The organism is Amycolatopsis thailandensis (assembly GCF_042723255.1).
Taxonomy (GTDB): Bacteria; Actinomycetota; Actinomycetes; order Mycobacteriales; family Pseudonocardiaceae; genus Amycolatopsis; species Amycolatopsis thailandensis.
The window spans coordinates 42,328-88,522 of the sequence record NZ_JBHXJK010000025.1; the positions used below are offsets into that span (position 1 = coordinate 42,328).

The 46,195-nt window shown below is 68.2% G+C and carries 44 protein-coding genes; 25 read left to right on the forward strand and 19 right to left on the reverse strand.

What is annotated here, in order from left to right:
* Window positions 1-132: 132 nt before the first annotated feature.
* Window positions 133-1,350 carry a hypothetical protein gene (locus tag ACFWMR_RS12760; protein WP_378378460.1) on the reverse strand — a complete coding sequence of 406 codons (1,218 nt, stop codon included), beginning with the start codon at window positions 1,348-1,350 and terminating at the stop codon, window positions 133-135.
* A gap of 232 nt (window positions 1,351-1,582) precedes the next feature.
* On the opposite strand from ACFWMR_RS12760, the gene ACFWMR_RS12765 reads away from it, so the two are divergent.
* The gene (locus ACFWMR_RS12765) at window positions 1,583-1,990 is read left to right on the forward strand and encodes a DUF3151 domain-containing protein (protein WP_378277196.1); all 408 of its coding nucleotides are present in this window, start codon (window positions 1,583-1,585) and stop codon (window positions 1,988-1,990) included.
* A gap of 68 nt (window positions 1,991-2,058) precedes the next feature.
* Here the strand turns inward: ACFWMR_RS12765 and ACFWMR_RS12770 are convergent, their stop codons facing one another.
* The gene (locus tag ACFWMR_RS12770; RefSeq protein ID WP_378378461.1) at window positions 2,059-3,285 is read right to left on the reverse strand and encodes a lipase family protein; all 1,227 of its coding nucleotides are present in this window, start codon (window positions 3,283-3,285) and stop codon (window positions 2,059-2,061) included.
* A gap of 134 nt (window positions 3,286-3,419) precedes the next feature.
* On the opposite strand from ACFWMR_RS12770, the gene ACFWMR_RS12775 reads away from it, so the two are divergent.
* Window positions 3,420-4,001, forward strand: coding sequence for a TetR/AcrR family transcriptional regulator (locus ACFWMR_RS12775; protein WP_208635879.1), 582 nt, complete (start codon window positions 3,420-3,422; stop codon window positions 3,999-4,001).
* Here the strand turns inward: ACFWMR_RS12775 and ACFWMR_RS12780 are convergent.
* The 3 genes from ACFWMR_RS12780 to ACFWMR_RS12790 form a co-directional block, all read right to left on the reverse strand.
* Window positions 3,998-5,317 carry a sensor domain-containing diguanylate cyclase gene (locus tag ACFWMR_RS12780; RefSeq protein ID WP_378378462.1) on the reverse strand — a complete coding sequence of 440 codons (1,320 nt, stop codon included), beginning with the start codon at window positions 5,315-5,317 and terminating at the stop codon, window positions 3,998-4,000. The two genes, ACFWMR_RS12775 and ACFWMR_RS12780, sit on opposite strands and share 4 nt — an antisense overlap.
* Before the next feature lie 202 nt (window positions 5,318-5,519).
* Window positions 5,520-6,773: an MFS transporter gene (locus ACFWMR_RS12785; protein ID WP_378378463.1), complete on the reverse strand. Its 1,254-nt coding sequence runs from the start codon at window positions 6,771-6,773 to the stop codon at window positions 5,520-5,522.
* A 459-nt stretch (window positions 6,774-7,232) separates the two neighbouring features.
* The gene (locus tag ACFWMR_RS12790; RefSeq protein ID WP_093932456.1) at window positions 7,233-8,363 is read right to left on the reverse strand and encodes an LLM class flavin-dependent oxidoreductase; all 1,131 of its coding nucleotides are present in this window, start codon (window positions 8,361-8,363) and stop codon (window positions 7,233-7,235) included.
* A 247-nt stretch (window positions 8,364-8,610) separates the two neighbouring features.
* Here ACFWMR_RS12790 and ACFWMR_RS12795 point away from each other — a divergent pair, with 247 nt between their 5' ends.
* Window positions 8,611-10,506 (forward strand): FAD/NAD(P)-binding protein, encoded by a 1,896-nt coding sequence (locus tag ACFWMR_RS12795; RefSeq protein ID WP_378378464.1) that lies wholly within the window; start codon window positions 8,611-8,613, stop codon window positions 10,504-10,506.
* 77 nt (window positions 10,507-10,583) lie between these two features.
* Here ACFWMR_RS12795 and ACFWMR_RS12800 read toward each other — a convergent pair whose 3' ends face one another.
* The 7 genes from ACFWMR_RS12800 to ACFWMR_RS12830 all read right to left on the reverse strand — a co-directional run bounded on the left by ACFWMR_RS12800 (window position 10,584) and on the right by ACFWMR_RS12830 (window position 18,439).
* Window positions 10,584-11,624 carry an LLM class flavin-dependent oxidoreductase gene (locus ACFWMR_RS12800; RefSeq protein WP_378378465.1) on the reverse strand — a complete coding sequence of 347 codons (1,041 nt, stop codon included), beginning with the start codon at window positions 11,622-11,624 and terminating at the stop codon, window positions 10,584-10,586.
* Window positions 11,621-13,198 carry a dipeptide ABC transporter ATP-binding protein gene (locus tag ACFWMR_RS12805; protein ID WP_378378466.1) on the reverse strand — a complete coding sequence of 526 codons (1,578 nt, stop codon included), beginning with the start codon at window positions 13,196-13,198 and terminating at the stop codon, window positions 11,621-11,623. The genes ACFWMR_RS12800 and ACFWMR_RS12805 overlap by 4 nt, the downstream gene beginning before the upstream one ends.
* Complete coding sequence (locus ACFWMR_RS12810; protein WP_093932452.1) at window positions 13,195-14,010, reverse strand: ABC transporter permease; 816 nt, start codon at window positions 14,008-14,010, stop codon at window positions 13,195-13,197. The genes ACFWMR_RS12805 and ACFWMR_RS12810 overlap by 4 nt, the downstream gene beginning before the upstream one ends.
* On the reverse strand, window positions 14,003-14,953 hold the full coding sequence (locus ACFWMR_RS12815) for an ABC transporter permease (RefSeq protein WP_093932451.1): 951 nt from the start codon (window positions 14,951-14,953) through the stop codon (window positions 14,003-14,005). The genes ACFWMR_RS12810 and ACFWMR_RS12815 overlap by 8 nt, the downstream gene beginning before the upstream one ends.
* Window positions 14,950-16,557, reverse strand: coding sequence for an ABC transporter substrate-binding protein (locus tag ACFWMR_RS12820; protein ID WP_378378467.1), 1,608 nt, complete (start codon window positions 16,555-16,557; stop codon window positions 14,950-14,952). Before ACFWMR_RS12820 ends, ACFWMR_RS12815 begins: the two co-directional genes overlap by 4 nt.
* Window positions 16,558-16,764: 207 nt before the next feature.
* A complete protein-coding gene (locus ACFWMR_RS12825; protein ID WP_378278587.1) occupies window positions 16,765-17,403 on the reverse strand; it encodes an HNH endonuclease family protein in 639 nt (212 codons plus the stop codon).
* 355 nt (window positions 17,404-17,758) lie between these two features.
* On the reverse strand, window positions 17,759-18,439 hold the full coding sequence (locus tag ACFWMR_RS12830; RefSeq protein ID WP_378378468.1) for a hypothetical protein: 681 nt from the start codon (window positions 18,437-18,439) through the stop codon (window positions 17,759-17,761).
* 55 nt (window positions 18,440-18,494) lie between these two features.
* Here ACFWMR_RS12830 and ACFWMR_RS12835 point away from each other — a divergent pair, with 55 nt between their 5' ends.
* The 3 genes from ACFWMR_RS12835 to ACFWMR_RS12845 all read left to right on the forward strand — a co-directional run bounded on the left by ACFWMR_RS12835 (window position 18,495) and on the right by ACFWMR_RS12845 (window position 22,219).
* Window positions 18,495-19,781: an adenylosuccinate synthase gene (locus ACFWMR_RS12835; protein ID WP_093932448.1), complete on the forward strand. Its 1,287-nt coding sequence runs from the start codon at window positions 18,495-18,497 to the stop codon at window positions 19,779-19,781.
* 142 nt (window positions 19,782-19,923) lie between these two features.
* Complete coding sequence (locus ACFWMR_RS12840; RefSeq protein WP_378378469.1) at window positions 19,924-20,859, forward strand: LLM class F420-dependent oxidoreductase; 936 nt, start codon at window positions 19,924-19,926, stop codon at window positions 20,857-20,859.
* Between the two features lie 142 nt (window positions 20,860-21,001).
* Window positions 21,002-22,219, forward strand: coding sequence for an MFS transporter (locus ACFWMR_RS12845; RefSeq protein ID WP_093932446.1), 1,218 nt, complete (start codon window positions 21,002-21,004; stop codon window positions 22,217-22,219).
* On the opposite strand, the gene ACFWMR_RS12850 is transcribed toward ACFWMR_RS12845, so the two are convergent.
* Window positions 22,203-23,738, reverse strand: a complete 1,536-nt coding sequence (locus ACFWMR_RS12850) for an amino acid permease (RefSeq protein ID WP_378378470.1) — start codon at window positions 23,736-23,738, stop codon at window positions 22,203-22,205. The genes ACFWMR_RS12845 and ACFWMR_RS12850 overlap by 17 nt on opposite strands.
* Window positions 23,739-24,107: 369 nt before the next feature.
* On the reverse strand, window positions 24,108-25,226 hold the full coding sequence (locus ACFWMR_RS12855) for a glycerophosphodiester phosphodiesterase (protein WP_093932444.1): 1,119 nt from the start codon (window positions 25,224-25,226) through the stop codon (window positions 24,108-24,110).
* A gap of 176 nt (window positions 25,227-25,402) precedes the next feature.
* On the opposite strand from ACFWMR_RS12855, the gene purD reads away from it, so the two are divergent.
* The 7 genes from purD (at window position 25,403) to ACFWMR_RS12890 (ending at window position 31,880) form a co-directional block, all read left to right on the forward strand.
* On the forward strand, window positions 25,403-26,665 hold the full coding sequence (gene purD / locus ACFWMR_RS12860; RefSeq protein ID WP_093932443.1) for a phosphoribosylamine--glycine ligase: 1,263 nt from the start codon (window positions 25,403-25,405) through the stop codon (window positions 26,663-26,665).
* 125 nt (window positions 26,666-26,790) lie between these two features.
* On the forward strand, window positions 26,791-27,177 hold the full coding sequence (locus ACFWMR_RS12865; protein WP_020632344.1) for a type VII secretion target: 387 nt from the start codon (window positions 26,791-26,793) through the stop codon (window positions 27,175-27,177).
* Window positions 27,128-27,769: a DUF3558 domain-containing protein gene (locus tag ACFWMR_RS12870; protein WP_378378471.1), complete on the forward strand. Its 642-nt coding sequence runs from the start codon at window positions 27,128-27,130 to the stop codon at window positions 27,767-27,769. The genes ACFWMR_RS12865 and ACFWMR_RS12870 overlap by 50 nt, the downstream gene beginning before the upstream one ends.
* Window positions 27,770-27,779: 10 nt before the next feature.
* Window positions 27,780-29,450 carry a hypothetical protein gene (locus ACFWMR_RS12875; RefSeq protein ID WP_378378472.1) on the forward strand — a complete coding sequence of 557 codons (1,671 nt, stop codon included), beginning with the start codon at window positions 27,780-27,782 and terminating at the stop codon, window positions 29,448-29,450.
* 4 nt (window positions 29,451-29,454) lie between these two features.
* Window positions 29,455-30,225: an ESX secretion-associated protein EspG gene (locus tag ACFWMR_RS12880; protein WP_378378473.1), complete on the forward strand. Its 771-nt coding sequence runs from the start codon at window positions 29,455-29,457 to the stop codon at window positions 30,223-30,225.
* Window positions 30,226-30,402: 177 nt separating this feature from the next.
* On the forward strand, window positions 30,403-30,714 hold the full coding sequence (locus tag ACFWMR_RS12885; protein WP_026467133.1) for a hypothetical protein: 312 nt from the start codon (window positions 30,403-30,405) through the stop codon (window positions 30,712-30,714).
* 44 nt (window positions 30,715-30,758) lie between these two features.
* Window positions 30,759-31,880, forward strand: a complete 1,122-nt coding sequence (locus ACFWMR_RS12890) for a transglycosylase SLT domain-containing protein (protein ID WP_378378474.1) — start codon at window positions 30,759-30,761, stop codon at window positions 31,878-31,880.
* A gap of 166 nt (window positions 31,881-32,046) precedes the next feature.
* On the opposite strand, the gene ACFWMR_RS12895 is transcribed toward ACFWMR_RS12890, so the two are convergent.
* Window positions 32,047-33,231, reverse strand: coding sequence for an FAD-dependent monooxygenase (locus ACFWMR_RS12895; protein WP_378378475.1), 1,185 nt, complete (start codon window positions 33,229-33,231; stop codon window positions 32,047-32,049).
* A gap of 160 nt (window positions 33,232-33,391) precedes the next feature.
* Between ACFWMR_RS12895 and ACFWMR_RS12900 the strand changes: the two genes are divergently transcribed.
* The 3 genes from ACFWMR_RS12900 to ACFWMR_RS12910 all read left to right on the forward strand — a co-directional run bounded on the left by ACFWMR_RS12900 (window position 33,392) and on the right by ACFWMR_RS12910 (window position 35,763).
* Window positions 33,392-34,294, forward strand: coding sequence for a TetR/AcrR family transcriptional regulator C-terminal domain-containing protein (locus tag ACFWMR_RS12900; protein ID WP_378378476.1), 903 nt, complete (start codon window positions 33,392-33,394; stop codon window positions 34,292-34,294).
* A 9-nt stretch (window positions 34,295-34,303) separates the two neighbouring features.
* Window positions 34,304-35,485, forward strand: a complete 1,182-nt coding sequence (locus tag ACFWMR_RS12905) for a pyridoxal phosphate-dependent aminotransferase (RefSeq protein WP_378378477.1) — start codon at window positions 34,304-34,306, stop codon at window positions 35,483-35,485.
* Between the two features lie 92 nt (window positions 35,486-35,577).
* Window positions 35,578-35,763, forward strand: coding sequence for a hypothetical protein (locus ACFWMR_RS12910; protein WP_007032516.1), 186 nt, complete (start codon window positions 35,578-35,580; stop codon window positions 35,761-35,763).
* On the opposite strand, the gene ACFWMR_RS12915 is transcribed toward ACFWMR_RS12910, so the two are convergent.
* The 3 genes from ACFWMR_RS12915 to ACFWMR_RS12925 all read right to left on the reverse strand — a co-directional run bounded on the left by ACFWMR_RS12915 (window position 35,760) and on the right by ACFWMR_RS12925 (window position 38,292).
* On the reverse strand, window positions 35,760-36,581 hold the full coding sequence (locus ACFWMR_RS12915) for an SAM-dependent methyltransferase (protein WP_093932435.1): 822 nt from the start codon (window positions 36,579-36,581) through the stop codon (window positions 35,760-35,762). The genes ACFWMR_RS12910 and ACFWMR_RS12915 overlap by 4 nt on opposite strands.
* A gap of 88 nt (window positions 36,582-36,669) precedes the next feature.
* Entirely contained in the window at window positions 36,670-37,260 is a 591-nt protein-coding gene (locus ACFWMR_RS12920) for an HAD family hydrolase (RefSeq protein ID WP_378378478.1), read from the reverse strand.
* A gap of 3 nt (window positions 37,261-37,263) precedes the next feature.
* Window positions 37,264-38,292, reverse strand: coding sequence for a threonine aldolase family protein (locus ACFWMR_RS12925; protein ID WP_378378479.1), 1,029 nt, complete (start codon window positions 38,290-38,292; stop codon window positions 37,264-37,266).
* A 135-nt stretch (window positions 38,293-38,427) separates the two neighbouring features.
* Here ACFWMR_RS12925 and ACFWMR_RS12930 point away from each other — a divergent pair, with 135 nt between their 5' ends.
* From ACFWMR_RS12930 to ACFWMR_RS12970, 9 genes are all read left to right on the forward strand, one after another.
* Window positions 38,428-38,946 (forward strand): SigE family RNA polymerase sigma factor, encoded by a 519-nt coding sequence (locus tag ACFWMR_RS12930; RefSeq protein ID WP_093932432.1) that lies wholly within the window; start codon window positions 38,428-38,430, stop codon window positions 38,944-38,946.
* Complete coding sequence (locus ACFWMR_RS12935; protein WP_378378480.1) at window positions 38,933-39,634, forward strand: hypothetical protein; 702 nt, start codon at window positions 38,933-38,935, stop codon at window positions 39,632-39,634. The genes ACFWMR_RS12930 and ACFWMR_RS12935 overlap by 14 nt, the downstream gene beginning before the upstream one ends.
* Before the next feature lie 24 nt (window positions 39,635-39,658).
* Window positions 39,659-40,252, forward strand: a complete 594-nt coding sequence (locus ACFWMR_RS12940) for a TetR/AcrR family transcriptional regulator (protein WP_093932430.1) — start codon at window positions 39,659-39,661, stop codon at window positions 40,250-40,252.
* A 143-nt stretch (window positions 40,253-40,395) separates the two neighbouring features.
* Window positions 40,396-41,826, forward strand: coding sequence for an adenylosuccinate lyase (gene purB / locus ACFWMR_RS12945; RefSeq protein ID WP_378378481.1), 1,431 nt, complete (start codon window positions 40,396-40,398; stop codon window positions 41,824-41,826).
* 163 nt (window positions 41,827-41,989) lie between these two features.
* Window positions 41,990-42,817, forward strand: a complete 828-nt coding sequence (locus ACFWMR_RS12950) for a substrate-binding periplasmic protein (RefSeq protein ID WP_093932428.1) — start codon at window positions 41,990-41,992, stop codon at window positions 42,815-42,817.
* A 5-nt stretch (window positions 42,818-42,822) separates the two neighbouring features.
* Entirely contained in the window at window positions 42,823-43,596 is a 774-nt protein-coding gene (locus ACFWMR_RS12955; protein ID WP_378378482.1) for an ABC transporter substrate-binding protein, read from the forward strand.
* A gap of 8 nt (window positions 43,597-43,604) precedes the next feature.
* On the forward strand, window positions 43,605-44,387 hold the full coding sequence (locus tag ACFWMR_RS12960) for an ABC transporter substrate-binding protein (RefSeq protein ID WP_378378483.1): 783 nt from the start codon (window positions 43,605-43,607) through the stop codon (window positions 44,385-44,387).
* Complete coding sequence (locus ACFWMR_RS12965) at window positions 44,388-45,146, forward strand: amino acid ABC transporter permease (protein ID WP_093932425.1); 759 nt, start codon at window positions 44,388-44,390, stop codon at window positions 45,144-45,146.
* Entirely contained in the window at window positions 45,143-45,883 is a 741-nt protein-coding gene (locus ACFWMR_RS12970; protein ID WP_093932424.1) for an amino acid ABC transporter ATP-binding protein, read from the forward strand. Before ACFWMR_RS12965 ends, ACFWMR_RS12970 begins: the two co-directional genes overlap by 4 nt.
* A 16-nt stretch (window positions 45,884-45,899) precedes the next feature.
* Here the strand turns inward: ACFWMR_RS12970 and ACFWMR_RS12975 are convergent.
* Window positions 45,900-46,195 (reverse strand): hypothetical protein (locus ACFWMR_RS12975; RefSeq protein WP_378378484.1); only part of this gene is annotated, 296 nt, incomplete at its 5' end.

Genomic DNA, 46,195 nt, shown 5'->3' on the forward strand with positions numbered 1-46,195 from the left:
TTTGTGGGTGGGCTGGGTGGTCCAGATGCCCCCCGGCGTGTTGCGCGCGGTGTGTTTGTTGGGGGCCCCCATCTTTAATTAATTTGTCTTTGGGGCACCCCTCATGACATGCGCGAGGTCCGGCCTGAGACGTCAGGCGGCCGGCAGTTCCGTCCGCCCGCGACGCTTCGCCAGCAGCGACTCCACCGCCCGAGTCCCCGGCCCGGCGGCGGCCCACAGCGCGCCGACCCCGACCAGGCAGATCGCGGCCGTCCAGTACGCCACCGGCGGCGCCGACTCCGTATGCGCGTCGCCGAGGATCCACGGCCGGAACTGCGACTGCACCCACAGCTTCCCGTAGCCGAACGCCGTCACCAGCAGCGCGCCGGCACCCGCCGTCACCATCGGATGACCCCGTCCGATGCGGAACGCCAGGTCGACCGCGAGACCGACGGCCAGCAGGTAGAACGGCACGACCGAGATCGGGAACCCCATCCCGAGCAGCAGCGGCCACATCACCAGCCGGTACGCGAGGTAGGCGGCGGCGACCGTCGTCCCGGCCCAGCGGAAGCCGGTCGTGTGCCGCGCCAGCGCGAAGATCAGCGCCATCACGCCGATGCCCCACAGCGGGTAGACCCAGTCGTCGATCGGCATCGTGAAGTACTCGACGGCCACCTGGTCGACCGGATGCCCGATCTGGTTGGCGGCGAAGTTCAGCAGCTCGGGTTCGGCCTCGGGCGCGCCGCGCTCCCAGGCGCGCAGGCCGAGGATGCCGTACTCCTGCTGACCGTTCGGGAAGAACGTGTTCTCCAGGAAGAAAGCCCACAGTCCGATCAGGACACCGGTGCGCAGCCTGCCCGGCCTGGCGTACTTCAGCCAGCCCATGATCACGCCGGCCTGCATGATGCCCGTTCCGATGTAGAGCATCATGTGCGACGGGCTCCACGCGGTCAGGTCGAGACCGTTGACCCGGTGGTTGATGACGTCCAGCGGCGCCGCGATGAGGAACACCACGAGCCCGATCTGCATCAACCGCAGCGAACGCCTGTCCGCGCCCATGCCGGTGTAGCTGTGGATCGCCACCAGCACCATGATGATCACCGTGCCGACGGTGTTGATCAGGTGCGGCGGGGCGAGGTCGTCCCGCAGCCACATGAAATGCCACGACATGTCCCAGGAAGAGCCCACCAGTTTGAAGGCGAACGCGGCCAGCCACATCGAGTAGCAGAAGTTCAGCACCCAGTCCGGTGTCGCCTGTCCCGGCGCGCCGCGGTGCCAATGAAGTTTGAAGAACAGCCTCGTCTTGGCGATCGGGCTGCGGGGGATGACACCCGGCGAAAGGTCCCCGGTCACTTCTGTCGCCTTTGTCATGCGGGCCATCTTCCCTGCTCCAGGTCACGGGATGGGCATTTGGGGTCGAAAATCGGGGTTCACCCGTAGGGGTGGCGGATTTGCGGTCGGCGTGCGAAGCAGGGCAAGGTGTGCCGCCATGATGCCGAAACGACTTGTCGCGGCGGTCCTCGTCGCCGCTCTGGTGCTGGCCGGTGGGGGCATTCTCGGGAGCCTGTTCTTCTAGTCACACGCGGTCGGCACAATGGCCCGTATGACGAACCTCCTCGGCCCCCAGCCGACGCACCTCCCCGAGCACACCGCCGCGCAGGCGGCGCTGGACGCCGGGAGCGACCCGGCCGCCGTCGCCGCCGAGCACCCCGACTACAGCGAGGCGTGGGCCGCCCTCGCCGAGAAGGCGCTCGACGCCGGCGAAACCGTCGCCGCCTACGCGTACGCCCGCACCGGTTACCACCGCGGTCTGGACCAGCTTCGCCGCGCGGGCTGGAAGGGACACGGCCCGGTGCCGTGGGCGCACCGTCCGAACCAGGGTTTCCTGCGTTCGCTCGCCGTCCTCGGCAAGGCCGCCGGCAAGATCGGCGAGACGGAGGAGTACGACCGCTGCCGCACCTTCCTCAGCGACTCGGACCCCGCCGCCGCGGAAGCCACCGGCCTCAAGTGAGCCGCTATGAAGGACGCTTTCATTGCAAAATTTGCAATGAAAGCGTCCTTCATAGCGCTTGGTGACCCCTAGAACAGCCCGCAGTTCCCCACGGCAGGCAGTCCCGCGAAGCGACCCTCAAGCCAGGCGAAAGCCTCCGGGAAGGCCCGAATCGCCCCGCCCACGTGCGTAGGAACCAGCGAAGTCGAGAACTGCACCTTCGCGCCCTTCGCACACCACGAGCGAGCCATGGTCCGGCCTTGCTCGTAGGGCACGATGTCGTCGAGTGCACTGTGGACGACCAGCGTCGGCGCGCCCGGCTTCCGCGCTCCGATGAGCTGCTGGCCGACCCGCGTCTTGTACGGCTCTTCGCCGAGGTACGCGGTCAGCGGCCGGCCGTCTTTGGTGAGGTTCTTCGACTGCGTGAACGCGTGCCCGAAGATCGCGTCCACTGTGCACTCTTGCTTGACCTTCTCGAACGCTTCGGCACCCTTCGCGTTCAGCACCGCCGGGATGTTCAGCTCCGGGTACGCCGCGTCCATGCTCACCAGCGTGAACCCGAGGAACCCGAAGGCGTAGTGCCCGTCGATGTTCTTGCCGACCGCGGCCAGGTCCGCCGGGACGGCGCCCGCGTACGAGCCCTTCAGCCTGAGTTCGGGCGCGTACGACGGTTGCAGTTCGGCCGCCGACGCGGACGCGCCGCCACCCTGTGAGTAGCCGGCGGTCGCGACCGGACCGCTGTCCGGCAGGTTCGCTTCGGGCAGGCGTTGCGCCGCGCGGATCGAGTCGAGGACGGCGTTGCCTTCCGCGACGCGGTTGACGTACGTGTGGACGCCGGGAGTTCCGAGGCCTTCGTAGTCGGTGACGACGACGCCGTAGCCGCGAAGCAGCAGTCCGGCGATGAAGGGGCCTTCGTACTCCATGCCCGCCGACAGAGCCTTCGACGGCGCGCACTGGTCACCGACGCCCTGCGTCCCGGCCGCGTAGCCGATGACCGGCCGTTCGCCCGCGCCGGTCCAAGCCTTCTTCGGGGTGAGGACGGTGCCGGTCACGGCGTTCGCTTTGCCGTGGGTGTCGGTGCTGCGGTACATGATCCGCTGGACGTCCGCGTCGGCCTTGATGAGTTTCACCGGATCGACGTAGAACGTGGACGGTTCGTGCCGGATGATGTCGCCGGGAGCACCCGCGGGCAGTGGCGACGGGGGGTCGTAGAAAGACGGCTCGGCGATGGCCTGCTGTGCCCCGAAGGTCAGCAGGGCCGCGACGGCGGCCGCTGAGACGGCGGCGGAAACACCGCGCCGGGATCCTGGACGCATGTTTGCTCCTCGTTGAGCACAAACATTTTCGACAGATGTGTCGAAAAATAGAGTCAGTGAGGTGGCGCACGATGTCAAGTCCGGCGCCGAGAGGGAGACCCCGCAAACTCCCGATCGGCGAGCAGCGCGCGCGGGTGCTGAGTTCGGCGGAGGGCGTCTTCGCGGTCCACGGCGCGCAGGCCGCGACGATCGAGCAGATCGCCCGGCGCGCGGGAGTGTCCCGCCAGGCCGTCTACGAGCAGTTCGGCGACCGCACGTCGCTGTTCGCCCAGGTCGTGGTGGATATCGAGGAACGCGCTTTCGAAGCGATCGGCGCGCCCGCCCTCGATCTTTCGCAGCCCGAGCTCAGGTTCTGGGCGCGCGCCAACTACGCCAACATGTTCGCCTTCGTCGCGGCGAATCCCGACGCGTTCCCCGTACTGCGCGAAGCGGAACGCATGGGCGATCCGGCCCTCACCCGCCTCCGGGAACGGCTCGCGCGGGTCTACACCGAAGCGAGCAGGCAACGCTGGGCCCGCCACGGCGTCGATTCCGGTCGCGCGGACAAGGCACTGGTCACGCTGTTCTTCGCGATGACCGAGGCACTCGTCCAGGCGAGCTGGGACGGTGAGCCGCCCGACGCGGACGCGCTCATCGACCTGCTCACCGAATTCACCGTCGGTGGCGTGGCCCGCCTTCGGACCACGGCCGCCGACGTCATGGAGAGGCTGCGTTAGGCCGCGATGGCTTCCAGGGACTTTTCGGCTTCTTCGGCGACCGTCGCCAGGTCCGGTGAGGACACGACCCGGTTGCGGCCGTTGCGCTTGGCCGCGTAGACGGAGGCGTCGGCCGAGGCCATCACCTCGTCGATCGTCCGGCCGTCGAACGGGAAGGCCGCGACGCCGATCGACGCGGTCCGCTGCTCGATGACCACGGGATTGCCCTCGTTGTCCTGGGTCTTGATGACCATTTCGCTGATCCGCTGCCGGATGCGCTCGGCGACCGCGACGGACTCCTCCTTCGTCGACGAAGTCAGGAGCACGACGAACTCTTCACCGCCGAAGCGGCCGGCGAGGTCCTGCGCCCGCGTTTCGGTCTTGACCAGTGCCGCGACACCCTTGAGCACGTCATCGCCTGCCAGGTGGCCGTAGGTGTCGTTGATGCTCTTGAAGTGGTCGAGGTCGATCATCAGCGTGCCGAACTGGCCGTTCTCGCGCTCGGCGCGGGCGATCTCGCGAACGGCGCCCTGCTGCCAGGTCGTGGCGTTGAGCAGCTGGGTCTTCTGGTCGGTGGTCGCGAGCTCTTCCAGCTGCTTGATCAGCACCGAACGCTGCAGCAGGTAGAGCGGCAGGAAGACGAGCAGCACGAGCACCGGCTGATGCGGCAGCACGGCGAGCACGAGCGCGCCGATGCAGACGGTGGAGGCTTCGAGGATGTTGTCGTCCCAAGAGCCGAGGAGCGTCTGGGCGGTCGCCTGCTTGGGCGCCGCGAAGTACAGGCCGGTGCCGGTGAAGACGGCGTTCATCAGGAAGAAGGCGAGGCTCGCGGCGCAGATGGACGTCACCGACGCCGCGTCGGCTCCGACGGCCTGCACGGCCGCCCAAGCGGCGAACGCGGTCAGCGTCATCGATGTGGCGTTCGCCACAGTCCGATGGGGATTGACCGTGCGAAGACCGGCCCAGCTGCGGTATCCGAGGTGCAGGTAGATCACTGTCACGAGAAGCGCGGTCAGCTGCGGCGGAAGCAGAATCGCGCCCGGCAGCACCCAGACCGAGGTCATGTTGATGTGCGGGGTGACGCTCATGCTGCGGCGCTGCCGCTCGATCCGGCGGGTCGCCTCGGTGTGCGCGATGGCGAGCCCCGCGAGCAGAAAACAGAGCAGGACCTGCGAAGACGTGATGGCGATGGATGCTGCGAAGACCCCCGTCAGTGCCAGCATCGTCGCCACGGAAAGCCCGGTGTAGGCGATCCAGTTCTTAGGCCTCTTCCACAGCTCCCACGTCGCTACCGTGAGAGCCGAACGATGTCCAGCGCGTTCCTCCGATGTGATCATCTTTCCCCCTGACTCTTGCGTCATTCTCCGAAACCCCCTACTTACGGACAGCTTCTACCGACTTGCGGGCTGTCGACAAGCTCCCTAGGTGTGTACTTTTCTCTGAGAGGTCGAGGGAAAGGTGCCAGCGATGGCCGGTAGGGATCAGTGAGCAGGAGCGCGCGCCGGAAGGCCGCGCGAGCGGGCCGACGCGTGGAACACCTCAATGTTCTGCGCGTGCGGCGTCTTTTTCCTGCCACCGTTCCGGGTCGCCGCTGAGGGTCCGCCACCAGCTCAGCGCCAGCGGGACGGTCATCAGCAATCCCGCAAGCCCGAAGACGCCGACGGTCGACTGCGGGCCGATCTGATCCGCCAGGATTCCGCCGATCAGGGGACTCACGCCCATCGTGGTGGTCAGCCCGGTGTTCGACAGCCCCATGACCTGTGCCCGGCTCTCGTCCGGAACGGCCAGCGTCAGTGACGCCGTCGCCTGCATCAGCGCCACCGTGCCGAAGGCTCCGCAGACCACGAACAACACGATCGACGACCACGGACCCGGCTGCAGGAAGCACAGCAGCAGCGGGATCGCCGTCAGCGCGGAAAGCGGCCCGATCAACTTGGGTCTGACGTGCGCGGGCACCCAGCGCGAGTAGATGAACGCGCCGATCACGCTGCCGATCGGGTCGGCGGCCAGCAGCAGGCCGAGGATTTCGGATCCGCCGCCCGACGAGGCGACGTAGGGCGCCGCGATGCCCTCGTACACCGGCAGCAGGCCCATCAGCCAGGTGAACAGCAGCAATGAGCGCAGTCCGGCGCTGGCGAAGACGATCTTCCCGCCCGAGCCGATCGACGCGAAGAACGACTTGCGCTTCTCGCCGGACGCCGCGGCCGGGCGCGTGGCCAGCCCGAACCGGACGAACAGCGCCGAGATCACGAAGGTGACCGCGTCCAGCGCGAGGGCGATATGGGGTTCGAGCGCGGTCAGCAGGAGGCCGCCGCCGGCGAATCCGGCCAGCTGCGCCGATTGGACGGTCATGCTGCGGATCGCCATGCCGACGACGAACCGGTCGCCTTCGAGGATCTGCGGCAGCAGGGCCAGCTGGGCGGCCTTGAACGGCGGGTTCAGCAGCGAGACGACGCCGACGAGGACGCACAGGACCCAGAACGGCAGCACCGGGACCGCGACCAGCGCGATCAGCAGGGCCCGTAAGAGGTCGACGACCACCATCACGGTCCGGCGGGGGAAGCGGTCCGCGAAACCGGTGAGGAAGATGCCGCCGAGCAGCGACGGGGCGTAGGTCAGCGCGTAGGTGAGACCGGTCAGGGTCGCGGAGCGGGTTTCGGTGAAGACGAGGACCGAGAGGGCGACCCTGGCGAGTTGGTCGCCGAAGATCGAGAACAGCTCGGCGAACCAGAGCGAACGGAACTCGGCTACACCGAACACCTCTCGGTAAGTGACCCGTCCGGCCGAAGCCATGTTGCCCCCAATAGGGTCCTTATTACGCGACAAACTCGTGACCGAGAGTAACGCGGTCACGAGCTCGTCACGAAGCGTCATTCGTTCACGTAAGTGTCTCCTGACTGTTGGTGATTGGCTAGGTTCTTTCGCCGGGTTTCTGGAGTCGGAGATCTTTTTCGTGGATGGACGGCCATCCGCGAAAATGTCCCGTTCACCGGAAATGTGGACCAGACCTGCGGCTTTCGGTCGTTTCGGGCCGTGGAGCGGGAAAAATCGGACATGGACGCATCGTCGGCCCGGGTGAGAAGGCTCAGCTGAGACGAGATGCGGAAGCCCCCGCCACGCGTGTGCGGAGTGTGTCCGAAACCCGCTACGACTCCGCTGCGCGAGCATTGTCCGCGGCTGGACGCGCTACCGGGAGAAGCCGGATGATGGGCCGAATGGATGATGGGCCCGCCATCCGGTGGAGTGAACGGCTCAGCCGTCGACAGCGAGTACTTCCCTGGCCGACGCAGCCTTCGCGGCGTCGCGTTTGGCGACCTCTTCGCGCACGATCGGGATGACGTGACGGCCGAAGTCGATCGTGTCGCCGAGCATGTCGTACCCGCGCGCCGAGAGGATGTCGACGCCGAGGTCGTAGTAGTCGAGCAGGGCCTGCGCGACGGTTTCGGGCGTGCCGACCAGCGCGTTGGAGTTCCCGGCGCCGCCGGTCGCGGCCGCTGTCGGGGTCCACAGGGCCCGGTCGAACCGCTCGCCCTCGGCGGCGACCGCGAGAAGCCGCTGCGAACCGGTGTTCTCCGGGTTCGTGAGCGAATGCCGCCGGGTCAGCTGCTTGCCGCCGGTCGTGCGGGTCTTGATGGCGTCGACCGTGCGGTGCGCCTTCTCCCAGGCGAGTTCCTCGGTCGGCGCGATGATCGGGCGGAACGCGACCTGGATGCGCGGGACGTCGGTCCGGCCGGCGGCCTTCGCCGCGGCCTTGACGGACTCGATCTGCTCGGCCGTCTGGGCGAGGGGCTCACCCCAAAGGCAGAAGATGTCCGCTTCGGCCCCACCCGCCGCGTACGCCGCCGGAGACGAGCCGCCGAACGAGACGCCCGGGCGTGGCTGCTGCACCGGGCGGACGTCGAGGACGAAGTCGGCGAAACGGTAGTGCTCGCCTTCGTGGTCGAAGGGCTCCTCGGACGTCCACGCCTTCTTCACGATCTGGATGTACTCGCGCGTGCGTGAGTAGCGCTCGTCCTTCGTGAGGTAGTCGCCTTCGCGCTGCTGCTCGTGGTCGCTGCCCCCGGTGATGAAGTGGACCGTGAGCTTCCCGTCCGAGAGCTGGTCCAGCGTCGCGAACGTCTTCGCCGCGAACGTCGGGTACGAGACGTTCGGCCGGTGCGCGAGCAAGATCTGGAGCTTGTCGAGCTTCGCCGCGACGTACGCGGCCGCCTGCGCCGGATCCGGTCCGCTGGAGCCGTACGCGAACAGGACCCTGTCCCAGCCGAAGTCTTCGTGTGCCCGCGCGAGGCGGAGCGTGTAGTCCTTGTCGAAGACGCCGCCGGAGCGCGGATGTGTCTCCGATCCGTCGTTGGTGCCTCCGATACCCAGGAATTCGACCGGCATCGTCCGTCCCTCTCGTCAGTGTCCCCCTGCACGACGAGTACGCGCCGGTTCCTCGGCGTGGCAACGAGTTCCGGAAGGTGGAACGGCGGGAATAAACGCGAGAAGCCCGGACACGACACTCCGGAGCGCCGGTGAAGTCCATAATGGACAGAAGAGTACGCCGAGGGTGCTGTCCAGTCGTTTCCCGGCGAGTTCCGCTCCTTGAGAACCCGCACAAGCACCGGAATCCCGGCGTAGCTTCGGCTTCGTGAGTACCGCAGACCTCCCCTACGTGCTCGCGGTGGTCGGCGCCGGTCCACGTGGGGTGGGCGTGCTGGAGCGGCTCGGCGCGAACGCCGCGGAGCTGCTCGGCGGGCGGCGGCTGGTCGTGCATCTGGTCGATCCGTTCCCGGCGGGCCCCGGGCGGGTCTGGCGATACGAGCAGTCGCCGCTGCTGCGGATGAACTCCATGCCCGAGGACGTCACGGTCTTCACCGACGACACCGTCGAGATCGACGGCCCGATCCGGCCCGGGCCTTCGCTGATCGAGTGGGCGCGGCTGGTCCGCGAGGGCAGGCTCGACGCCGAGATCGACGAGAGTCTGCGCGCCGAACTCGGGGCGCTGCAAAGCGATCACTTCCCGACGCGACGGTTGCAGAGCGCGTATCTCACTTGGTTCCACCGCAAGGTGCTCGCCGAGCTCCCGCCCGGAATCGAGGTCGTCGAGCATCGGACCCGCGCGGTGCGGCTCGACGACGGCGAGCCGCAGTCGCTCTGGCTGGAGGGCCGCGCGGAACCCCTCGAAGTGGACGCGGTCCTGTTCACCGTCGGGCATCTCGACGCCGAACCGGACGAACGGGAGGCCGAACTCGCCGACTTCGCCGTCCGTCATGATCTCGCCTACTACCCGGCAGGCTACACCGCCGACGTCGACTATTCCGCGATCGAGCCAGGCGAAACCGTGCTGGTGCGCGGATTCGGTCTCGCGTTCGTCGATCTGATGTTGCTGCTGAGCGAAGGCCGCGGCGGTCGTTTCGAAGAGCGAGCTTGCGGCGGCCTGAAGTATCACCCCAGCGGCGCCGAGCCCGTGCTGCACGTCGGTTCGCGGCGAGGAGTGCCCTACCACGCGAAGATCGGCTACCGGTTACGCGGGAAACCGTCGCGGTTGCCCCGGTTCTTCGACACGTACGCCATCGAGAAGCTCTGCGCCATCCCCGGGCCCATCGACTTCCGCCGCGACGTCTGGCCGCTGATCTCGAAGGAGATCGCCTGGGCCTACTACAACGAACTGTTCACCGCCCACCCCGAACGAGTCCGGATGGACTTCGCCGTCTTCGCCGACGCTTTCGCGGACGCGGCACCCGGCGAACTCGACGCGCTGGTCGCGCGAGCGGTCCCGGCGCCGGACGACCGGCTCGACCTGAGCAGGCTCGACCGGCCGATGGCGGGCGTAGAATTCGGTACCGCGGAGGAATACGGCAAGGAACTGCGCGAGTACGTGGAAGCGGACTTGAGCCGCCGGGCGGACGCCGAGTACAGCGCGGATCTGGGCGCGTTCACGGCGCTGTTGTCCGTGATGGGCCGGCTTCCGGCGCTGGTGCAGACCGGACGGCTCGACGCGGCCTCTCAACTGTCAGATTTGGACGGCTGGTTCCTCGGCTTCTTCTCGTACTTCGCCAGCGGGCCGCCGCCGCGTCGGCTCGAAGAACTGCTCGCGCTCCAGGAAGCCGGACTCGTTTCCTTCCTGGGCGCCGAAACACGCGTCTCGGCCGACGAGGAACGCCGGACGTTCGTCGCTTCCGGTGCGAGCTTCCCCGGCGAGACCGAAGCGCGGACGCTCGTCGAAGCACGATTGCCCGAGCCGAGCATCACCCGGGCGTCCGACGTCCTTTTGCGACAGTTGCGCGACAGCGGCGCGCTCGGTGAGGAGGCCGTGCTCGACGCCGTCACCGGCGACAGGCTGCTCGCCGGTCGTATCCACACCCGGGTCTCCGACGGCCGGATGCTCGACGGCGAGGGTAGCCCGCATCCGCGCCGGTTCGCCCTCGGCCCGCACACTTCGGCGCGATCCGCCGGCGCGTTCACGCGGCCGCGGACCAACGCGATCTCCTTCCGGCAGAACGACGTCGTCGCCAGGGAGATCCTGAAGCTGACCGGTGCGTAGGGAAGCGTGGCGCGACCGCCGACCCCTGGGAAAACCGCTCAAATCGGGCGCGAAAAAGGATACGCACCTCTCCGAAGCTACGCGCTTTCCCACACCTTCGAGGGCAGCTCTTTCCGCACGACGGGGATGACGTCGGAGGCGAAAAGCTCCAGGACGTCCCGCGCTTCCCCGGATTTCAGGCCGTCGACGGAGACCGCCTGCACCTCGTGCCCGAACGACGCGTGATAGTCACCGATCTTGTCGATCACCTGTTCCGGGCTCCCGACCAGCGCGGAACCGCCCGCGATCTTGTCCTCCAGCGTGGTGAACTCCGACTTGTTGTGCTGGTAGGCGGGCGTTTTCAGCAACGCCTCGAAATACGGCCGGTATCCGTCCAGAGCCTCCTGCGAGGTCTTGGCGACGTACAGCCCACCCGCGCCCGAACCGACGAGCGCGTCCGCCGGATCGTGGCCGTACTCGGCCCACCGCCGCCGGTAGTGGTCGATCAGGTCGGCGTACTTCTTCTTGGGGTGGAAGCCGTTCGCGGTGAACAGCGGGTCGCCGAACTTCGCCGCCAGCTCGGTCGACTCGGTGCTCGACGCGCTCCCGTGCCAGATCCGCGGCCGCGCGTGGAACGGACGCGGCTGCGTCGTGACGTCGGTCAGCGGCGCGCGGAACTCGCCTTCCCACGTCACGCCTTCCTCCAGGAACAGTCTGCGAAGCAGCGCGAACTTCTCCGCCTGGTACTCCCACTGCCGTTCCTCTTCGAGGCCGAACAGCGGGAAATGCCGGGGATCGTTGCCCTTCCCGATCATGAGTTCCAGCCGCCCGCCGGAAAGCTGGTCCAGCGTCGCGTAGTCCTCGGCGACACGGACCGGGTCGAGCACGCTGATCACCGTCAGCGTGGTCAGCAGCCGGACGCGTTCCGTGCGTTCCGCGACCGCCGCCAGGATGACGGGCGGCGCGGAGGAGAGAAACGGTTCGCCGTGCCGTTCGCCGACGCCGTACGCGTCGAATCCCAGTTCTTCGGCGAAGATCGCTTCGTCGACGACCCGGCGCAGGCGCTCGTGCTGGGTCGGTGTCGCCCCGGTCACCGGGTCGGGGTGATTGGCGACGAGGGAGAAGAGCCCGAACTTCATCGTGCCTCCAACGGTTTCCGGCCAGGGATCGCGGCGAGCAGCTCCCGGGTGTAGTCCGCGCTCGGTCGGTCCAGCACGTCCCGCGCCGGACCGAGTTCGACGAGTTCGCCGCCGCGCAGCACGCCGACGGTGTCCGCGATCTGCCGGACGACGGCGAGGTCGTGCGAGATGAACAGATACGTCAGGCCGAGTTCGTCTTGGAGATCCGCGAGCAGCCGCAGGATCTGCGCCTGCACCGAGACGTCCAGCGCGGACACGGGTTCGTCGGCGACGATCAATTCCGGGCGCAGGGCGAGCGCCCGCGCGATGGCCGCCCGTTGCCGTTGCCCGCCGGACAGTTCGGCGGGTTTGCGCTTCAGCACCGAAGAAGGCAGGGCCACCTGGTCGACGAGTTCCGCCGCCCGCGCCCGGCGTTCCGCCTTCGTGCCGACGCCGAAAGCGCGCAGCGGCTCGGAAACGACGTCCTCGATGCTGAACTTCGGGTTCAGCGACGCGTACGGGTTCTGGTACACCAGCTGGAACCGGCGCCGCAGCCGTCGCAGTTCCTCGCCGCGCGCGGACGTGATGTCCTGACCGTCGAACTCGACGACGCCTTCGGTCGGCGTCTCCAGCCGCAGGATCATCCGCGCGGTGGTCGACTTGCCCGAACCGGATTCGCCGACCAGCGCGAGCGTCCGCCCGCGGGCGATGTCGAACGAAACGCCGTCGACGGCCCGGATCGCGCCGAAGGTCTTGCCGAGGCCGCGGACCGAGACCAGGACGTCGGACGACGGCGGTTTCGGCTCCCTCAGCGGCCTGTCGGAAAGACTGGGCGCGGCGGCGAGCAGGTCTCGCGTGTACTTCCGCGTGGGAGCCGCGAGGATCTCGCCGGTGGTGCCCTCCTCGACCACGGTGCCCTGGGACAGCACCACTATCCGAGACGCCCGATCGGAGGCGACGCCGAGGTCGTGGGTGATCAGCAGGACGGCCGTGCCCGCTTCGGCGGCGAGTTCTTCGAGGTGGTCGAGGATCCGCCGCTGCACGGTGACGTCGAGCGCGCTGGTCGGCTCGTCGGCGATGATGAGTTTCGGCCGTCCGGCCAGCGCCGCGGCGATCAGCGCGCGTTGACGGAGCCCGCCAGAGAGCTCGTGCGGATATTGCCGCGCCCGTGCCTCCGGATCGGCGATTCCGGCCTTGCGCAGCAGTTTCACCGCCTCCGCGCCGGCCGCGCGCTTGTCCGCGAGGCCGTGGATCAACAGCACCTCGGCGACCTGGTCACCGATCCGGTGCACGGGGTTGAGCGAGACGGTCGGATCCTGGGGGACCAGCGCGATCTCGCGGCCGCGCACCGAACGCCAATCACGGTCGGAGAGTTTCGCCAGGTCACGGCCGTCGAAGGTGATCTCGCCGCGATCGATCCGCCCGCCGCGCGGCAGCAGCCCGATCGCCGCGTGCGCCGTCGTGCTCTTGCCGGATCCGGACTCGCCGACCACGGCGACGATCTGTCCCTTGTGGACGGACAGGTCGACGCCGTCCACGGCGGGGACGTTCTTGTAGGAAACCGCGAGGTCGCGGATGGTCAGCAGGGCGCTCACCGCACGTCTCCTTCGATCGCTCGGGACAGCCGGTTCGCGGACAGCACCACGGCCGCGACGGTGAGTCCGGGGAAGGTGGTCATCCACCAGGCGGTGGCCAGGAATCCGCGCCCGCCCGCCACGAGCGAGCCCCACTCCGGGGTCGGCGGGGTCGCGCCGTAGCCGAGGAAACTGAGCGCGGACACCTCCAGCACCGCCGTGCCGAAGGTGAGCGTGGCGAGCGCGAGCACCGGGCCGAGCGCGTTGGGCAGCACGTGCCGCCCGAGCACCCCGGTCCAGCGCACGCCGCCCGCGCGAGCGGCCTCGACGAACACGCCGCTGCGGACGCGCAGGACCTCGGCGCGCATCAGCCGGGCGAACTGCGCGAGATTGGCGACGCCGACGGCGATCGCGACGTTGGTCGTCCCGAAACCGAGCGCCGTGACCAGCGCGAGCGAAAGCAGGATGGACGGGATCGCCAGCAGGACGTCGACGCAGCGCATGATCGCCGAATCGAGGGCGCCGCCCCGGAACCCGGCGAGCAGGCCGAGCGCGGAACCGGCCACGAGCGCGACGAGGACGGCGATCACGGTCGCCTGCAACGAGAGCGCGGCGCCGTGGACCACCCGCGCGAAGATGTCCCGCCCGGTTTCGTCGGTGCCGAAGAGATGCGCGAGCGAAGGGCCCCGCATCTTCTCGGCGGGGACACCGGCGAGCGGATCCTGACCGGTGAACAGCTCCGGCACGACAGCGGAGAGCAGGGCGAAGGCGAGGACCGCGACCGCGAGGATGAGGCCCGGCCGCCGCCGGGTGCGCACGAGAACGTCAGGCATCGGCCGTCTCCCGGTGTCGGATCCGCGGGTCCAGCAGGGGGCAGATCAGGTCCACCAGCAGGTTGATGACGACGAACACCAGCGCGGCGAGCACGATCACCGCCTGCACCACCGGGATGTCCTGCGCGGTCACCGCCGACGACGTCACCCGCCCGAGGCCGTCGCGGGAGAACACCGTCTCGGTGATCACCGAACCGGCGATCAGGTTTCCCGCGACCACCCCGGCGATGGTCAGCGTCGGTACCGCCGCGTTGCGCAGCAAGTGTCCGAAGTGGACCCTCAAGCGGCTCGCCCCCTTCGCGAGCGCGATCTCGGAATAGGGCTCGGCGAGCTGCGTGCGGAGGCTTTTCGCCAGTACCTGCCCGATGATCGCGCCGGTCGGGATGGCGAGGGTGATCGCGGGCAGGATCAGCGACTCGAAGCCGTTCGACCCCAGCGCGGGCACCAGCCTGAGCTGGAAGGAGAAGAACTGGATGAGCACGAGTCCCACCCAGAACGGCGGCAGCGAGATCCCCAGTGGCGGCAACGCGAGCAGCGCGTTGCCGAGCCAGCGATGCCGGGTGACGGTGCCGGCGATGGCGACCCCGCCGCCGAACAGGATCGCGAGCACCAGCGCGAACCCGGTGACGGCGAGCGTCGGCGGCAGGGCCGAGACCACCATGTCCGTGGCGTCGTCGCCGGTCGAGATCGAGCGGCCGAAGTCGCCTTGCAGCGCGGCGACCAGCCGTTTCCCGTACTGCAACGGCAACGGGTCGTCGAGTCCGTACTCCGCCTTCGCCGCGGCCAGTTGCTCCGGCGTCACCGAAAGCCCTGCCTCGCCCCCGCCGAGCTTCGCGCTGACAGCGTCGCCCGGCAGGAGGTAGAGGATCACGAAGGACAAGGTGAACGCGGCCCACAGGACGAACACCGCCTGCAGGATCCGGCGGAGCAGGTACCGGGTCACGAGCCGGACACCCAGGCGTCGAACAGCTGGAGCCGGGACGAGGCTTCGAAGCCGACGCCGTGCGCGTTCGGTCCGTGCGCCAGCACCTGGGTCAGCTCGAACACCGGTGCCGAGTAGCCGTGCTCGATGATCGCGCGCTGCGCCGCCTCTGCCGCCGGCTTCCGCTTCGCGGAGTCCACAGTGGACGATTGTGCGTCGAGCGGCGCGTCGAGGGGGTTGTCCGCGGGGAGCCTGCTGCGGTTGTTCGCCTTGGTGGAGAACATGTTGCGCAGGATGTCCGGATCGGCGCGGGTGGTGTTGTACCAGAGGTACTCGTAGTCCCCGCTCTGCGAGATCTGCACGCTCTCGGCATTGGTGCGCTGCTCGATCCGGAGGTCGAACCCGATCTTGCGCAGCTGCTGCTGCACGAGTTCGAGCACGCTCTTGTTCTGGTTGAACACCAGGGAGAAGACGACCTTCGCGGTCAGCCGCTGGCCGTTCTTCGTGCGGATTCCGTCGGGACCGGGCGCCCAGCCGGCGCTTTCCAGGAGCGACTTCGCCCCTTCCGGATCGTAGGCCAGCAGGGAGGAAAGGTCGGTGTGGAACGGCGTCGCCGAGCCGAGGATGCTGGTGGCGGGCTTGTAGTTCGGGGTCAGCACGGTGTTCGTGACCTCGGGCCGGTCGATGCCCTTGACCACCGCCTGGCGGACCTTCTCGTCGGTGAGCACGCCCCTGGTGACGTTGGCCTGGAGGTTGAACACGACACCCGGGTTCGGGCGGGTGGGCTCGGTGAACCCGTTGCCGGTGAACTGCGGTTCGTCGACCGGCTGGACGTCGGTGATGGCGTCGAGCTGGGCGGAGGCGAGACTTCCGGTGCGCACCCCGGGTTCCGGCACGATCTTGTAGGCGATCTTGTCGAGGTACGCCTCGCCCCGGTGCTTGAACAGCGACGAGCCCCAGTCGTAGCCCTTGCGTTTGGCGAGGACGATCTCCTGGTTCTGCTTCAGGCTCTCGAAGACGAACGGACCCGAGCCGATCAGGCCGTCACCCTGGCAGCGCTGATCCGCGGTCTTCTTGTACGCGGCGGGCGCGAGGACGCCGAGCGACATCGTCGAGCTGGCCTGGAGGAACTGCGCGCTGGGAGTGGAGAACTCGATCTTCACCGTCTTCGGGTCGACGACCGTCGTTCCCTGGTAAACGGCCAGATAACCCGAGCCGAGCTGCGATTTCGGGCCGAGCGCCTTGATCGCGTCGAAGCTCGTCTTGACCGCGGCGGCGTCGACAGGGCTGCCGTCGGAGAACGTCGCGCCGCCGCGCAGGTGGAAGGTGAACGCGGTCGAATCCGCGTCGCTCTCCCACTTTTCGGCCAGCCACGGCTTGATCTCACCGGTGGCGGGATCCTGGTCGGTCAGCGAGTCGACCAGCTGGCGGCCGACGTTGAGCGAGGCGTTGGTGCCGACCTGTTGCGGGTCAACGCAATCCGGGCTCGACGAGATCCCGAGGCGCAGCGTGCCCCCGGGTTTGGGCGGCCCGGCGTCGGCACCGGTCGCGCCGCCCGCGGACGAGCAGGCGGTGACGGCCAATGCCGTGAGCGCGAGTAAGGAAATGGCGGCGGTACGGGACACCGGGTGGCCTCCAGCGGGGAACGGGGGCGCTTTCTCTTGCGCCTACCCGAATCACGCTAATCACGGCCTTGAGCCCCGCCCACATGCTGAGCCCGGCTCCCAGCCCGCGAAACATCCCATGATTCCGCTTGACAGCCCCGTAAGTACGTGAAGGCCCCCTTCATGTACCTAGGCGCAATGAAGGGGGCCTTCATGTACTTACGGGGGCTAGCAGCGGTTGAGCATGTCCGTCAGGGCGGTCTTCTCCGCCGACTTGATGGTGAGCTTGTACTTGGCCTTCACCGTGGTCCACATCTTCGCGTAGGTGCACCAGTAACCGGTGGACGGCGGCTTCCAGGCGTCCGGCGACTTGTCGCCCTTCTCCTGGTTGACGTTGTCGGTGACGGCGATCAGCTGCGGCGCGCTGAGGTCGTTCGCGAACGCCTGTCGCTGCGCGGTGGTCCACGAAGAGGCGCCGGTGCGCCACGCGGCCGAAAGCGGGACGACGTGGTCGATGTCCAAATCGGACGCGGCGGTCCAGGTGGCGTCGTCGTACGGGCTGAACCATTTGCCGGAGACGGCGGCGCAACTGCTGTCCTGCTGAACGTTCGTGCCGTCCCGCTTCAGCACGACCTCACGGGTGTTGCAGCTGTTGCCCTGGTCGGCCCAGTGCGGGAACTTGTCGCGGCTGTACCCGCTCGACGAACCGTCCGGCTTGACGGTCAGCCCGGCGAGCTGGGACTTGGCGGTCGCGGTCGACGGGATGCCCGGGGGTGTCGCTTCGGCGACGCCGACCACGCCTGCCGAGACGATCGCCGAGACGGCGAGAACGGTGAAGGAGCGACGAACAGCAAGCGCAGTTGGCATATTGCTGCCTCCGTGTCAGGTTTGGGGACCTGGTCACCATGAGGCACGGATATGACCCACGCAACACCATCGGATGACACTCTGCTGGCTATTCGTGAACGGAGGGTGTCACGAGCAGGTCGGACGCGGTGTACGCGGCCGAAAAAGTTTCGGAAAGTCCAGCTGAAGGTTCTGGGCCGAACGGCCTAGCCCTAGGGCGCGTTTCACAAGTCGAGTTCGCGGTCTTCGCGCCCAGGTGACTCCTGACGGCACGGGCGGATGCGCCCGAGTACGACCCGGTACGAGGCCGATCCGCCCGCACCGCCAGAAGCCACCTGGATCACCAAGCCCATCGAATAGACCTGTGAAACACGCCCTAGACCAGGCCGCGGACCAGCCGGAGGTCTTCGGTGTGCCGGTACCAGGTCCAGCGGCTCATCGCGCGCGGATGGGCGACGCCGTCGCTGCTCGGGCGGGTCGGGATGCAGCCGAGCTGGAACGCCCGCGCGTACTGCGTCGTGGGCCGTTTGAAGAGCGTCCCCTTGGTCACGCGGACCATCAGCCCCGGCCCGCTCGCGTCCGGCTCGACCTCGATCGAGCGCGCGGGCCCGCGCAGGACGGTGTGCTCGTCGCAGTAGGCGACCCCGCGGATCATGCCGATCACGCCCCGGCCGACGAGCACGCCGCCGTTGTCGTCCCGGATCAGCGGCACCGGATCGACCTCGCCGCGCAGGGCGAGCGCGAGGGCCCGCAGCGGCTGGGTCGGCAGGCTCCAGATGCGGGCGACGTCGGAGTCCGGCGAGGACGGCACGAAACCGAGCGACACGCCGGGGAGCTGTTCTTTTCGTAACAGCCGGAGCGCCACGGCGGCGAGATCCGCGTCGGTGCCCGCGACCACCAGCCGGTCGTGTTCCCCCAGCAAGGGGTCGATATCCGCCTTGCCGGGACGGCTCGGGACGCGCACCATCTCGACGTCGTCGATCTCCGGGAGTGTGGGCTCGCCCTCTGGACAGACCACCACTATTCCGCGCACCCGAAGGCCCTCCGTTACGCTCATGCACCGGCATTTACCAGCGCCAAAACCATCAGTCGCCGAACACCTGGAGTGTCACATGCCGGCCATCGTGCTGATCGGGGCCCAATGGGGGGACGAGGGCAAGGGCAAGGCCACCGACCTGCTCGGCGACCGCGTCCAGTGGATCGTGCGTTACCAAGGCGGTAACAACGCGGGCCACACCGTAGTCCTTCCCGACGGACAGAACTTCGCCCTCCACCTCATCCCGTCCGGGATCCTCACGCCGGGCGTCACCAACGTCATCGGCAACGGCGTCGTCATCGACCCGGGCGTGCTGCTCGACGAACTCGCCGGGCTGGAAGAACGCGACGTCGACACCAGCAAGCTGCTGATCTCCGCCGACGCGCATCTGATCATGCCGTACCACGTGGCGATCGATAAGGTCACCGAGCGTTACCTCGGCAGCCGCAAGATCGGCACCACCGGCCGCGGCATCGGCCCCTGCTACCAGGACAAGATCGCCCGCGTCGGCGTCCGCGTGCAGGACCTGCTCGACGAGAAGATCTTCCGGCAGAAGGTCGAATCGGCCCTGGAGTTCAAGAACCAGGTGCTGGTCAAGGTCTACAACCGCAAGGCCCTCGACGCCGACCAGGTCGCCGACGAGGTGCTGGCCGCGGGCGAGAAGTTCGCGCACCGCATCGCCGACACGCGCCTTCAGCTCAACCAGGCCCTCGAACGCGGCGAGACCGTGCTGCTCGAAGGCTCGCAGGGCACGCTGCTCGACGTCGACCACGGCACCTACCCGTTCGTGACGTCGTCGAACCCGACGTCCGGCGGCGCGAGCGCGGGTTCGGGCATCGGCCCCGGCAAGATCACCACCGTGCTGGGCATCCTCAAGGCCTACACCACCCGCGTCGGCTCCGGTCCGTTCCCGAGCGAGCTGGACGACGAGTCCGGCGAGTACCTGCGCAAGCAGGGCGGCGAGTTCGGCGTCACCACCGGCCGCTCGCGGCGCACCGGCTGGTTCGACGCGGTCATCGCGCGCTACGCGGTGCGCGTCAACGGCATCACCGACTACTTCCTCACCAAGCTGGACGTGCTGTCCGGGCTGGAGAAGGTGCCGGTGTGCGTCGGCTACGAGGTCGATGGGGTCCGTACCTACGAGATGCCGATGACGCAGACCGACGTGCACCACGCGCTGCCGATCTACGAAGAGCTGCCGGGCTGGTTCGAGGACATCTCGGGCTGCCGGACCTTCGAAGAGCTGCCGGCGAACGCGCGGGCGTATGTCGAGCGGCTCGAAGAGCTCTCCGGCGCGCGGATCTCGGCGATCGGCGTCGGTCCGGGCCGGGAGCAGACGATCGTGCGGCACGAGTTCGTCTGACGCCTCTGGTCTCACGCGTGTCATGAGGGGTCCCCATAGGACGTTTTTCGTCCCATGGGGACCCCTCATGACATCTCAGGCCAGCGGGATCCCAGCCGGTGAACGGCGAAATATCCCGTCGACAGCGCGGTTAGCGTTGAACATGACCATCGGAGTGGCACTCCCGTCCGGCGACACCGCGAACGCCGTCAACATCGTCGACGAACTCATCACGCAGACCCGGCAGGCCGCCGACGCGGGCCTGACGTCGGTCTGGTTCTCCCAGCAGATGGAGCACGACGCGATCACCGTCGCGGCCCTCGCCGGCCGCGCGGTCCCGGGGATCACGGTCGGGACCGGCGTCGTCCCCATCTACCCTCGCCATCCGCTGCTGATCACCGGCCTCGCCCAGACGGCGCAAGCCGCCACCGGCGGCCGGTTCGTCCTCGGCCTCGGAACCGGCGCGAAGAACTGGCTCGAACCGGCGTACGGCATCGAGTACCCGTCGCCGATCAAGCACCTTCGCGAGTACCTCACGATCCTGCGCGAGGTACTCGGCGGCGGCGAAGTCGACTTCCACGGCGAGACCGTCAGAGCACACGCAAAGGGCTTCGCGGCTTCACTCACTGTCGCGGGCTCTTCGGACATCCCGCTGATCGTCGCCGCGATGGGACGCCAGGCGCTGCGCGTCACCGGCGAACTGGCCGACGGCACGATCCCGTTCCTCGCCGGGCCGAAAGCCCTTTCCGAACTGATCGTCCCGGAGATCACCAAGGCCGCCGCCGGCCGTCCGGCGCCGCGGATCATCGCGATGGTCCCGGTCGTCGTGACCGACGATCCCGACGCCGTCCGCGCGACGGTCGACAAGCAGTACGCGTTCTTCCGCGACATCCCGTCCTATCGCGCGGTCTTCGACGCCCAGGGCGTGGATTCCGCCGGTGAACTGGTGATCGCCGGGGACGAGGAGACCGTCGCCGCCGAGCTCCGGCGGTACTTCGACGCGGGGGCGACCGAGGTCGTCGCGACCCAGAGCGGCATCCGGACCAGTGAGGAGCGGCTCCGCACCTGGCACGTCCTGGGCGACCTCGTGAAGCGCTAGCCCGTCACGTGTCATAAGGGGTCCCTTCAGGACAAAAAGTGTCTTGAGGGGACCCCTCATGACATCCAGGACCCAGTGGCCTTGCTCACAGCGTTCGTATTGTGCATACTCGTGCGCATAGCGAACACGGCTGGAGGTCCCCATGTCCCCTGCCACGGCTCGTTCGTGGGTAGTGCCGCTCGCCTGGACGGCGGTGCTGCTCGACGGATTCGACCTGGTCGTCCTGGGCACGGTGCTGCCCGCGCTGCTCCGTGACCACGTCTGGGGCCTGACGCCGGGCACGGCGTCGGTGATCTCGACGTTCGGCCTGATCGGCATGACGATCGGTGCACTGGCGATCGGCACGATCACCGACCTCATCGGCCGCCGGAAGGCGCTGATCATCGCGGTCACCGCCTTCTCGGCGTTCACCGCGCTCTGCGCGCTCTCGCCGTCGGCGTTCGTCTTCGGGCTGCTGCGCTTCCTCGCCGGGCTGGGCCTCGGCGGCTGCCTCCCGACGGCGATCGCGCTGGTCACCGAGTACGCCCGCAAGGGAAAGGGCGGCAGCGCGACCACCACGGTGATGACCGGCTATCACGTCGGCGCGGTGCTCACCGCCCTGCTCGGCATCTGGCTGATCCAGCCGCTCGGCTGGCGCGCGATGTTCGTCGCCGGCGCGCTGCCCGCGCTCGTCCTGGTGCCGCTGATGATCAAGTACCTGCCCGAGTCCGAGTCCTTCGAGCGGGCGCGGGAAACGCAGGCGAAGTCGGCGACGGACGTCGTCGGCGGGCTGTTCCGCGGCGGTCTGCTGCGCGCCACCATCGCGTTCTGGGTGACGTCGTTCATGGGCCTGCTGCTGGTCTACGGGCTCAACACCTGGCTGCCGGAGATCATGCGCCAGGCCGGGTACCCGCTCGGCGCGGCGCTCGGGCTGCTGCTCACGCTGAACCTCGGCGGCGTCGTCGGCCTGCTCGTCGCGGGCCGGGTGGCGGACAAGGCCGGCGTGCGGCCGGCGGTGATCTTCTGGTTCCTCGGGGCGGCGGTGTTCCTGGCCCTGCTGAGCGTGAAGCTGCCCGCGGTGGGGCTGTACGTGGCCGTGTTCCTCACCGGCGGGTTCGTGTTCAGCGCGCAGGTCCTCGTGTACGCGTACATCGGCAAGACGTATCCGGACGCGATGCGCGCCACCGGGATCGGCTGGGCGGCGGGTGTCGGCCGGGTCGGCGCGATCTGCGGGCCGATCCTCGGCGGCGCGCTGTTGAGCGCCGGGATCGCGTACCCATGGGGTTTCTACGCGTTCGCGGCGGTCGGGGCGGTGGGCGCGGCCGCGGTGACCGGAGTCCGCGTCGGCCGCGCCCGGGAGAGCGCTACCCCAGTTCCTTGAGTTCCTTTTCCACAGCGGCGAGTTCCGCCTCGGAGCCCTGCACCTTCGGACCCGTGAACCACTTGCGCGCCGAGGCGAACCACCACACCGCCGCACCACCGAGTACGACGAGGAAGGCGATCGGCGTGTAGTTGAAACTGTCGATGGTGATCGGCGATCCCTGCGGGAGCATGAACAGCACGAAGATGAAGCACACCCAGACGGTCGCGACGGTCCCGACGAGCTTGCCCCAGCGGCCGAGGTTCCACGGTCCGGGTTCGAAGTCGTCGCCCTTGCGCACCCGCAGGAACACCGGGATCACGTAAGCCACGTAAAGGCCGACGACCGCGATCGAGGTCACCGCCGCGTAGGCGGTCGCGCTCCACAAGTACGGCAGGGCGAGCAGGAGCGCGCCGCCCGCGGCCAGCCACACCGCGTTGGTCGGCGTCTGGGTGCGCTTGTTGATGCGGTGCCAGAACTTCGAACCGGGGATCGCGCCGTCGCGGGCGAAGGCGTAGATCATCCGCGAGTTCGCGGTCACCGACGCCATCCCGCAGAACAACTGCGCGCCGATGCAGATCAGCAAGAGGAACTTGCCGGTCGTCTCGCCGGTCGCGTCGATGAAGATCTGCGCGGGCGGCACCCCGGTCTCGGAGCCCACCGCGCCGTCGTAGTCCTGGATGGCGAACGTGAGGCCGATCAGCAGGATCCATCCGGCGACCAGGGAGACGAGGATCGAGTTGATGATGCCGCGCGGGCCTGCCTTCGCCGCGTTCTTGGTCTCCTCGGTCATATGCGCGGAGGCGTCGTAGCCGGTCAGCGTGTACTGCGCGACGAGGAGTCCCAGCAGGAAGACGTAGACCGGTGAAGCCCAGCCCGTCTTGTTCACGAACTCGCCGAAGACGAAGGACGCGTCCTGATGCTTGGCGGGCACGACGATCAGCACCCCGACGATGACCAGCACGCCCACCAGATGCCACCACACGCTGATGCTGTTCAGCAGTGCCACGATCTTCACACCGAAGGTGTTCAGCAGCCCGTGGATCACCAGGATGATCCCCAGCAGCAGGATCGTGTGGCCCGGCGTCGCCTCGAAGCCGAACTGCAAGTCGAGGAAGGCGTTGAGGAACAGCGCCGCGCCGAAGTCGATGCCCGCGGTGACGGCGATCTGCCCGATGAGGTTGAACCAGCCGGTGAACCACGACCACGCCGCGCCGTTGCGCGGCGCGAGCTTCGCGGCCCAGTAGTAGAGGCCGCCCGCCGTCGGGTAGCTGGAGCAGACCTCGGCCATGCCCAGCCCGACCAGGATGACGAACAGGCCGACCAGCGGCCAGCCCCAGATCATCGCCGCGGGCCCGCCGGTCTTCATACCGAACCCGTAGAGGGTCAGGCAGCCGGAGAGGATCGAGATGATCGTGAAGGAGACGGCGAAGTTGGAGAAGGTCGACATCGTGCGCCGGAGTTCCTGCGCGTAGCCGAGCTGGTGGAGCCGGGCACTGTCTTCGTCGGCGGGTTCGGCCTGCTTGTCTGAGACATCCATCGGGCACCCACTTAAAAGGTATGCGGACAGACCATTGAGATCCGCCGAAATTAGGCCCGCCCACCTGCGGATGTCAAGGTCTCGTCAAGAAACCCATCCCGCCGGACGCCATGAACGGTCCGTTCCTCGCAAATTTCGCAAGGAACGGACCGTTCATGGCACACGGCACTGCCGAGACCTGCTCCGGCAGGCGGGAAGTCCGTGAAGGACCCCTTGAGGGACTCCGGGGCCCTCAGAGTTCCCCTCACCGGTCGCCTCGGCGTCCGCTGAGTTGCCACCTTCGTGCCGGTCAGGCGCAGGACGCAATGAAAGGCCCCTTCATCGCAAATTTCGCGATGAAGGGGCCTTTCATTGCGCTTGAGACGGAGCTCAGCGCCCCCGGAACGCCTTCACGGCCTCCAGCGCGGTGTCCGGCTGGTCCGAGAAGTACCCGTCGACACCCGCCTTGAGGAACGCCTCCTGCTCGGCGAACGCGTCGCCGTACTCGGCGAGGTTCGCCGACGAGCGCAGGTTCTGCGGGAGGAAGTTGTTCTCGTTGCGGAACGTGTACGGCCCGACCTTCAGCCCGGCCTTGTGCGCGTCGGCCACGAGCGCGGTCGGCTTGCCCAGCGCGCCGTTCACCACCGGGATGACCTGCGCCTTCTCCGGGCCGAGGTAGTCCGCGTACTTCGAGATCTCCTTCAGGCCCACGGGCGTGACGAGGTCGGCGTACGTCCGCGGGTCGCCCTTCGCGACGAAGTCGGCCGGAGCGCCGGTCGCCGAGGTCAGCTGGAGCAGCGGCACCCGCACCTGGCGCGAGAGCGCGATCAGGTTCGACACCTCGAACGACTGGATGATCACCGGCGCCTTCGGGTGGTTGAGCCCGTTGCGCTTGAGCAGCTCGACCAGCTTCGGCTCGGTCGGGTTCTTGATCGAGGAGAAGTACGTCGAGTGCTTGACCTCCGGGTAGGTCCCCAGCTCACGGCGCAGTTCGCGGCCCAGCCGGCGCGTCAGGTCGAGCACCTCCTGGTAGGTCGCGATCTGGTAGCGGCCGTCGTAGACCTTGTTGTTCGGCCGCAGCTGCGGGATCCGCTCGGTCGCGCGCAGGGTCTTCAGCTCGGCGAGCGTGAAGTCTTCGGTGAACCAACCGGTGAACGACGTGCCGTCGATGACCTTCGTCGTCTTCCGGTTCGCGAACTCGGGGTGCTTCGCGACGTCGGTGGTCCCGCCGATCTCGTTCTCGTGCCGGGCGACCAGCTGGCCGTCCTTGGTGGGCACCAGGTCGACGTCGACCCAGTCGACGCCCTGGCGGTAGGCGAGCTCATACGAGGCGAGCGTGTGCTCCGGGCGGTAGCCGGGGGCGCCGCGGTGTCCGACGATCACCGGCCCATCGTGACCCTTCGCCAGCGCCGACACATCTCGGGCACCCGGCTCGGTGGCGCCGGCCAGCCCCGTAACGCTGAGTACGGCGAGTCCGGACAGGGCGAGCACGCCCAGGCGCTTTCGCATGGTGGGTAACCTCTTTCGCTTGAACTCGGGGTACCGCGCCACCCTTGACGCAGGAGGAGTCCGGACGGCGAAGTCGGACCGGCGGAGCGCTGACCGCCGGGTGAACGCCGGATGGAACCACCCGCTCGAGGACGGCGACGTCTTCGTGGCTCACCGGCCCGGTTACCCTGTGCGTCGTGCGCGTACTGGTAATCGGGTCCGGCGCCCGTGAGCATGCACTCGTCCTCGCGGTCGCGGAAGACCCTTCCGTCACCGCACTGGCCTGTGCCCCGGGCAACGCCGGCACCTCTTCGGTGGCCGAGCAGCTCGGCGTGGACGCGGCCGACCCCGAATCGGTCTCCGCCCTCGCCAAGCAGTGGCAGGCAGACCTGGTCGTGGTCGGTCCCGAGGTCCCGCTGGTGGCAGGCGTCGCCGACGCGGTCCGGAAGGCGGGCATCGCCTGCTTCGGCCCGTCCGCGTCCGCGGCCCGGATCGAGGGCTCGAAGGCGTTCGCGAAGGACGTCATGGCGGCCGCGAAGGTGCCGACAGCGCACTGTGAGGTCGTCGACAACCCGGCGCGCCTAGACGCCGCGCTCGGCCGCTTCGGCCCCACCTGGGTGGTCAAGGACGACGGCCTCGCCGCGGGCAAGGGCGTCGTGGTCACCACGGACGTCGACGTCGCGCGCAAGCACGCCCTGATGCTGCTCGACGGTGGTCACCCGGTGCTCCTGGAGTCCTTCCTCGACGGCCCCGAAGCCTCTCTCTTCTGCTTCGTCGACGGCCGCACGGTCGTCCCGCTACTGCCCGCGCAGGACTTCAAGCGCGTCGGCGACGGCGACGCGGGTCCGAACACCGGCGGCATGGGGGCGTACGCGCCGCTGCCGTGGGCACCGAAGGACCTGGTCGACGACGTCGTCGAGCGGATCGTCCAGCCCGTGGTCGACGAGCTCGACAACCGCGGCGCCACCTTCTCCGGCCTGCTCTACGCCGGTCTCGCGCTGACTTCCGAGGGCCCGCAGGTCATCGAGTTCAACTGTCGCTTCGGCGACCCGGAGACCCAGGTCGTCCTGGCGCTGCTGCGCAGCCCGCTCGGCAAGGTCCTGCACGCGACGGCCACCGGCAAGCTCGCCGACCTGCCGCCGCTGGACTGGGATTCCGGCGCGGCGGTCACCGTCGTGCTGGCCGCGGACGGCTACCCCGGCAAGCCGAGGACCGGCGACGTCATCACCGGTGGCGAGCTCGAAGGCGTGCTCCACGCGGGCACCCGCCGCCGTGACGACGGCGCCGTGGTCTCCTCCGGCGGCCGGGTGCTCTCGGTCGTCGGCACCGGCAAGAACCTGAAGGCCGCCCGCAAGGACGCCTACGCGACGGTCGAGAAGGTCCACCTGGCCGGATCGCACCACCGCACCGACATCGCCCTGCTCGCCGCCAAGGGAGAGATCGCCACCCCGGTCTCGTGAATTCCGGACGGAACCGTCCCGGTCCTGGGTACGTCTAACCCGGTATTTCCTGCGAAGCTTAGGCGCTCGCTACATCGGCGTTGGTAGCCTCGACGGGGCGGTTCGAGCTTTCCAAGGGGTGGGGAATGGCAGCATCGGGCAAGATCCAGGACCTCACGTCGGCGGTCCCGACGCCGCCGTCGGTGGCGGACATCAGAGTGGATCCGTCGAAGCTGCTCGAAGTGGCGAAGATCGTCGAAGAGCAGGTCGACGCGCTTCAGGACAAGCTGTTGACGAGGCTCGACCAGCTGCGCATCGACACTCCGGCCAACGACACCGTGAGCGTGCACTCGACCAGCGTCTGGAACGAGCTCGTGGCCGACGGCGACCAGTCGTACGCCGCGCAGGTCAAGGCTTACGTCGCCGGTCTGCGGGGGCTGGTCAACCAGCTCCGCACGGCGGCCAAGGAGTACAAGACCAGTGATGCGGACAAGGCCGCCGCGTTCGGGGACCGTGGTGTACACCGGGCGTAGTCCTCGTGTGCTGGTCTCCGGCGGCGTGCTCACCCTCGTGCTGGCCGGATGCGCCACGGACACGGGCGGGCAGGCTTTCCCCGACGAACCGGCGCTGGCTTCGGCCACGCAGGGCGCGAAAGCGTCCGCGCTGCCGGCCAGGCCAGCGGAGCTGAATTTGCGAGGGGCCGATCCGTGCGCCTTGCTCACCGGGCCGCAGCTCGATCAGCTCAAGATCAACAGTAAGCCGCGCACGGCCGCCGAACCGATCGACGGCCCGACCTGCGTCTTCGACGCGGACGCCGCGGAGCCGTTCCACACCTACTACGTCCGCACGGTCACCGCGGACGTCGAAGAGTGGTTCACCGGCAAACGCCGCAAGAACAGCATGAAGACGGAACCGAAGGCGGTCGGCGGGTTCCCCGCCATCACGAACTATCGCGACGCCGGGAAACCGAGCGACTGCGAAACGCTCGTCGGTGTCGCGAAAGGGCAGACGCTGGCGGTGCGGGCGGTCACCGTCACCGCCGGCGCGTTCACCATGCCGCAGCTGTGCGAGATGTCCGCGCAGGCGGCCGATTCGGCTTTGCAGACCTTGAAAGCACGCAACTAGGGAGGGCGCCGTGAACGTTTCCGACCTCGCGGGCAGGCTCCGCGATCTTCGGTTCGACGGCTACACCGACACCGGGATCGCGACCGAGATCGAGCGTTTCCGCAGCGGCGACGGCACCGGCAGCATCGGCATCGCCGTCGAGGCGCTGAAGTCCGTCGCGGGCGCGCTCGCCGACACCGACAAGACGCTGCGTGACGAGCTGGGCAAGCTCGGCGTGGAATGGCAGAGCGAGGCAGGCGGCGCCGCCGGCCAGGTGTTCACCGAGCAGGCGGGCTTCTCCCAGGACGCGAACTCGAAGGTCTCGCACTCCGCGGAGATGATCTTCGCCCAGGGTGAGGCCTTCAACCGGACGCTGCACAAGCTCCCGGATCCCGAAGTGGTCCGGAAGGGCGCGGGCGGGCTGACCCTCGGCGACGTCGTGCTGAGCCTCATCGGCTTCGAGACCGACCACGCCAAGAGCGTCGGCGCCGCGAACAACGCGCGGGCGCAGGCGCAGGAGGCGTTGAACGACTACGCCAAGACGAGCGGCGAGAACCTGCTGACGACGGACACCTTGGCCGATCCGCAGGCGATGAACCTGACCCAGACCACGACCGCCGCCGGAGCGGGCGGTGGCCCCGGTCCGCTGAGTCTCGCGGGCACGGCCACCGACCTGACCCCGGACGGCAGCGTGCGGCCCGCGTCGGCCGCCGTGGAGTCGAAGTACGTGCCGCCGCCCGTGCAGACCGTCAGCAACCCGAAGGCGCCGTCCTACGACGCGCCGACCCCGGCCTACGGTGTCGCCATGGGCGGTGGAGTGGCCAGGAAGACCGGCGCCGCGGCGCCGTCTCACGGTGGCGCCACGGTTCCCGCGGCCGCCGCGCCGACCACGCCGTCCGGCACGTCGCGGCCCGTACCCGCGCCGGGCAGCGGCTGGGTGACGCCGAACCGGCCCGCCCCGCAGCCCGAGCCGGGCAGGCCGTCGTACCCGGTCACGGGTTCGCCCGTCTCCCCGCCGTTCGTCCCGCCGGGCGCGCCGAACTCCCCGAACGTGCCGCCGGGTCAGTCCACCGGAGGCCTGCCGCCGGGCAACAGCACCACGTCGGCGCAGCCGCTGGGCAAGTCGTTCGGCCCCGGCCCCGGTGCCGAAAGCGCACTGGGCAAGGGCCTCGGCTCCGCCTCGGGCCCCGGTGTCTTCGGTGGCGGCGTCGGCGGTGGAACCGGTGGCGGCGACCAGGCGCTCGGAAAGGGCCGCTCGGTCGGCTCCGGACCGCAGGCGCCGATGGTCCCTGGCAACGAATCAGGCCGTGGCTTCCCCGCCGTCCCGAAGGTCACCGGCCCGGCCGCGGGCGACCTGGGTGCCGGTGCCGCCGCGCTCGGCGCCGGTGTCGCGGGTGGCGCGCTGAGCGGCGACAAGGAACGCGACCGCCGTCCCCGCCAGGAAGGCGGCGTCGTCAAGCCGACGCGTCAGCTGCCGATCGGCGAACTTCCCGAGGAAGAGGCCATGCGGCGCTCGGAGAAGATCGGTGCGAAGCAGCCGAAGGCCGAGTCGAAGTTCATGGAGCGCGCGGCCACTCAGGACGTCGAAGAGGACGCGGAGCACATCAGGCGCTACGGCGTCGACGACAAGGACCTGTTCACCGACGAGCGCATGGTTTCGCCCGACGTCATCGGTGACCACGGCAACCGGGAAGCGCGCTGAACCTGTGCCGAACGACAACGGCAGCTTGGTGCTGTCCGCACTCGAGTTCGAAATGCTCTGGGAAGCCGAACGGCTGCCCCGGCGCCATGTCGCACTCGACGTGCCGAGCCCCGGAACGACCCACACGGAGCGGGCGGCGCTGATCGAAGAGGCCTGGGAATCCCTGCGCGCGCGAGGTCTCGCGCGGGGGCACCAGGCGTCGGGCGAACTGGTCGACATGCTGAACCTGTTCGCGCACCCCCGGTTCGCGATCGACGTCTGGGTGTGGACCGACCGCGAGATCAAGGGTCACGCGGTCAGCGTCGGCAACCAGGCGCTGCTCGGCGTGATCGACGACGGCCAGGTGTGGCTGATCCCGGCCCGCGAAGGCTCCCTCGCCGAAGCCGCCGTCTCGGTCGCGGGCGACCTCGGCCCCGGTGTCGGCCAGTCGATCAGCCTCCCGCACGACGTCCTCGTCAGGGCCGACGCCGCCGCCCGCGGCGACGCGAAAGCGCTGGTCACCGCCCTGGAAGACCTGGACGTACCATTGTGGCAGGCCCAGGAAGTGGCGGGCATGCTGCTCGGTCAGGAGGCCCGCGGCCAGTTCGGCGTCGAACGCGCGGGCCGCGACGGCCGCCCCCGCCGCGCGGACAACGTCGTCGCCTTTTACGACACGGACGCGGGGCGGTACCTGTTCCAGGTCGCGCGGAATCGGGACGGCCGGGACTGGGCGACCATCACCCCGGCGGACAACCAGCTGCTGGCGAACCGGATCCGGGAAGTCGCCGACTTCTGATTAATGAGGTTCACCCCGATTCAGCCGTTTCGCGAAGTCGATATCGGCGGGGTGGAAGTTGGCGTGGATGCGCACATCACCCGTGGCCGAGGTCTTAAAGTATGCGCGGGAACCGTCCTGATCGGCCGCGCGTCTGATCGGACGGATACGAGTTTTCCGCGAAGGGGATGACGAACCGTGCCTGTGTACGACCCGGATTCGATGGGGATCGCCGCCGGTCAGGTGGAGAAGCTCAAGGACGAGTTCGAGAAGACCAAAAAAGGCGTCACCGGTATGGATGACGAGAAGGAAAGCCCCTTCGGCGGAGTGGACGAGCACGGCGACGCGCACGGCGCGGTCGGCAAGTTCAAGCAGGGCGTCCACAACGAATTCGATTCGGCCGGTCAGCTGATGGAGGCCACCGCCTTCGTGCTGCGAAAGGCGGCAGGGCTGATCAAGGAGACCGAAGCGGTCCACGTGGACAACCTGAAGGTGCACGGGGACCTGTGACGATCCGGCAGGCCTGGGGGCCGCAGACCAAGGGGGCTTGAGCAGTGGGTTTGAACAACGTCGGCGCCGGTGTGCCGGCAGGCTGGGCCGAACTGGTCAAGAAGGCCGATCAGATCGACAAGGTGAACCTCGCCGCCATCGAGAACGCCTCGAAGCAGTTCAAGGCCGCCGCCGATAACGCGGGCGACCACAGCGCGGCGTTGTCGAGCTCGACCGAAGCGTTGAACGGCGGCGTCTGGGTCGGGCCCGCCGCGGACGAATTCTTCGCGTACGTCAAATCGATCACCAAGGCCGGGAAGAACGTCGAAGACCAGTTGGGCAAGGTCGTCGACGACCTCGACCGCGTCCACACCGACCTAGGCAACATCAAGACCCAGGTCGCTGACGCCTACAAGGGCGCCGAAGAAGCGGTCAACAAGCGGAATACCCAGGCCGAGACGGACAAGAACGCGGCGAACACCGCCGCCGCGCAGGCCGAGAAGGATCACAAGCCGGCGCCGAGCCCCTCGGCCGCCGAGATCATCCAGAAGGCCAAGACCGACATCGACAAGATCGCCAGCGACGCCGACACCCGGGTCAAGGGCCTGCTCGACCAGGCCAACCAGATGATCCAGAAGTCCCAAGCGCTGATGAAGAAGGACATCCAGGACGGCTACTCCAAGGTCCCGATGCCCGGCAAGGACGGCACCGTCCCCAAGCGCACCGGCGGTCTCCACGCCGGAGGCGGCGGTGGAGGGGGCGGCGGCGGTGGTGGTGGTGGGGGCGGCGGCCTCGGGTCGAGCGGCGGTCCGCCGTCGACGACGCCGCCGGGCAACGTCCAGCAGTGGATCCAGGAAGCCATCAAGATCCTGCAGGCCGCGGGTATCCCGGTGACCGAAGCGGACGTCCAGAAGATCTGGACGATCATCGAGAAGGAGTCCGGCGGCAACCCCAACGCCATCAACAACTGGGACTCCAACGCGGCCAAGGGGACGCCGTCCAAGGGCCTGATGCAGTGCATCGACCCCACCTTCAACGCGCACAAGCTGCCGGGCCACGACGACATCTACAACCCGGTCGACAACATCATCGCGGGCGTTCGGTACACGTTCTCGCGGTACGGCGGATTCGAGGGGCACCCGGGTCTGAAGTCCATGGCCGGGGGCGGCGGGTACCAGGGGTACTGACGCCTCATGCCTCTTCGATGGGTGTCGTCCGCCTGATCACGAGTGTCGTCCATGCGATCACGGGTGTCGTCCGCCTGATCACGGTTGTGCGCACCTCCTGATGGTGATCGCGCCCAGACGGCACCTGTGATCAAAGGCGGAACTCGCGAGTTCCGCCTTTGATCACTCAGTAGTCCTTCAGCGCCAACGCGTTCGCCGCTTCCGTCAGGGGCCGCATGGCCGCCTTCATCATCCGGTCCCGGAACGGCAGATACGGCAACGCCCGCATCGACTGGATCTGCTTCCACTGCCGGAATCGGCTCTGCTTCTTCTGATTCAGCGAAGCCAGCGCCTGATTCAGTCGCACAAAGGGCAACATTTCCTTTTCGTACAAGGCAAAAGCGGTGCGATGGTCCGGCGAAGAAGCCAATGAACCAGCGAGCACATAAGCCCCGACGAGAGCCAAACTGGTGCCCTGCCCCGAAAGCGGCGAAGGGCCGTAGCCCGCGTCGCCCACCAAGGCGACCCGCCCTTCGGTGAACCGGTCCATCCGGATCTGGGTCATGGAATCGAAGTACAGCTCGCTCGACCCCATTTCCCGAAGCAGCCGCGGCACTTCCCAGCCCTGGCCGAGGAACCGGTCGGAGATCAGTTTCCGTTGCTGATCGAGGTCATGCCGGTCGAAGTCGAGTTCCGGCGACTGGAAGCCGAGCATTCCCCGCGCCTCCGTGTTGTTCCGCGCGCTGTACAAGCCTGCCAGCCTTCCCGGTGTCATGTGGAAGGTCTGCCAGCGGTCCAGGTCGAGGAAGTTCGGCACGGTGAACACCGCGAGGTAGGTGTCCATGTGGTGCGAAAACCGTTCCTCCGCCCCGAAAACCAGTGATCGCACGGCCGAGTGCTGCCCGTCCGCGCCGATGACGAAGTCGAAGTCGCGCGCTTCGCCGCGGGCGAAGGTGACCCGGACGCCGTCGGTCCTCTGCGCGATTCCGGTGATCCAGTCCCCGTAGACGTACTCGACGCCGTCCTGAGTGACCGACGCCAGCGTCTCCGTGAGGTCGTCCCGCAGGATCTCGACGTCGTCGCTGTCGGTCAAACCGCCGGTCAGCGTGTGGTCGGTGACGCTCACCAGCGTCTTGCCCGCGCCGTTCACGAACGACATCCCGCGCATGTCCGTCCTCAGCTCCCGAAGGCGCCCGAGCACGCCCATCCGGTCGACGACGCCGAGCGCCGTGCCGCGGATGTCGATCGCGTGCCCGCCGACCCGGGGTGCGGGAGCCCGCTCGACGACCGTCGGCGCGAAACTGTGCCGACGCAGCCAGTACGCCAGCGTCGTACCGGCGATTCCCGCGCCCGAAATCAGGACCTTGCGCATCCGAACTCCCTGTGTACGTCGTTGTGAAGCACTGCGTACAACGTATGAGCGCAACTGCAGAGACCCAGCAAAACGAGCTGTTTTACTTCATCGCACTAGTGCGATTACGGTAGTGCGGCAGCTGAAAACAGGCAAAGTGCACTACTGCGAGGAGGCGACCATGGCCGAGCCGCCCTACCTGCGGATCGCCGCCGAAATCCGCCATCGGATCGTCGCCGGTGAGCTGCGTGAAGGCGACAAGGTCCCCTCGACGCGGCAGATCATCGCGGAGTGGGGTGTCGCGATGGCGACCGCGACGAAGGTGCTCGCCACGCTCAAACGGGACGGCCTGGTCGTCGCCAGACCCGGCGCGGGCACGGTGGTCGTGAGCCGCACCCGGAAGGCCGCGCCGAAGCCCGAGACGGAGCTGTCACGCGAGCGGGTGGTGAGGGCCGCGATCCGGATCGCGGACGCGGAGGGCATCCGCGCGCTCTCGATGCGCCGCGTCGCGTCCGGCCTCGGTGTCGCGACGATGGCGCTCTATCGCCATGTCACCGCGAAGGAAGAACTGATCCTCGAGATGGCCGACACGGCACTCGGTGAGATCCGCTTCCCGCCCGAACCGCCGGCGGGCTGGCGGGCGCAGCTGGAGCTGATGGCCAGAGCCCAATGGGCCTTGTTCCGGCGGCATCCCTGGCTCGCGCAGGCGCTCTCGATCACCCGTCCGCAGCCGCTGCCGAACCTGTTGAGCCACGCGGACTGGGCGACCCGCGCCCTCGACGGTCACGGCCTCCCGGCGTCGACGATCATGTACGCGCACATCACGATCTTCAACCACGTACGCGGCATCGCCCTCAACTTCGAAGCCGAGGCCGAGAGCGAATCCGGGACGGCGGTTTCGGCCGACGCCTGGCTCGCCGTGCACGAACCGATCCTCTGGGACCTGGTCTCCGAAGGCCGTTTCCCGAACTTCGCCGGTGTCGTCTCGCGTGCCCCGTTCGACTACGACCTCGACACGCTCTTCGAGTTCGGCCTCCAACGACTCCTTGACGGATTCTCGGTTCTGCTGGCGAAGTCGAGTTAGCCTCACCCCATGTCCTTCCCCGGTCCCGCCACGCGCTCCGACGTCCCGCCGTTCCACGTCATGGACGTCCTTTCGGCGGCACAGGCGCGGCAGCGCAGCCATGGCGATCTGGTCCCCCTGCTCGCGGGGCAGCCGTCCGCGCCGGCGCCGCGGCCGGTGCTCGAAGCCGCCCAGCGGGCGCTGAAGGACCACAACCTCGGCTACACCGAGCAACTCGGCATCCCCGAACTGCGCGAAGCCGTCGCGGCGCACTACAACCGCACGTACCCGGTCGAGGTGAGCCCGCAGGACGTCATCGTGACGACCGGTTCGTCCGGCGGCTTCCTGCTCTCGTTCCTCAGCGCCTTCGAGGCGGGTGACCGGGTCGCGATGGCACGCCCCGGCTACCCGGCCTATCGCAACCTGCTGAAGGTGCTCGGCTGCGAGGTCGTCGAGTTCGCCACCGGTCCCGAAACGAACTTCCAGCCGACCGTCGCGCTGCTCGACGAACTGGGGCCGATCAAGGGACTCATCGTGGCCAGCCCGAGCAATCCCACCGGCACCGTCCTGCCGCCGGGTGAACTCGCCGCGATCAGCGGCTGGTGCGCGTCACGCGGTGTGCAGCTGATCAGCGACGAGATCTACCACGGCATCTCCTACGGCAGCGAGCTCGACTGCGCCTGGCAGTACGGCGACGAGGCGCTCGTCCTCGGCTCGTTCTCCAAGTACTTCGCGATGACCGGCTGGCGGCTCGGCTGGATGCTCGCGCCCCAGCGGCTGCACCGCGCGATCGACGTCCTGACCGGCAACTTCACCATCTGCCCGCCCGCGGTCTCCCAGCACGCCGCGACCGCCGCGTTCACCGAGGAGTCGTACGCGGAGGCCGACGGGCACGTCGAGCGCTACCGCGAGAACCGCGACGTGCTCTTCGACGGCCTCAAGGGCATAGGCATCGACAAGCTCGCGCCGGCCGAAGGCGCCTTCTACGCCTACGCCGACGTCTCGGCGTACACGAGCGACAGCCTCAGCTGGTGTCAGCGGCTTCTCGCCGAGACCGGCGTCGCGATCGCGCCCGGCATCGACTTCGACCCCGTCGACGGCGGCAGGTTCGTCCGATTCTCCTTCGCGGGCTCGCGCGAAGACATCGACGAGGGGGTCCGCAGGCTCGGCGACTGGCTCACCTCGTCAGGGGGAACCCCGAATTCACCCTGAACGTTGGGCAGAATGAAGGCGCTCGCGGGTTCGGCCTGACAACCTGGACTCACCGGGCCCGCACGGGCACGGTGAGGCAATCGGAGGATGCCATGTTCTGGAAGATCGTCGGCGGGCTGATTCTGGCTTGGGTGGCCTTCATGGTGCTCGGGTCCGTGCTCGGTTTCCTCGTGAAGGCCGTCTTTTGGATCGCCGTCATCGGCGGCGCGGTCTTCCTCGGCACGGCCGCCTATGGCGCCATCAAGGGCAAGGGCACCCCGAAGCAGCTCCGCCGTTAAGGCTTGCGCGCCACCCCGCCGAGCGACGTGAAGTTCACGGGCGAAAGCGGGGTGAAGCGCGGGCCGTCCGGCCACCACAGATGCGGGTACGTCAGCCCGGGTTCCATGAGTTCGAGTCCCTCGAACAGGGATTCGATCTCCTCACGCGTGCGGTACAGCGTGTCCAGCCCCGTGCCGTTGAAGCGTTTTTCCAGCGACGTCGCGACGTCGGCCGCTTCGGAGCCGTCGGCGGGGTTGTGCTGGTGAAGCAGTACGACGAACGAGCCCGGCGCGAGCGCGTCGACGTAGGCGCGGACGACCTTCCGCGCCTCGTCGAGGTCCTGGATGTGGTGCACGATCGCGCACAGGATCAGCGCGGCGGGCCGGTCGAAGTCGAGCCGGTGGGTGTGGGTGAGCTCCTCGATGACCTCGGCCGGCTGGGCGAGGTCGGTGCCCAGCATGTGCGCGAAGTCGTTCGCCGCGAGGATCGCGCGGCCGTGCGCCTGGACCACCGGATCGTTGTCGACGTAGACGACCTGCGCCTCGGGGTTGTACCGCTGCGCGACCTGGTGTGTGTTGTCCACGGTCGGGAAGCCGGAGCCGAGGTCGAGGAACTGGTCGATGCCTTCCCGGTCGGTCAGATACCGCACGGTCCGGACCAGCCAGTGCCGGACCTCTTTGGCCATGACCTGTGATTCCGGCGCCAGTTCCAGGATCTGGCGCAGCACCACCCTGTCGGCCTCGTAGTTGTCCTGGCCGCCCATGAGCGCGTCGAAGACCCGCGCGATGCTCGGCCGGTCGAAATCGACCGGTACGAACGGGCGTCGATCCGCTGACATGGGCACCTACCGGATGAATCGGTTCGGACGAAGTCCAGCGTAGGTCATCTGCTTAACCGCGCGTAAGCGGACGAACGGTAAGGGTGAATTATTCCTCCGAAGAGCCGAAGGCGGATTGCGCTGTTGTCACGCCGACCCAGCGTTCCGCCTTCATCCCGACCGCCCGCGCTCCGTCCACATTGGACTGTCGGTCGTCGAAGAACAGGCAGTCGCCCGGTTCGGCGCCGAGTTCGGCGAGCAGGATCCGGTAGATCTTCTCGTCGGGCTTCATGCAGCCCAAGTCGCCCGAAAAAAGTTTCACGCGGAAGAGGTTCGACCATTCCTGCTCGCGCACCCAGCGACCGAAGGTCGACGACGCGTTGGAGAGCAGCGCGAGCGCCGCGCCCGCCTCGTGCAGTCCTTCCAGCAGTTCGAGCACGTCCGGTTCGAGGTGCGTCCAGCCGGTGACGTCGATGCGGGTCAGTTCGTCGGCGAAGGCCTTGTCGACCGGGACGTCCAGCGCGCGGCCGACGCTCTGCCAGTACTCGAGGTCCGAGCCGCCGGAGTCGTACCGGTCCCGTTCGGCCCAGTAATGCGGCTCGAAATCGGCGAGTTCGGCGCCGAAGGCCTTGGCCAAGGTCGGCAGCGCGTCGGTGTGCTTGCTGATGACGTCGCCGTAGTCGAAGACGATCCAGTTCACGTGTCAGCCCCCGGTCTTGATGCGTTGAAGGGTTTCCTCGATGTCCGCCGCGGAGAGGTCCCGGTGCGCCACGAACCTGATCTTGCCCGAACTGGGCAGCGTCTGGATCCCGAGACCGGTCAGCCAGGCCAGCCTGCCTTCGAGGTCGGGCGCGGTGACCTGCACGATGTTGGTCTCGGGCCGGTTGACCTCCCAGCCGTGCTCGGCGAATCCCGCCGCGAGCCGGGTCGCGTTCTCGTGGGCCTCGGCCAGGTCGCCGATGCGGTCCAGCGCGACCAGACCGGCCGCGGCCAGCACGCCGCCCTGGCGGACGCCGCCGCCGAGCATCTGGCGCATCCGCCGCGCCTTCTCGACGAACTCGCGGCTGCCCGCGACCACCGAGCCGGCGGGCGCGCCGAGCCCCTTGGAGAAGCAGGCGGAAACGGTGTCGACGCCGACCGTGAGCGCCGCGGGCGGGAGCCCCAGCGCGACCGCCGCGTGCCAGAGTCGGGCGCCGTCGAGGTGCACGGTCAGCCCGGCCTCCTTCGCCACCGCGACCAGCTGGGCGTGCTCGTCCGGCGGGGTGATCGCGCCGCCCGCCGAGTTGTGCGTGTTCTCCAGGCACAGCAGCGGGGTGCGCAGCGCGTAGTACGGCCCGCGCGGGTTGCCGATCGCGGCGGAAAGCGTTTCCGGCGTCGGCCGTCCGGGACCGGCGTCGTGCTCCAGCGGCTCGGGCATCCCGCCCGCGAGCCAGGCGGCGGAGCCGAGTTCGTCGGTGAGCACGTGCGAGCCGCGCGGCGCGAGGAACTTGTCGCCGCGCTGGAGGTGCAGGCACAGCGCGATCAGGTTCGCCATGGTGCCGGTCGGCGTCCAGAGCGCCGCGGGCATGCCGAGGAGCTCCGCGGCGCGCTGTTCGAGGGCGCCGATGGTCGGGTCGCCGTCGAGGACGTTGTCGCCGACCTCGGCGTTCGCCATGGCCTGGCGCATGACGTCGTCCGGTCGGGTCACGGTGTCGGAGCGGAAATCGATCAACGGGAGAGGGCGCGAGGTCACGGTACGATCACATCACATCGACGGCCCCGCCATGAATCTCCTCCCCGGCTGGTCCGCCACGCCCGCTCATGCAACCGTGGACGCCCCCGGTTCCGTCCTACCCACCGACGAGGCAAGAGCGGAGACAAAACCCGCGTGAACCAGCGCGACGAACAAGAGTTCGCGGAGTACTTCGCCGCGAAGCGGGACTCCGTGCGCAGGACCGCGTACATGCTCTGCGGTGACTGGCATCGCGCGGACGACCTCGCGCAGACGGCGTTCGTCGCGCTGCACCGGAGGTGGAAGAAGATCAGAGAACGGGCGGCGACCGACGCCTACGTGCGGAAGACGCTGGTCAGGGCGGTCATCGACGAGTCGAGGCGGCCGTGGCGACGGGAGTGGCAGACCGAAGAGCTGCCCGAACCGCCGCAGGACGGCTTCGACCTGGGCGAACAGGTCGTCACCAGGGAAGACCTGCTGGCCGCGCTGCGCGAAGTACCCCCGAAGCAGCGGGCCGTGCTGGTGCTCCGGTTCTTCGAAGGACTGGACGTCGGCGCGGCGGCGAAGGTGCTCGGCTGCAGCGAAGGAAACGTGAAGAGCCAGACCGCGCGCGGGCTGGCGAACCTCAGGCAGGTCATGGAGAAGGAGGAGGTGGCACGGGATGGACGAGAATGACCTGAAGGCGTTGTTCCGTGACGCCCCCGGCGACGCGCCGTCGCCGTCCTTCGACACGGCCGACGTCGTCCGAGCCTCCAAACGCGCCACCGCTCGACGCCGAAACGGTATCGCGGTGGCCTGTAGTGCGCTGGTTTTGGTCTTCGCCGGAGTGGGCATGTTCGGCGTGCTCGGCGGAACCGAGCTCCAGATGGGGTCCGCCGCCAAATCCGACAACGAAGCCGCGGCACCGGAGCAACCCGGAGCCGCCTCGGTACGTCCTCAAGACGGGGAGTCCTCGAACTTCTCGAACCCGCCGCCTCAGCAGGGGGGCGACGGGCCAGAGAAGACCGGCCGGCTGTCGGCCGAAGGCACCTACGGGTGCGACCAGGTGGACCGGGAGCTCGCCACCGCCCTCGCTGGCGAGCTCCCGGTCCCCGTGGATGTCGCCAAGTCGACGCCCGGCGACATCTGTTCGACGGGAGCCAGGTCCGCGGGGTTCCAGGTCCCGGGCGGCGCCGTTTCCGTCGCCGTCTACCCGGCGGGCTCGTCCGTCCCGGTGATGCCCACGGGGGCGGCCGAGGCGCGGCGGACCACCGCCAAGGGATCCCTGGTGATCGTGGTCAGCCTCGGCGACGGCTCCGGTAAGACCGCTTTCTCCCAGACCGACGTCGATGGCTTCGTCGGCGTGCTCGCGACCCGCTACTGACAGCACCTGGCAAAATGGCCCGTCATGACCGCCGCCGCGACCACGCCGAAGGGTGAGCGACGCCGTGCCGAGCTCATCGAGGCCGCCGCGTCGCTGCTGGCCGAGGGCGGTTTCGACGCCGTGCGGCACCGTGCGGTCGCCGAACGAGCCGGACTGCCGCTGGCTTCGACGACGTACTACTTCGATTCGCTCGAAGAACTCGTCACCGCCGCCGTCGAGCACCACGCGAACCAGGAACTGGAGACCGGACGGCACCGCCTCGAAGAGCTGGCGACCCGCAACCGCGGTGTCGAGGCCACCGTCGACCTGGTGCTGGACATGCTCCTCGGGCCGCTCCGCCCGGATCGCGAGGCCGACGCCGAAGCGGTCCTCCTGCGCTACGAACGGCTCGTCGGCACTGGTCGCCGTCCGTACCTTCGCCCGTTGATGCGGACGCTGTCCGCGCAGCTGTACGAACTGCTCCACGAGATCTTCGCGCGCTCCGGCACCCCGGTGGACGCCGCCGAACTGGAGCGACTGGTCGCCTTGGTCGACGGTGCCGTGGTCAACGCGCTGATCGAGGTCGATCCGGAACCGCGGGCCGCTGCCGCGCGGATGCTGCAGGCCGCCCTGGCCTAGCTCCACCCTCTTCCACACGCATTTCGTCCTCTGAATGCGGTAGTTCGTTTTGCCAACTACCGCATTCAGAGGACGAAACGCGACGGGGATAGGCGAGTCCAGGCGCACTTAGAGGACGAAATGCGGCGGGTTAGTCTGGCCGCGTGACGGACAAGCCCCGCATCCCCAACGTGCTCGCCGGCCGCTACGCCTCGCCTGAGCTGGTCGAACTCTGGTCCCCGGAACGCAAGGTCGTGCTGGAGCGCGAGCTCTGGCTGGCCGTGCTTCGGGCGCAGGCCGACCTCAGCGTCGAGGTGGGAGAAGGCGTCGTCGCCGACTACGAGCGCGTGCTGGAGCAGGTCGACCTCGAGTCGATCGCCGCGCGCGAGCGGGTCACCCGGCACGACGTGAAGGCCCGGATCGAGGAGTTCAACGCGCTCGCCGGGCACGAGCACGTCCACAAGGGCATGACGTCGCGTGACCTCACCGAGAACGTCGAGCAGCTTCAGGTGCTGCGCTCGCTTGAGCTGATGCGCGGCCGCGTCGGCGCTGTCCTGGCCCGGCTCGCCTCGATCGCGGTCGAGCACGCCGACACGGTGATGGCCGGCCGTTCGCACAACGTCGCCGCGCAGGCGACGACCCTGGGCAAGCGGTTCGCCACCGCCGCCGACGAACTGCTGGTCGCCTTCGACCGGCTCGAAAACCTGATCGGCCGGTACCCGCTGCGCGGCATCAAGGGCCCGGTCGGCACCGCGCAGGACATGCTCGACCTGCTCGGCGACGAGTCCACTTTGGACGAGCTGGAGTCGCGGGTCGCGGCCCACCTCGGATTCGAGAACGTGTTCACCAGCGTCGGCCAGGTGTACCCGCGCTCGCTCGACTTCGACGTGCTGTCCACCGTGGTCCAGCTCGCGGCCGCGCCGTCGAGCCTGGCGAAGACGATCCGCCTGATGGCCGGCCACGAACTGGTCACCGAGGGCTTCAAGCCGGGCCAGGTCGGCTCGTCGGCCATGCCGCACAAGATGAACACCCGTTCGTGCGAGCGGGTCAACGGGCTCGCCGTCGTCCTGCGCGGCTACCTGTCGATGGTCGGCGAACTCTCTGGCGACCAGTGGAACGAAGGCGACGTGTCCGACTCCGTCGTCCGCCGGGTCGCGCTGCCCGACGCGTTCTTCGCGCTCGACGGCCTGCTGGAGACCTTCCTCACGGTGCTGGCCGAGTTCGGCGCCTTCCCCGCGGTCATCGGACGTGAGCTCGATCGCTATCTGCCGTTCCTCGCGACCACCAAGGTGCTCATGGCCTCGGTCCGCGCGGGTGTCGGGCGTGAAACCGCTCACGAGGCCATCAAGGAGAACGCCGTCGGCGTCGCCCTCGCGATGCGGGAGCAGGGGCTGGCGGAGAACGACCTCCTCGACCGTCTCGCCGCCGACGAGCGCATCCCGCTCGACCGCGGTGAGCTGGACAAACTCCTCGCCGACCGGATCTCGTTCACCGGTGTCGCGCCGCGTCAGGTGGCCGCGATCGCGTCGCGCGTCTCGGAGATCCTGGAGCGTTTCCCGGAGGCCGCGGGCTACTCGCCGGCACCGATTCTCTGACGTGTGAGCAGCCCCACCACGGGGCGTTCACAGAGTGAGACGAAGTTACTCGATCGGGCGAAATGCCTAATCTCGATCGCTGAACCCGGAGCGCCAGGCCGCCCATGAGGCGGCCTGGCGTGTTTGTATCGCGCCTTGCGCGCCGAAACCCACGGAAGAAGCGATGAGATCCACGCTGTCGAAAATCGTCGCCGTCGTCACGGCCGGAGCGGCCACCCTCGCCCTCGCCGCCTGTGGCTCCGGTGACGCGAGCACGACCGGCCAGAAGCTGCGGGTCGGCACCCTGACCGACGCGCCGCCGTCCATCTACCTGGAGAACGGCACCTTCACCGGCTACGACAACGAACTGCTGCGCGACATCGCGAAGCGCGAGGGCTTCGAGGTCGAGTTCGTCGGCACCGAGTTCGCCGGGCTGCTGGCCGCCGTCGCCACCAACAAGTTCGACATCGGCAGCTCCACGATCTCCACCACCGAGGCCCGCAAGAAGACCGTCGCGTTCAGCAACGGCTACAGCACCGGGTTCACCTCGATCATCACCAAGAAGGACGCGGGCCTCAAGGACGTCGGCGCCTTCAACGGCAAGCGGCTCGGCGTCGTGCAGGCGTCGGTGCAGGACGACTTCGCGAGCGGCAAGGTGCCCGGCGCCAACGTCGTCCGGTTCCCCGACTACAACGCCGGTTTCGCGCAGCTGAAGGCAGGCAGCCTCGACGGCTGGGTCGTGCCGAAGGACATCGGGCAGAAGTACATCGATCAGAACCCGGATCTGGCGCTGGAGTTCGGCTACACGGTCGAGACCAAGGACACGCCGTCCGCGTTCGCCGTCCGCAAGGACAACAAGGACCTGCTGAAGAAGCTCAACGACGGCCTCGCGAAGGCCGTGGCGGACGGCACCGTCGCCCGCCTGCACGCTCAGTTCTTCAAGACCGAGCCGCTGCCCAAGGAACTCGAACAGGGCGGCCCCGGCCTGCCCGTGCAGAACGCGGGGGTCTGACTGTCATGAAGAAAACCCTGATCGCCACGCTGGCCGCGGGTCTCGTCGCCGTGCTCGCCGCTTGCGGTGGCGGCGAATCCGCCACCGAGAAGACCCTGCGCGTCGGGACCCTGAGCGACGCGCCGCCGAACATCTACGTCGAGAACGGCAACTTCACCGGCTTCGACAACGAACTGCTGCGGGCCATCGCCGCCAAGCAGAACCTGAAGCTGGAGTTCGTTTCGACGGACTTCTCGTCGCTGCTGGGCCAGGTCGCGAACAACCAGTTCGACATCGGCAGCTCAGCCATCGCGCAGACCGACGAGCGCAAGAAGAACGTCGACTTCTCCAGCCCGTACAACTTCGAAGTGATGAGCATCCAGACCAAGGACGGCTCGCCGATCGCCGAGGAGAAGGCGCTGTCCGGCAAGCGGGTCGCGGTCATCCAGGCGACCGTCGGCGACAAGTGGCTCACCTCGACCGTGCCCGACGCGCAGGCCGTGCGCTTCCCTGGGTATGCCCCGGCGCTGGCCGCGCTGAAGAGCGGCGCCGTCGACGCCTACATCCTCGACCAGGCGATCGCCGAGTCCAACGTCAAGGAAAGCGCCGACGCCAAGCTCAAGGTCGTCAAGTCCTTCACCACCGACGTGCCCCACGGCTTCGCGGTGAAGAAGGGCAACACCGAACTCCAGACGAAGATCAACGAGGGCCTGAAGCAGGTCATCGCCGACGGCACCTGGGTCAAGCTGCACGACAAGTTCCTGCCGACGGCTCCGGTGCCCGACCAGTTCAAGGCGTGAGGACCACGATGAAGAAGTCACTCGCCGCCGTCGCCAGTGCCGCCCTTTTGGCGGTGCTGGCGGCGTGCGGCGGCGGTGAAGACGCCGGCGCGGCCACCTTGCGCGTCGGCACCCTCAGCGACTCGAAACCCAACGCCTATCAGGAAAACGGCGTGTTCACCGGGTTCGACAACGAGCTGCTGAAGGCCATCGCCGCGAACCAGAACCTGAAACTCGAGTTCGTCTCCACCGAGTTCGCGACGCTGCTGAGCCAGGTCGCCAACGGCCGGTTCGACATCGGCAGCTCGGGCATCTCGCAGACCGACGAACGCCGCAAGACCGTCGACTTCTCGGCGCCGTACAACTACCAGTCGCTCGGCATCGAAACCCGTGAAGGCGTCGCCATCACCGACGAGAACTCCTTGGCGGGCAAGCGGATCGGGGTCGTCCAGGGCACTGTCTCCGACAGCTGGCTGGCGGCCAACGCCCCCACCGCGCAGGCCGTGCGGTTCCCGCAGGACGCCGCGACCCTCTCCGCGCTGAAGTCCGGCGCGATCGACGGCGCGATCTTCGACCAGGCGACCGCCGAGGACTACGCGGCGAAGAACCCGGACGCGAAACTCAAGGTGGTCAAGGCGATCACCACGACTATCCCGCACGGTTTCGCGGTCAAGAAGGGCAACACCGAGCTGGCGGGCAAGATCAACGCCGGGCTCAAGGCGGTCATCGCCGACGGGACATGGGAAAAGGTGCACCAGCGGTTCGAACCGAACGCGCCGGTGCCCGTGGAGTTCAAGGCCGGGCAGAAGTAAGTGAACGACTTCCTCAACACCTTCCTGAACTGGGAGTACATCTGGCAGGTCTTCCCGGACCTGCTCGGGACCGGCCTGCTGAACACGCTGATCCTGTCGGTGTTCTCGGCGCTGATCGGCACCGTGCTCGGCATGCTGCTGGCCACGATGGGCCTGTCCAGCAAGGCTTGGCTGCGCTGGCCCGCCAGGGTGTACACCGACATCTTCCGCGGCCTGCCCGCGATCCTGACCATCCTGGTGATCGGGCAGGGCGGCGGGATCCTCATCCCGTCGTTGTCGCGGAACCCGTATCCGCTGGGCATCCTCTCGCTGAGCCTCATCGCCGCCGCGTACATCGGCGAGATCTTCCGCGCCGGTATCCAGAGTGTCGAAAAAGGACAGATGGAGGCCAGCCGCGCGCTGGGCATGACCTACACCAAGGCGATGACGCTCGTCGTCATCCCGCAGGGCGTGCGGCGGGTGCTGCCCGCGCTGGTGAACCAGTTCATCGCGCTGGTCAAGGACTCCAGCCTGGTGTACTTCCTCGGTTTCCTCGCCGAGCAGCGCGACCTGTTCCGCATCGGGCAGGATCTCGCGGCGAACACCGGGAACCTGTCGCCACTGGTCGCGGCGGGTGTGGTGTACCTGGTGATCACCGTGCCGCTGACGCATCTGGTCAACTACATCGACAAGAAGCTGCGCACCGGCAAGAAGGTCCGGGCCGAGGACGACGGCGGCGATCTGGAACTGCTGAACGCCGGAAAGGTGCCGATGTCATGACCGCCGCTGTCCGTTCTTCCAGCGTCGAACTTCGCGACGTCCACGTCTCCTTCGGCACCCTCGAAGTGCTCAAGGGCGTGAACCTCAAGGTCGAGAAGGGCCGCACGACCTGCATCATCGGCCCGTCCGGCTCCGGCAAGTCGACGCTGCTGCGCTGCGTGAACCGCCTCCAGGAGCCCGACTCGGGCGACCTGCTGCTCGGCGGCGAGAGCGTCATCTCCGCCGACCCGGACGTGCTGCGCCAGCGGGTCGGGATGGTGTTCCAGCACTTCAACCTGTTCGGGCATCGCAGCGTGCTGGACAACATCACGCTGCCGCTGCGCAGCGTGCGGAAGCTCGGCAAGGAGGAGGCGGCGGAGATCGCACACGCGCGCCTCGCCGAGGTCGGCCTCGCCGACAAGGCGCCGTACCGGCCGAGCGCGCTCTCGGGCGGGCAGCAGCAGCGGGTCGCGATCGCGCGGGCGCTCGCGATGGAGCCCGAGGTCATGCTGTTCGACGAGGCGACCAGCGCACTGGACCCGGAGCTGGTCAAGGGTGTCCTCAACCTCATGGCGGGGCTGGCCGAGCGCGGGCTGACGCTGCTCGTGGTCACCCACGAGATGGGCTTCGCGCGCGGCGTCGCCGACGAGGTCGCGTTCATGGACGACGGGAAGATCGTCGAGCATGACGCTCCGGAGGCGATCTTCGACGCTCCGAAGAGCGAGCGGCTGCAGCGCTTCCTGTCCCAGGTGCTCTGACGCCGGACTGCCGCGCTCAGTCGGGCGTGATGTCCGTGAAGGCCTCCTTACCTACCTTCAGGGTAGGGAAGGAGGCCTTCGCTACGTCGCTGCTGGTCCTGTGGCGACACCCGAGGTCGAGGCCTGTTGTGAAAGCCACTTTCACAACGTTGATGGTTGCGAAAGTGGCTTTCGCAACACCAGCGCCGGACAGGTCATGAGCGGCCCCGCGTCTCACCGGTGGCCTGCCTCGCCCCGCCGCCGCGCTTTCCTCTGCGAAGTACATGAAGGCCCCCTTCCTTGCGCCAGGCGCAAGGAAGGGGGCCTTCATGT

Bases quoted from the DNA above. Each gene is read 5' to 3' on its own strand.
- ACFWMR_RS12845 (WP_093932446.1), top strand. From the start codon at position 21,002: ATGTCCCCTGCCACGGCTCGTTCGTGGGTAGTGCCGCTCGCCTGGACG.
- ACFWMR_RS12900 (WP_378378476.1), top strand. From the start codon at position 33,392: ATGGCCGAGCCGCCCTACCTGCGGATCGCCGCCGAAATCCGCCATCGG.
- ACFWMR_RS12800 (WP_378378465.1), bottom strand. From the start codon at position 11,624: ATGAAGTTCGGGCTCTTCTCCCTCGTCGCCAATCACCCCGACCCGGTG.
- ACFWMR_RS12840 (WP_378378469.1), top strand. From the start codon at position 19,924: ATGACCATCGGAGTGGCACTCCCGTCCGGCGACACCGCGAACGCCGTC.
- ACFWMR_RS12830 (WP_378378468.1), bottom strand. From the start codon at position 18,439: ATGAGCGTAACGGAGGGCCTTCGGGTGCGCGGAATAGTGGTGGTCTGT.
- ACFWMR_RS12790 (WP_093932456.1), bottom strand. From the start codon at position 8,363: ATGCCGGTCGAATTCCTGGGTATCGGAGGCACCAACGACGGATCGGAG.
- ACFWMR_RS12855 (WP_093932444.1), bottom strand. From the start codon at position 25,226: ATGCGAAAGCGCCTGGGCGTGCTCGCCCTGTCCGGACTCGCCGTACTC.
- ACFWMR_RS12850 (WP_378378470.1), bottom strand. From the start codon at position 23,738: ATGGATGTCTCAGACAAGCAGGCCGAACCCGCCGACGAAGACAGTGCC.
- ACFWMR_RS12970 (WP_093932424.1), top strand. From the start codon at position 45,143: ATGACCGCCGCTGTCCGTTCTTCCAGCGTCGAACTTCGCGACGTCCAC.
- ACFWMR_RS12950 (WP_093932428.1), top strand. From the start codon at position 41,990: ATGAGATCCACGCTGTCGAAAATCGTCGCCGTCGTCACGGCCGGAGCG.
- ACFWMR_RS12895 (WP_378378475.1), bottom strand. From the start codon at position 33,231: ATGCGCAAGGTCCTGATTTCGGGCGCGGGAATCGCCGGTACGACGCTG.
- ACFWMR_RS12910 (WP_007032516.1), top strand. From the start codon at position 35,578: ATGTTCTGGAAGATCGTCGGCGGGCTGATTCTGGCTTGGGTGGCCTTC.
- ACFWMR_RS12905 (WP_378378477.1), top strand. From the start codon at position 34,304: ATGTCCTTCCCCGGTCCCGCCACGCGCTCCGACGTCCCGCCGTTCCAC.
- ACFWMR_RS12960 (WP_378378483.1), top strand. From the start codon at position 43,605: ATGAAGAAGTCACTCGCCGCCGTCGCCAGTGCCGCCCTTTTGGCGGTG.
- ACFWMR_RS12835 (WP_093932448.1), top strand. From the start codon at position 18,495: ATGCCGGCCATCGTGCTGATCGGGGCCCAATGGGGGGACGAGGGCAAG.
- ACFWMR_RS12825 (WP_378278587.1), bottom strand. From the start codon at position 17,403: ATGCCAACTGCGCTTGCTGTTCGTCGCTCCTTCACCGTTCTCGCCGTC.
- ACFWMR_RS12955 (WP_378378482.1), top strand. From the start codon at position 42,823: ATGAAGAAAACCCTGATCGCCACGCTGGCCGCGGGTCTCGTCGCCGTG.
- ACFWMR_RS12940 (WP_093932430.1), top strand. From the start codon at position 39,659: ATGACCGCCGCCGCGACCACGCCGAAGGGTGAGCGACGCCGTGCCGAG.
- ACFWMR_RS12780 (WP_378378462.1), bottom strand. From the start codon at position 5,317: ATGATCACATCGGAGGAACGCGCTGGACATCGTTCGGCTCTCACGGTA.
- ACFWMR_RS12915 (WP_093932435.1), bottom strand. From the start codon at position 36,581: ATGTCAGCGGATCGACGCCCGTTCGTACCGGTCGATTTCGACCGGCCG.
- ACFWMR_RS12785 (WP_378378463.1), bottom strand. From the start codon at position 6,773: ATGGCTTCGGCCGGACGGGTCACTTACCGAGAGGTGTTCGGTGTAGCC.
- ACFWMR_RS12865 (WP_020632344.1), top strand. From the start codon at position 26,791: ATGGCAGCATCGGGCAAGATCCAGGACCTCACGTCGGCGGTCCCGACG.
- ACFWMR_RS12935 (WP_378378480.1), top strand. From the start codon at position 38,933: ATGGACGAGAATGACCTGAAGGCGTTGTTCCGTGACGCCCCCGGCGAC.
- ACFWMR_RS12765 (WP_378277196.1), top strand. From the start codon at position 1,583: ATGACGAACCTCCTCGGCCCCCAGCCGACGCACCTCCCCGAGCACACC.
- ACFWMR_RS12760 (WP_378378460.1), bottom strand. From the start codon at position 1,350: ATGACAAAGGCGACAGAAGTGACCGGGGACCTTTCGCCGGGTGTCATC.
- ACFWMR_RS12810 (WP_093932452.1), bottom strand. From the start codon at position 14,010: ATGCCTGACGTTCTCGTGCGCACCCGGCGGCGGCCGGGCCTCATCCTC.
- ACFWMR_RS12870 (WP_378378471.1), top strand. From the start codon at position 27,128: ATGCGGACAAGGCCGCCGCGTTCGGGGACCGTGGTGTACACCGGGCGT.
- ACFWMR_RS12770 (WP_378378461.1), bottom strand. From the start codon at position 3,285: ATGCGTCCAGGATCCCGGCGCGGTGTTTCCGCCGCCGTCTCAGCGGCC.